General features: G+C 70.4%; 51 protein-coding genes and 1 pseudogene (2 of these 52 running past the window's edge). 26 read left to right on the top strand and 26 right to left on the bottom strand.

Going from position 1 to position 55110, the window contains the following annotated elements; all coding sequences use genetic code 11:
• The 3 genes from ftsE to rpoH all read left to right on the top strand — a co-directional run.
• Window positions 1–128, top strand: partial view of a cell division ATP-binding protein FtsE gene (gene ftsE / locus LRF89_RS03650; protein WP_201173249.1) — the 3' end only. It extends 553 nt beyond the left edge of the window; only the last 128 of its 681 coding nucleotides appear in the window; the start codon falls outside the window, past its left edge; its stop codon occupies window positions 126–128.
• Window positions 128–1174, top strand: a complete 1047-nt coding sequence (gene ftsX, locus LRF89_RS03645; protein WP_201241823.1) for a permease-like cell division protein FtsX — start codon at window positions 128–130, stop codon at window positions 1172–1174. The genes ftsE and ftsX overlap by 1 nt, the downstream gene beginning before the upstream one ends.
• 163 nt (window positions 1175–1337) lie before the next feature.
• The gene (rpoH, locus tag LRF89_RS03640) at window positions 1338–2201 is read left to right on the top strand and encodes an RNA polymerase sigma factor RpoH (protein WP_201173245.1); all 864 of its coding nucleotides are present in this window, start codon (window positions 1338–1340) and stop codon (window positions 2199–2201) included.
• 47 nt (window positions 2202–2248) lie between these two features.
• On the opposite strand, the gene radC is transcribed toward rpoH, so the two are convergent.
• On the bottom strand, window positions 2249–2923 hold the full coding sequence (gene radC / locus LRF89_RS03635; protein WP_201173243.1) for a RadC family protein: 675 nt from the start codon (window positions 2921–2923) through the stop codon (window positions 2249–2251).
• A 76-nt stretch (window positions 2924–2999) separates the two neighbouring features.
• Complete coding sequence (locus tag LRF89_RS03630) at window positions 3000–3389, bottom strand: hypothetical protein (protein WP_238635010.1); 390 nt, start codon at window positions 3387–3389, stop codon at window positions 3000–3002.
• 130 nt (window positions 3390–3519) lie between these two features.
• On the opposite strand from LRF89_RS03630, the gene coaBC reads away from it, so the two are divergent.
• The 4 genes from coaBC to argB are packed head-to-tail and all read left to right on the top strand — an operon-like array spanning window position 3520 to window position 7571.
• Window positions 3520–4752 (top strand): bifunctional phosphopantothenoylcysteine decarboxylase/phosphopantothenate--cysteine ligase CoaBC, encoded by a 1233-nt coding sequence (gene coaBC / locus LRF89_RS03625; protein ID WP_201173239.1) that lies wholly within the window; start codon window positions 3520–3522, stop codon window positions 4750–4752.
• Entirely contained in the window at window positions 4742–5203 is a 462-nt protein-coding gene (gene dut, locus LRF89_RS03620; protein WP_201173237.1) for a dUTP diphosphatase, read from the top strand. The genes coaBC and dut overlap by 11 nt, the downstream gene beginning before the upstream one ends.
• Window positions 5204–5246: 43 nt before the next feature.
• Window positions 5247–6641, top strand: coding sequence for a phosphomannomutase/phosphoglucomutase (locus LRF89_RS03615; RefSeq protein WP_201241820.1), 1395 nt, complete (start codon window positions 5247–5249; stop codon window positions 6639–6641).
• A gap of 27 nt (window positions 6642–6668) precedes the next feature.
• Entirely contained in the window at window positions 6669–7571 is a 903-nt protein-coding gene (gene argB / locus LRF89_RS03610; protein WP_201173234.1) for an acetylglutamate kinase, read from the top strand.
• On the opposite strand, the gene LRF89_RS03605 is transcribed toward argB, so the two are convergent.
• From LRF89_RS03605 to LRF89_RS03545, 13 genes and pseudogenes are all read right to left on the bottom strand, one after another.
• Window positions 7568–8728, bottom strand: a complete 1161-nt coding sequence (locus LRF89_RS03605) for an MFS transporter (protein ID WP_201173232.1) — start codon at window positions 8726–8728, stop codon at window positions 7568–7570. The two genes, argB and LRF89_RS03605, sit on opposite strands and share 4 nt — an antisense overlap.
• A 44-nt stretch (window positions 8729–8772) precedes the next feature.
• Complete coding sequence (locus LRF89_RS03600) at window positions 8773–11811, bottom strand: efflux RND transporter permease subunit (RefSeq protein ID WP_201173229.1); 3039 nt, start codon at window positions 11809–11811, stop codon at window positions 8773–8775.
• Window positions 11808–12923 (bottom strand): efflux RND transporter periplasmic adaptor subunit, encoded by a 1116-nt coding sequence (locus tag LRF89_RS03595; protein WP_201173226.1) that lies wholly within the window; start codon window positions 12921–12923, stop codon window positions 11808–11810. Before LRF89_RS03595 ends, LRF89_RS03600 begins: the two co-directional genes overlap by 4 nt.
• An 83-nt stretch (window positions 12924–13006) precedes the next feature.
• Complete coding sequence (gene pyrE / locus LRF89_RS03590) at window positions 13007–13654, bottom strand: orotate phosphoribosyltransferase (RefSeq protein ID WP_201173223.1); 648 nt, start codon at window positions 13652–13654, stop codon at window positions 13007–13009.
• Between the two features lie 6 nt (window positions 13655–13660).
• Window positions 13661–16312 carry a phosphoenolpyruvate carboxylase gene (gene ppc, locus LRF89_RS03585; protein ID WP_238636611.1) on the bottom strand — a complete coding sequence of 884 codons (2652 nt, stop codon included), beginning with the start codon at window positions 16310–16312 and terminating at the stop codon, window positions 13661–13663.
• A 45-nt stretch (window positions 16313–16357) separates the two neighbouring features.
• Window positions 16358–16738, bottom strand: coding sequence for a CBS domain-containing protein (locus LRF89_RS03580; protein ID WP_255772131.1), 381 nt, complete (start codon window positions 16736–16738; stop codon window positions 16358–16360).
• Between the two features lie 147 nt (window positions 16739–16885).
• Window positions 16886–18127 (bottom strand): annotated as a pseudogene (gene icd, locus LRF89_RS03575) (isocitrate dehydrogenase (NADP(+))); the annotation flags it as partial.
• A gap of 111 nt (window positions 18128–18238) precedes the next feature.
• Window positions 18239–19201 carry a thioredoxin-disulfide reductase gene (gene trxB, locus LRF89_RS03570; protein ID WP_201241817.1) on the bottom strand — a complete coding sequence of 321 codons (963 nt, stop codon included), beginning with the start codon at window positions 19199–19201 and terminating at the stop codon, window positions 18239–18241.
• A 74-nt stretch (window positions 19202–19275) separates the two neighbouring features.
• Window positions 19276–20679, bottom strand: coding sequence for an AmpG family muropeptide MFS transporter (locus LRF89_RS03565; protein ID WP_201173213.1), 1404 nt, complete (start codon window positions 20677–20679; stop codon window positions 19276–19278).
• Entirely contained in the window at window positions 20676–22370 is a 1695-nt protein-coding gene (locus tag LRF89_RS03560) for a potassium channel family protein (protein WP_201173211.1), read from the bottom strand. The genes LRF89_RS03565 and LRF89_RS03560 overlap by 4 nt, the downstream gene beginning before the upstream one ends.
• A 15-nt stretch (window positions 22371–22385) precedes the next feature.
• Window positions 22386–22769, bottom strand: a complete 384-nt coding sequence (locus tag LRF89_RS03555; RefSeq protein WP_201173209.1) for a DUF6394 family protein — start codon at window positions 22767–22769, stop codon at window positions 22386–22388.
• Window positions 22770–22788: 19 nt separating this feature from the next.
• Window positions 22789–22965 (bottom strand): endonuclease V, encoded by a 177-nt coding sequence (locus LRF89_RS03550; RefSeq protein ID WP_338018463.1) that lies wholly within the window; start codon window positions 22963–22965, stop codon window positions 22789–22791.
• A gap of 16 nt (window positions 22966–22981) precedes the next feature.
• Complete coding sequence (locus LRF89_RS03545; protein ID WP_238636610.1) at window positions 22982–24025, bottom strand: NADP(H)-dependent aldo-keto reductase; 1044 nt, start codon at window positions 24023–24025, stop codon at window positions 22982–22984.
• Between the two features lie 132 nt (window positions 24026–24157).
• Between LRF89_RS03545 and xth the strand changes: the two genes are divergently transcribed.
• From xth to LRF89_RS03525, 4 genes are read left to right on the top strand one after another with little or no spacing between them, the layout of a single operon-like run.
• On the top strand, window positions 24158–24961 hold the full coding sequence (gene xth, locus LRF89_RS03540; RefSeq protein WP_238634997.1) for an exodeoxyribonuclease III: 804 nt from the start codon (window positions 24158–24160) through the stop codon (window positions 24959–24961).
• Complete coding sequence (ubiD, locus tag LRF89_RS03535) at window positions 24958–26424, top strand: 4-hydroxy-3-polyprenylbenzoate decarboxylase (RefSeq protein WP_238634996.1); 1467 nt, start codon at window positions 24958–24960, stop codon at window positions 26422–26424. Before xth ends, ubiD begins: the two co-directional genes overlap by 4 nt.
• Before the next feature lie 36 nt (window positions 26425–26460).
• Complete coding sequence (locus tag LRF89_RS03530) at window positions 26461–27468, top strand: CDP-6-deoxy-delta-3,4-glucoseen reductase (RefSeq protein WP_201173194.1); 1008 nt, start codon at window positions 26461–26463, stop codon at window positions 27466–27468.
• A complete protein-coding gene (locus LRF89_RS03525; RefSeq protein WP_201241808.1) occupies window positions 27443–28522 on the top strand; it encodes a phytoene/squalene synthase family protein in 1080 nt (359 codons plus the stop codon). Before LRF89_RS03530 ends, LRF89_RS03525 begins: the two co-directional genes overlap by 26 nt.
• A gap of 22 nt (window positions 28523–28544) precedes the next feature.
• Here the strand turns inward: LRF89_RS03525 and LRF89_RS03520 are convergent, their stop codons facing one another.
• A complete protein-coding gene (locus LRF89_RS03520) occupies window positions 28545–29435 on the bottom strand; it encodes a fructosamine kinase family protein (RefSeq protein ID WP_238636609.1) in 891 nt (296 codons plus the stop codon).
• Window positions 29436–30617: 1182 nt separating this feature from the next.
• Between LRF89_RS03520 and LRF89_RS03515 the strand changes: the two genes are divergently transcribed.
• A complete protein-coding gene (locus LRF89_RS03515; RefSeq protein ID WP_370645243.1) occupies window positions 30618–31979 on the top strand; it encodes an ethylbenzene dehydrogenase-related protein in 1362 nt (453 codons plus the stop codon).
• Between the two features lie 27 nt (window positions 31980–32006).
• Here the strand turns inward: LRF89_RS03515 and LRF89_RS03510 are convergent, their stop codons facing one another.
• A complete protein-coding gene (locus tag LRF89_RS03510; RefSeq protein ID WP_201173390.1) occupies window positions 32007–32552 on the bottom strand; it encodes an HNH endonuclease in 546 nt (181 codons plus the stop codon).
• 302 nt (window positions 32553–32854) lie between these two features.
• Here LRF89_RS03510 and LRF89_RS03505 point away from each other — a divergent pair, with 302 nt between their 5' ends.
• From LRF89_RS03505 to LRF89_RS03470, 8 genes are all read left to right on the top strand, one after another.
• Window positions 32855–33994, top strand: a complete 1140-nt coding sequence (locus LRF89_RS03505) for a Re/Si-specific NAD(P)(+) transhydrogenase subunit alpha (RefSeq protein ID WP_201173189.1) — start codon at window positions 32855–32857, stop codon at window positions 33992–33994.
• Window positions 33991–34290: an NAD(P) transhydrogenase subunit alpha gene (locus LRF89_RS03500; RefSeq protein ID WP_011815061.1), complete on the top strand. Its 300-nt coding sequence runs from the start codon at window positions 33991–33993 to the stop codon at window positions 34288–34290. Before LRF89_RS03505 ends, LRF89_RS03500 begins: the two co-directional genes overlap by 4 nt.
• Window positions 34291–34292: 2 nt before the next feature.
• Complete coding sequence (locus tag LRF89_RS03495) at window positions 34293–35687, top strand: NAD(P)(+) transhydrogenase (Re/Si-specific) subunit beta (protein WP_201173179.1); 1395 nt, start codon at window positions 34293–34295, stop codon at window positions 35685–35687.
• Window positions 35688–35721: 34 nt separating this feature from the next.
• Window positions 35722–36279, top strand: a complete 558-nt coding sequence (locus LRF89_RS03490) for a TIGR02444 family protein (protein ID WP_201173178.1) — start codon at window positions 35722–35724, stop codon at window positions 36277–36279.
• Entirely contained in the window at window positions 36270–37208 is a 939-nt protein-coding gene (locus tag LRF89_RS03485) for an ATP-dependent zinc protease family protein (RefSeq protein WP_238634990.1), read from the top strand. Before LRF89_RS03490 ends, LRF89_RS03485 begins: the two co-directional genes overlap by 10 nt.
• Window positions 37209–37255: 47 nt before the next feature.
• Entirely contained in the window at window positions 37256–38773 is a 1518-nt protein-coding gene (locus tag LRF89_RS03480; RefSeq protein ID WP_238633261.1) for an inactive transglutaminase family protein, read from the top strand.
• Window positions 38770–39729: an alpha-L-glutamate ligase-like protein gene (locus LRF89_RS03475; protein WP_201173168.1), complete on the top strand. Its 960-nt coding sequence runs from the start codon at window positions 38770–38772 to the stop codon at window positions 39727–39729. Before LRF89_RS03480 ends, LRF89_RS03475 begins: the two co-directional genes overlap by 4 nt.
• A 72-nt stretch (window positions 39730–39801) precedes the next feature.
• Entirely contained in the window at window positions 39802–41241 is a 1440-nt protein-coding gene (locus tag LRF89_RS03470; protein ID WP_201173165.1) for a sodium/glutamate symporter, read from the top strand.
• Between the two features lie 28 nt (window positions 41242–41269).
• On the opposite strand, the gene LRF89_RS03465 is transcribed toward LRF89_RS03470, so the two are convergent.
• Window positions 41270–41854, bottom strand: coding sequence for a DNA-J related domain-containing protein (locus LRF89_RS03465; protein ID WP_201241803.1), 585 nt, complete (start codon window positions 41852–41854; stop codon window positions 41270–41272).
• Here LRF89_RS03465 and LRF89_RS03460 point away from each other — a divergent pair.
• Both LRF89_RS03460 and LRF89_RS03455 read left to right on the top strand, forming a co-directional pair.
• Window positions 41814–44108 (top strand): primosomal protein N', encoded by a 2295-nt coding sequence (locus LRF89_RS03460; protein ID WP_238634988.1) that lies wholly within the window; start codon window positions 41814–41816, stop codon window positions 44106–44108. The two genes, LRF89_RS03465 and LRF89_RS03460, sit on opposite strands and share 41 nt — an antisense overlap.
• A 32-nt stretch (window positions 44109–44140) precedes the next feature.
• Complete coding sequence (locus LRF89_RS03455; RefSeq protein ID WP_238634987.1) at window positions 44141–44950, top strand: ElyC/SanA/YdcF family protein; 810 nt, start codon at window positions 44141–44143, stop codon at window positions 44948–44950.
• 16 nt (window positions 44951–44966) lie between these two features.
• Here LRF89_RS03455 and rfaH read toward each other — a convergent pair whose 3' ends face one another.
• Window positions 44967–45497 carry a transcription/translation regulatory transformer protein RfaH gene (rfaH, locus tag LRF89_RS03450; protein ID WP_238634986.1) on the bottom strand — a complete coding sequence of 177 codons (531 nt, stop codon included), beginning with the start codon at window positions 45495–45497 and terminating at the stop codon, window positions 44967–44969.
• 50 nt (window positions 45498–45547) lie between these two features.
• Window positions 45548–45805 carry a zinc-finger domain-containing protein gene (locus LRF89_RS03445; protein ID WP_207189725.1) on the bottom strand — a complete coding sequence of 86 codons (258 nt, stop codon included), beginning with the start codon at window positions 45803–45805 and terminating at the stop codon, window positions 45548–45550.
• A gap of 91 nt (window positions 45806–45896) precedes the next feature.
• On the opposite strand from LRF89_RS03445, the gene LRF89_RS03440 reads away from it, so the two are divergent.
• Entirely contained in the window at window positions 45897–46709 is an 813-nt protein-coding gene (locus tag LRF89_RS03440) for a hypothetical protein (protein ID WP_201173156.1), read from the top strand.
• Between the two features lie 19 nt (window positions 46710–46728).
• On the opposite strand, the gene LRF89_RS03435 is transcribed toward LRF89_RS03440, so the two are convergent.
• Window positions 46729–47163 carry a DUF2721 domain-containing protein gene (locus LRF89_RS03435; protein ID WP_201173155.1) on the bottom strand — a complete coding sequence of 145 codons (435 nt, stop codon included), beginning with the start codon at window positions 47161–47163 and terminating at the stop codon, window positions 46729–46731.
• Window positions 47164–47306: 143 nt separating this feature from the next.
• Here LRF89_RS03435 and hldE point away from each other — a divergent pair, with 143 nt between their 5' ends.
• The gene (gene hldE / locus LRF89_RS03430) at window positions 47307–48740 is read left to right on the top strand and encodes a bifunctional D-glycero-beta-D-manno-heptose-7-phosphate kinase/D-glycero-beta-D-manno-heptose 1-phosphate adenylyltransferase HldE (RefSeq protein ID WP_238636608.1); all 1434 of its coding nucleotides are present in this window, start codon (window positions 47307–47309) and stop codon (window positions 48738–48740) included.
• On the opposite strand, the gene LRF89_RS03425 is transcribed toward hldE, so the two are convergent.
• A complete protein-coding gene (locus LRF89_RS03425) occupies window positions 48737–49831 on the bottom strand; it encodes a glycosyltransferase family 9 protein (RefSeq protein WP_238636607.1) in 1095 nt (364 codons plus the stop codon). The genes hldE and LRF89_RS03425 overlap by 4 nt on opposite strands.
• 8 nt (window positions 49832–49839) lie before the next feature.
• Complete coding sequence (locus LRF89_RS03420) at window positions 49840–50568, bottom strand: 3-deoxy-D-manno-octulosonic acid kinase (RefSeq protein WP_201173150.1); 729 nt, start codon at window positions 50566–50568, stop codon at window positions 49840–49842.
• A gap of 53 nt (window positions 50569–50621) precedes the next feature.
• Here LRF89_RS03420 and aroK point away from each other — a divergent pair, with 53 nt between their 5' ends.
• Both aroK and aroB read left to right on the top strand, forming a co-directional pair.
• Window positions 50622–51155: a shikimate kinase AroK gene (gene aroK / locus LRF89_RS03415; RefSeq protein WP_201173149.1), complete on the top strand. Its 534-nt coding sequence runs from the start codon at window positions 50622–50624 to the stop codon at window positions 51153–51155.
• Between the two features lie 44 nt (window positions 51156–51199).
• A complete protein-coding gene (gene aroB / locus LRF89_RS03410; RefSeq protein WP_201173147.1) occupies window positions 51200–52273 on the top strand; it encodes a 3-dehydroquinate synthase in 1074 nt (357 codons plus the stop codon).
• 12 nt (window positions 52274–52285) lie between these two features.
• Here aroB and LRF89_RS03405 read toward each other — a convergent pair whose 3' ends face one another.
• The 3 genes in view from LRF89_RS03405 to LRF89_RS03395 are tightly spaced (each overlapping or abutting the next) and all read right to left on the bottom strand, a layout consistent with a single transcriptional unit that may run on beyond the window.
• On the bottom strand, window positions 52286–53449 hold the full coding sequence (locus LRF89_RS03405) for a deoxyguanosinetriphosphate triphosphohydrolase (RefSeq protein ID WP_201173146.1): 1164 nt from the start codon (window positions 53447–53449) through the stop codon (window positions 52286–52288).
• The gene (locus tag LRF89_RS03400; RefSeq protein ID WP_238634982.1) at window positions 53446–54567 is read right to left on the bottom strand and encodes a secretin N-terminal domain-containing protein; all 1122 of its coding nucleotides are present in this window, start codon (window positions 54565–54567) and stop codon (window positions 53446–53448) included. The genes LRF89_RS03405 and LRF89_RS03400 overlap by 4 nt, the downstream gene beginning before the upstream one ends.
• Window positions 54564–55110, bottom strand: the 3' end of a protein-coding gene (locus LRF89_RS03395) for a hypothetical protein (protein WP_238634981.1). 824 nt of this gene lie beyond the right edge of the window; the window shows 547 of its 1371 coding nt (coding positions 825–1371); its start codon lies off the right edge, out of view — the gene reads right to left on this strand; the stop codon is at window positions 54564–54566. Before LRF89_RS03395 ends, LRF89_RS03400 begins: the two co-directional genes overlap by 4 nt.

Raw genomic sequence — 55110 nt, 5'->3', positions numbered from 1 at the left:
TGAGCATCGGCACCACGGTGCTGATCGCCAGCCACGACCTGGAGCTGGTCGAGCGCCTCGGCCGCCGCACCCTGACCCTGCGCCAGGGCGAGCTGGTCGGTGACCGGCCGGCCCGCGAGGCAGCCTGATGGCGCGTCGTCCAGAGCGCGGGGCGACGCCCCGGCGTCGCCAGAGCCGGGCCGAGGCACGCGCGCAGCGCAAGGCGGTGCGTGCCAGCCGGCGCAGTGACGCCGGTGCCGGCGCACAGCTGCTGGCGGGCCCCTTGCTCTATCTGTTTCGCCATGCTCAGGCGTTGACGGCGGCGCTGCAGCGGACCCAGGGGGCGCCCCTGCACAGCCTGCTGACCAGCGCCGTGGTGGGGATCGCCCTGGCGCTGCCGGCGGCCTTCATGCTCAGTCTGGAAAATGCCGAGCGCGTGGCCGGCGGCTGGGAAGACGGGGCGCCGCAGATCTCGCTTTTCCTGGCCCGCGATGCCGGGCCGGAGACTCTGCGTGAGCAGGCCGAGGCGGCGGCCGAACGCTCGGGCGTGACCGGCGTGGAGCCGGTGACACCGGATGCGGCGCTGGAGGAGTTTCGGGCCGGCACCGACTTCGATGCCGCGCTGGAGTTGCTTGACGAGAACCCGCTACCGCCGGTGCTCGTGGTGACCGCTGACCGCGGCCTCGATCCCGGGGCGGTGGCCGAGCTGGCCGAGTCGCTGGCCGACGACCCGGCCGTGGTGCGCATGCGCCTCGACCAGGAGTGGGTGGAGCGTCTGCACGCCATGATGACCCTGGCCGAGCGGGCGCTCTGGTCGGTCGGGGTGCTGCTGGCGCTGGCGGTGATCCTGGTCATCGGCAACACCATCCGCCTCACCATCGAGAGCCGGCGCCACGAGATCGAGATCATCAAGCTCATCGGCGGGGGGGACGGTTTCGTGCGCCGGCCGTTCCTCTACGAGGGCCTCGGCTACGGAGTGCTCGGCGGGGTGCTGGCCTGGGTGCTCACCGAACTCGGTCGTTGGGCCCTGGCCGGGCCGGCCAGCCGGCTGGCGGCCGCCTACGGCACCGAGTTCACCCTCAGTGGGCTGGGGCTGGCCAACGGCCTGCTCCTGCTGCTCGGCGGCGCCGTCCTCGGCGTACTGGGGGCGTGGACCGCCGTGGCCCGCCACCTGAGCGCCATCGAACCGCGGTGAATCGTCATGGCCCGCTGAATGCTTTATAATATGCGGCATCCGGTCGCGGGGCCGTCCCTTGAAATCCTCCGGTCCCGACCCCAGTTGCCCCAAGAATGGTGCGGGCAGCGAAACCCGGCAAAACAAAAGAGGAGACTCGGTCAGGTTGGAGGAGAAGGCGCGTATGAGCACGGCACTGGTTACGGCGGGTAACGCGAATCTGCCGCTGCCGACGAGCAGCGAAGACGCGTACATCCAGGCGGTGAGCCAGATCCCGGTGCTTGATGCCGACGAGGAGTACGAGCTGGCGCGGCGCTGCCAGTACGAAGGGGATCTCGAAGCAGCGCGGCAGCTGGTGCTCTCGCACCTTCGCTTCGTCGTCCACGTGGCCCGGGGTTACCGGGGCTACGGATTGGCCCTCGGCGACCTGATCCAGGAGGGCAACATTGGCCTGATGAAGGCCGTCAAGCGCTTCGATCCGGACGTCGGTGTCCGCCTGGTCTCCTTCGCGGTCCACTGGATCCGGGCCGAGATCCACGAGTTCATCCTGCGCAACTGGCGCATCGTCAAGGTGGCCACCACCAAGGCGCAGCGCAAGCTGTTCTTCAACCTGCGCGGTGCCAAGAAGCGGCTGGGCTGGATGAACCGCGACGAGGTCAATGCGGTGGCCCGTGATCTCGGCGTGCAGCCGGAGACGGTCCTCGAGATGGAGTCGCGCCTCTCGGGGCAGGACCTCGGCTTCGACCCGCTGGTCTCCGAGGACGAGGAGGAGCAGGTGCGTGCCCCGGTGGCCTACCTGGAGGACCGCCGCTTCGACCCGGCCGAGGTGGTCGAGAGCAGCGACTGGGGGACCCACCAGGACGACACCCTGCATCAGGCGCTGGCGCAGCTCGACGAGCGCAGCCGGCACATCCTGCGTGCCCGCTGGCTGGAGGAGGAGCGCCAGACCCTGCAGGAACTGGCCGACCACTACGGCGTGTCCGCCGAGCGCATCCGTCAGCTCGAAAAGAACGCCATCGGCAAGCTGCGCGGGGCGGTCAGCGCCTGAGCCGTCGAGCTCCGGAGCCTCCCGCCCCGCGGCACCTCGTCCATCCGCTAAAGCACACCCCGCTCGGCGAGGGAGACCGGCTCGCCGTCCCCTACCACGAAGTGATCCAGTAGACGGACGTCCACCAGTCCCAGGGCCTCGCGCAGGCGGTGCGTCAGGGCTTCGTCCGCCGCGCTCGGCTCGGCGACGCCCGAGGGGTGGTTGTGGGCGACGATCACCGCTGCCGCGTTATGGGCCAGGGCGCGTCGCACCAGCTCGCGCGGATAGACGCTGGCGCCGTCGATGGTCCCGCGGAAGAGTTCCTCGTAGCCGATCACCCGGTGGCGGTTGTCCAGGAACAGCCCGCCGAAGACCTCGCTGGGGTGGTCGCGCAGCAGTGCGGTGAGGTAGGTGCGCGTCTGCGCCGGGCTGCTGAGGGTGGGGCCACGCTGTAACGCTTGGCCCAAGTGGCGCCGGGCGATCTCCAAGGCCGCCTGCATCTGCGCGTACTTGGCGTCGCCCAGTCCGGGCCGGGCGGCGAAGGTCTCGCGATCGGCCTCGAGCAGGCCGCGCAGGCCGCTGAACGCAGCGAGCAGCTCGCGGGCCAGCTCCACCGCGGACTGGCCGCGGCGCCCGGTGCGCAGGAAAATGGCGAGCAGCTCCGCATCCGAAAGCGCCTGGGGTCCGCGCTGGATGAGCCGCTCGCGGGGCCGCTCGTCCCGCGGCCACGAACGGATCGACATGACACTGCCCTCCCTGGCGGCGTCGTGTGAACGAATTGTCGGCGGGCGCCGCCGCGGCGCGGCGACGCCCCCGCGGCTATTCCGCTGCCCAGTTGTCGCGTACGCGCTTGAGGCGCCGCGCCTGGTAGCGGTTGATGTTGGCCGTCATCATGAAGATCGCCACGATGAAAAGCACCGGGAAGGCCAGGGCGATGGCCAGCTGGTGGGCGCCGACCAGATGCAGGCCCAGCAGGACCACCATGGCCGCCGCCGGTGCGCCGATCAGGCGCACCATCGCCGCGGACTCCGTGCGCTTGATGTGGGCATCCAGTTCCTCGTAGCTGTCGAAGGCGTTCTCGTCCGTCGCCCCGAACATTCGCCCCAGGGCGCTGCCTTCGGCCTCCTGCCCTTGTGCGGGCGCGGTGCCGACCTCCGGTGAATGGTCGTCTTGTTGGGTCTGCTCAGCGTGCGCGTGCTCTCGACTCATGGTGCCTCCTCGGGTTAATCCCCTGTCCCCACTGGGATGACACTATAGAATGCGGGTCGGGATTCAACCCCGCCCGCTAGCGGTGTAGCGCAGTAGCGCGCTGGCTGCACGGATCTGCGACAATACGCGTATGTCTTTGCCGAGCCGAACCATCCGCATCCTGCTCGTGGTGAGCGGCGGGATCGCCGCTTACAAGGCCGCCGAGTTGGTCCGCGAACTGCGCCGCGGCGGCGCCGAAGTGCGTGTGGCGATGACCGCCGCCGCGCAGCGCTTCATCACGCCGCTGACCTTTCAGGCCCTTTCCGGTCAGCGCGTCCACACGGATCTGCTCGACGCGGAGGCCGAGGCGGCCATGGGCCACATCGAGCTGGCGCGCTGGCCCGATCGCATCGTCGTCGCGCCGGCCACCGCCGATTTCCTGGCGCGACTGGCTCAGGGGCGGGCAGACGACCTGCCGGCGGCGCTGTGCCTGGCCACCCGTGCGCCGATCACCGTGGCCCCGGCCATGAACAACGTCATGTGGGAGGCGGTGCCGACCCGCGAGAACCTGGCGGTGCTGCATCGCCGGGGCGTGGCGTGCATCGGCCCCGAGTACGGCGAGCAGGCCTGCGGTGAGTTCGGCGAGGGGCGCATGTCCGATCCGGCGCGCATCGCCGCGGCGTTGCTCGATGCCGGCGGTGCCCCGGGGGGCGCGTGGGCCGGGCGCACCGTGTTGATCACCGCCGGCCCGACCCGCGAGCCCCTGGATCCGGTGCGCTACCTGACCAACCGCAGCTCCGGGCGGATGGGCTTCGCGCTGGCGGCGGCCGCCCGCGAGGCTGGAGCCCGGGTGATCCTGGTTGCCGGGCCCGCCGCCCTGGCCACGCCGCCGGGCGTGGAGCGTATCGATGTCGAACGCGCCGGGCAGATGTACGACGCTGTGCTCGGCCGGATCGACGAGGCGGACTGCTTCATCGCCGCCGCTGCGGTGAGCGACTACCGGCCCGAGCACGAGGCGCCCGAGAAGATCAAGAAAGGCGGTGACGCGCTGACCCTGGCCCTGGAGCCGACGCCGGATACCCTGCGCGCCGTGGCGGCGCGCAGGCCGCGCCCCTTCGTGGTGGGGTTTGCCGCGGAGACCGAGCGCGTTGCTGAATACGCCCGGCGTAAGCTCAACAACAAGGACCTCGACCTGATCGCCGCCAACCGCGTCGGTCCGGGGCAGGGGTTCGATACCGACCACAACGCCCTGGAAGTCCTCTGGCCCGACGGCGGCGTCGCCCTGGCCGAGCAGCCCAAGACGGCCCTTGCCCGGGAGCTGCTGCAGATCGTGGCCGAGCGCGCCGGGTTCGCGGAGGCAGCGAGGAGTACCCATGCACCGTAAGATCGAAGCACGCATCGTCGACGCACGCCTCGGCAGCGAGATCCCGCTGCCCGATTACGCCACCGACGGTTCGGCGGCCATCGATCTGCGCGCCTGCCTGTCCGAGCCGTTGGTGCTCGAGCCGCGCGGGCGGCAGCTGATCGGCACCGGGCTGGCCGTGAACATCCACGATCCGGGCCTGGTCGGCGTCGTGGCCTCGCGCTCGGGGCTATCGCTCAAGCACGGTCTGCGTGTGGCCCAGGGTATCGGGGTCATCGATTCCGACTACCATGGGGAGATCGGGGTGATCCTTGCCCACGACGGGACCGAGCCGTATACGATCACGCCGGGGGAGCGCATCGCGCAGCTGCTCTTCCAGCCGGTGGTGCAGGTTACGCTGGATTACGTCTCGGGCTTTTCCGCCACCACCGAGCGAGGTGAGGGTGGCTTCGGCCACAGCGGTACGCTATGACGCGGGGGCATCCCCGCAGGATGACGATGACAAGGAGGCGCCCGTGAGCGCAGCGCAGGTACCCGCATCGATCTTTCGTGCCTACGACGTCCGCGGCGTGGTGGGCGAGACCCTGGATGCCGACATCGTCCGCTGGGTGGGGCGGGCAGTGGGCAGCGAGGCGCGCGAACGCGGTGTCCGCCGCTTGGTGGTCGGCCGCGATGGCCGCCACTCCAGCGCCGAGCTGGCCGCGGCGGTGGCGGCCGGCATGAACGACGCCGGCTGCGACGTCATCGACATCGGCCAGGCCCCCACCCCGGTCATGTACTTCGCCACCCACGAGCTGGAGACCGGCTCCGGGGTGATGATCACCGGCAGCCACAACCCGCCGGAATACAACGGCCTGAAGATCATGGTCGCCGGCGACACCCTCTCCGGTGAGGCCATCACGGCGCTCTACCGGCGCATACAGGACGGCTGCCTGGCCGAGGGCGAGGGTTGCGTGGAGACACGCACGGACCTGGTGGAACGCTACCTGGCGCGCATCGCGGGCGACATCCGCCCGGCGCGGCCGCTGCGCCTGGTCCTGGATGCCGGCAACGGGGTGGCCGGGGCGGTGGCGCCGCGCCTCTTCGAGGCCCTCGGCTGCCAGGTCGAGGCGCTCTTCTGCGAGGTCGACGGCGATTTCCCCAACCACCACCCGGACCCGGCGGAGCCGCACAACCTGGAGACGCTCATCGCCCGCGTCCGTGACAGCGGTGCCGATCTCGGGCTGGCCTTCGACGGCGACGGGGATCGCCTCGGCGTCGTCGACTCGGCGGGGAACATCATCTGGCCCGACCGCCAGCTGATGCTCTACGCCCGCGACGTGCTCAGCCGTCGCCCCGGTGAGCCAGTGGTCTTCGACGTTAAATGCAGCATGCACCTCAAGCACGTCATCGAGGCAGCCGGCGGGCGGCCGCAGATGTCGCGCACCGGGCACTCGCTGATCAAGGCCACCCTGCGCGAGAGCGGTGCGCCCCTGGCCGGCGAGATGAGCGGCCACACCTTTTTCGCCGAGCGCTGGTACGGCTTTGACGACGGGCTCTACACCGGTGCCCGGCTGGTGGAGATCGTCGCCGCCGATGGCCGACCCAGTGCCGAGGTCTTCGCCGAGCTGCCTGAGGGGGTGTCCACGCCCGAGCTCAAGGTCCACATCCAGGAGGGCGAGCAGGCCGAGCTCATGGATGCGCTGGTGGCGGAGGGGCGGCAGCGCTTCACCGAGGCCACCATCCACACCATCGACGGTATCCGCGTGGAGTGGCCCGATGGCTGGGGGCTGATCCGCGCCTCCAACACCACGCCGGTGCTGGTGGTGCGCTTCGAGGCCAACGACGCCGACGGCCTGGCCCGTATCCGCGAGGCCTTCGAGGCCCTGCTTGCCAGCGTGCGCCCCGGCCTGGCCATCCCTGCACCCTGACCCAGCAATCCGCACCCTGAATTCAATATGACCGAACACCCCATCGATCCCGATCTCACCGCCCAGGTCCTGGTCGAGGCCCTGCCCTACATCCGCCGCTTCCGCGGGCAGACCATCGTCGTCAAGTTCGGCGGCAATGCCATGGTGGACGAGGCGCTGAAGGTGGCCTTCGCGCGGGATATCGTGCTCATGCGCCTGGTCGGCTTCCGCGTCGTCGTGGTTCACGGTGGCGGCCCGCAGATCGGCAACCTGCTCGATCGCATCGGCAAGGAGACCGAGTTCGTCCAGGGCATGCGGGTCACCGACGCCGAGACCATGGACGTGGTGGAGATGGTCCTCGGTGGCCTGGTGAACAAGGAGATCGTCAATCTGATCAGCGCCCAGGGTGGCCGTGCCGTGGGGCTGACCGGCAAGGACGGTGGCCTGATCCGGGCCCGCAAGCTCGAGGTGGAACAGCCCGGGCCCGAGAACCAGGTCCCCGAGATCATCGATATCGGCCACGTCGGCGAGGTCGATCACATCGACCCGGCGGTGGTGGAGATGCTCGACTCCGGGGAGTTCATCCCGGTGGTCGCGCCCATCGGCGTCGATGAGCGCGGAACGTCCTACAACATCAACGCGGACCTGGTCGCCGGCCGGATCGCCGAGGTCCTCGACGCCGAGAAGCTCCTGCTGCTGACCAATACCCCCGGCGTGCTCGATGGCGCAGGCAATCTGCTCACCGGGTTGAGCCCCGAGCGGGTCGACGGCCTGATCGCCGACGGCACCATCGCCGGCGGCATGCTGCCCAAGATCCGCTGCGCCCTGGACGCCGTGGCCGGCGGCGTGCGCAACGCCCATATCATCGATGGCCGCGTCCCCCACGCGGTGTTGCTCGAACTGTTCACCGACAAGGGCGTGGGCACGCTGATCCGGCGCCAGCCCGACTAGCCCGTTCGCGCGGGGCCCGCGCCGCGGTCGCGCAGCCCCCAGATCCAGTACCCGGCCAGGCCGAGCATGGCGGCCAGGGAGGCCACGTAGGCCTCCCAGCCCAGGCCGTGGTAGAGGTAGCCCGGCAGCCACGAGCCCACCGCGCCGCCGGCGTAGTAGAAGGCGATGTAGAGGCCGTTGACTACGCCGGTCTCGCCCTCCACCTCCTGGTTGAGGTACCCCGGTGCCAGGGCGTGAAGCAGGAACATCCCGGCGCAGAAGACGAACATCCCCGCGAAGATCACCACCAGCCACGGTCCGAGGAACATCGCCAGCGAGGCGGCGAAGATGGCGATGCCCAGCAGCATGGTGTTGACCACGCCGCCGATGCGATCGGCCACGCGCAGGGCGCTGAGTGCCGTGACCACCCCCATGAGGTAGCCCGTGTACATCAGCGCGATGCCCAGATCGCTGAGCCCGGTCTCGAGCTCCACCAGGCGGAAGGGTAGGAAGGTGAGCAGCGATAGGAAGACGAAGAAGGCACAGAAGATGGCGCCGTAGACCCGCAGCGCCCGGGGCTGACGCAGGATCTGGCCGACGGCGCGGCGGTCCAGGCGGCCGAAGCCAGCCTGCGGATCGGCGTCCAGACGCAGCAGCAGGGCGGTGCACAGCAGCTGCGCCACGCCGAAGAGCAGGAAGGCGGCCTCCCAGCTCGCGGCGGTGGTCACCGCGCCGGCGATGGCCCGACCCAGGAAGCCGCCCAGCACCGTGGCCGCCACGTAGCCGGCCATCACCCGCGTGGTCCGCCCCGGGGCGGCGCTGGCGGCCAGGTAGGTCATCAGCGCGGTGAGGATGGCCGGGATCAGCAGGCCCTGAACCAGGCGCAGCCCGAGGAGGATCTCAAAGCTTGGCGCCATGGCCACCGCCAGCTGGGTCACGGCCAGCAGCCCCGAGGCCACCACCAGCATCTGTCGCGACGATACGCGCTGGAGCACGAAGCCGTAGGCGATGGGCGCAATGGCCAACGGCAGCAGCGTGGCGGTGAGCAGCAGCGAGGCTTTCGGCTCGCTCACCGAGAAAGCGGCCTGGAGCGTCGGCAGCAGCGGCTGCGGGGCGTGGATGGCCGAGAAGGCGAGGACCGTGCAGTAGATGGTGATCAGCAGCTGGGCAATGGGCATGGACGGGCTGAGGGTGGCTTTCGGGACGGGAACGGGTGCGCCGGCTAATGCTCGGCGCGGTGGAAGAGGGCGTAGAGCACGGGCACGACCCCGAGGATGAGGATCGTGCCGAAGGCCAGGCCGGACATCACCGCGATGGCCATGGGCGCCCAGAAAGGCCCGGAGAGAGCCAGTGGGATCATCCCCAGAATGGTGGTGGCTGCGGTGAGCAGCACCGGGCGCATGCGCCCGACACCGGCCTCCATGATAGCCGGCTGCACGGCCATGCCATCATCGCGGTGCAGGCGTATCTGCTCGACCAGGACAATGGCGTTGCGGATGAGCATGCCGGCCAGGCTCATGGCGCCGAGCAGGGCGATGAAGCCGAATGGCTGGCGGAAGGCGAGCAGACCGGCGACCACCCCGATCAGCCCCAGCGGCACGGTCAGGGCCACCACGGCGGCATCGCGTAGGCTGTTGAACTGCGCGACCAGCAGCAGGGCCATGACCGCCAGCACCAGCGGAACAAAGGCCAGCACATCGGCCCGTGCCTCCCAAGAGGCCTCGGCCTCGCCGCCCCAGGAGAGCTCCAGGCCAGGGGGCAGGTCCAGCTCGGCGAGTTCCGGGTCGAGGCGGGCCACTAGCCCTTCGGCGGTGGCCCCCTCGGCCAGGTCCGTCTGGACGGTCACCGTCGGCACCCGGTCCTGGCGCCAGATGCTGCGCTCTTCCCAGGCCGGCTCCAGGTTCGCCACCTGGCGCAGCGGGACCGGCTGCTCGGCGTCCCGCGGCCAGATCTCCAGGGTATCGAGCCGCGACAGGTCACCGCGTTCGGCCTCGGGCAAATACCAGTGGATCGGCAGGTGGCGGTCCCCGTCGATGAGCACACCGATGGGGCCGTCGTCGTAGGCCATCTCCAGGGTCTCGGCTACCTCGGCCGAGGAGAGCCCGGCGGCGCGGGCCCGTTCCTGGTCGACCTCGACATCCAGCGACACCGCCTTCTGGCGCCAGTTGTGCCGGGTGCCTTCGGTTTCCGGCTGGGCCGCCAGCCAGTCGCGCAGCTCCTCGGCTACCCGGCGCAGCTCCGCGTGATCACGCGGACCGGCCACGCGCAGCTCCACCGGGTAGCGCACCGGATCGCCCAGCATCATCGGCCGCACCCGCGGCTGTGCGTCGGCGAAGCGGCCCTCGAGCCAGTCGCGCACATCGTCGATCACCGCATCCAGGTCGCTGCCCGGTTCGGTGCCCACCAGCAGCTGGGCGTAGGCCGGGTTGGGCAGCTCCGGGATCATCGGCAGGTAGAAGCGCGGAGCCCCCTCGCCGATGAAGGTGGTCACCCGAGCGACGTCGTCGTGCTCGCGCAGGAAGGCCTCGATGCGCTCGGTGTCGGCGGCCACCGCCTCGATGCGCGTGCCCTCGCTGCGCCAGTGGTCGATGAGGAACTGGTCCCGGTCGGCGGCGGGAAAGAAGATCCGCGGCACCAGGGTGAATGCGGCCACCGCGATGCCCACTACCAGCAGGACGACGATCAGGCTGCTGGCGCGGTAGTGCAGCATCGTACCCAGAGCCCGCCGGTAGGTGCGGTGCCAGACGGTGTCGTGGGGATCCCCTGCCTCGCCCTCGGCCGGTGCGGGCAGGAAGCGGTAAGCCAACAGCGTGGTGAAGGTCACCGCCAGGATCCAGCTCAGGCCCAGGGCGAAGGCCACCACCCAGAACAGCGAGCTGGTGAACTCGCCCACTGCCGTCGGCGTGAAGCTGATCGGCGAGAAGGCCAGTGCGGCGATGGCCGTGCCGATCAGCAGCGGCACGGCGGTCTCGCTGACCGCCTGACGCGCCGCCCGGGCGCGCTCGACGCCGCGCTGGATGCGGGTCATGGTCAGCTCGGCGACCACGATGGCGTTGTCGACCAGCATGCCCAGGACCACGATCAGCGCCCCCAGCGAGACGCGGTGCAGGTCGATGCCGGTGACCCACATCACCAGGAAGGTGCCGAGGATGGTCAGTGGTACGCCGGCGCCGACGATCACTCCGGTGCGCCAGCCCAAGGCGATCAGCAGGACGGCCAGGACGATGGCCACGGCAGTGGCCAGGTTGGTGACGAACTCGGTGATCGCCTCGCGGACCGTCTCAGCCTGGTCGTTGACGGTGTGCAGCGCCATGCCCACCGGGCGGTCGTGCTCAAGCTCGGCCAGGCGCTGTTCGATGCGTTCGCCGAGCTCGACCACGTTGGTCCCTGGAGCCGGCGAGACCCCCAGCGCTACGCCCGGTTCGCCGTCATGGCAGAACACGCGCTCGGGAGGATCGGCGAAACCGCGGCGGACATCAGCGATGTCGCGCAGGTAGATGCGCTCGTCGGTCTCCGGGTTACGGATGGACAGCGACCGCACATCCTCGACGCTGTCGAAGGCCCCCGAGACGAACAGCCCAACCCGATCGTCGTCGAGATCGATCGCGCCCGCCGGCGCGACCACGTTCTGCCGTTGCAGGGTCTCGGCGATCTGCCCGGGGTGTAGGTTGAGAGCCGACAGGCGCTCGCGGCTGATCTCGATGAAGATTCGCTCGCCCTGGCGGCCGAAGAGCTCTGCCCGGGCCACGCCGGGGACGCGCAACAGCTCGCGGCGCAACTCATCGGCATAGTCGTCGATCTCGCGTAGGCCGTAGCCCTCGCCGGTGACCGCATAGAGCAGGCCGAAGACGTCGCCGTAGTCGTCGTCGACCACCGGTCCGCGCACCTCGTCCGGCAGCTCGCGGGAAGCCCGCTGGACCTTCTTGTTCAGCTCGTCCCAGATCTGGCGCAGCCGTGCCCCGGAGTAGCGCTCATCCACGTCGACATAGATGACCACCTCGCCGTCGCGGCTGATCGACTCGATCTCTTCGAGTTCCTCGAGCTGCTGGATGTGACGCTCGAGGACCTCGGTGACCTCCGCCTCCACCCGCTGCGCCCGCGCGCCGGGGTATTCGGCCTGGACCAGGGCGGTGTGGATGGTGAAGTCGGGGTCCTCGAGCTGCCCCAGTTGGCCGTAGGCCCAGATGCCGGAGAGCCCGAGCAGCACCGTGGCGAAGACGATCAGCCGGGCATGCGCCAGGCTCCAGCCGCCGATGCTCACGGCGCCTCCGCATCCATCCGCCGGGTGGGCTGACCCTCGGCCAGGTGGTGGACGCCGGCGGTCACCACCTCGTCGCCGGTCTCCAAGCCGTCACCGACCAGAGCGCTGCCCCGATCCAGGGCGAGCAGCTCCACGGCCTGGCGCCGGACCCGGTGGTCCTCGCCGCGCAGCCAGACGTGGGGCTCGCCGTCGTGCTTGTGGACGGCGGTCAGTGGGACTCGGAACCCCTCGCCGGGGCCGAGGTCAGCGCGGAAGACCGCCTCGGCGGTCATCCCGGGCAGCACCCGGTCGTCGGGGTCGGCCAGGGTGACCTGAACCGGGTAGGTCTGGCGCTCGGGGAGCACGTCGACCCCGACGGTGCGGATCCGCCCCGGGAAGACCGCGTCGAGGGCCGGGACGTGCACCTGCACCTGCTGCAGGTGCTCCCGGTAGACCATGAACTCCTCGGGGATGCCGACCTCGACCTCCAGCTGCGAGAGGTCCTCAAGGAGGTAGACCGGCTCCTGGGGCGGCACGGCCTCGTAGGCGTCAAAGCGGCGCTCGGCGACCGCCCCTTCGAACGGGGCCCTCAGCCGGGTGTAGGCGAGCCGGTCGCGGGCGAGGGCCAGGCCGGCCTGCAGCGAGGCGGCTTCGGCGCGGGCCTCGTCACGCTGGCGGGCGGCCTGGTCGTACTCGGACTGGGTGATGGCCTCCTCCTCGACCAGCTGTGCGGCGCGCAGGTACTCGGTGGCCGCGTAGGCCTGCCGGGCGCGGGCCGCCTCGAGCTGTGCCTCCAGCTCCTCGACCTCGCGGGCGTGGTCGGAGTCGTCCAGCTCGGCAAGGCGCTCGCCGGCGGCCACGCGGTCACCCACATCGGCGTGGATGGTATCCAGCTCGCCACCTACGCGGAACGACACCCAGGCCCGGTGCTGCGCCTCGACGCGGCCGGTGAAGCGCCGTTCGGCGAGGCGGTCGGGATCCTCCAGGACCAGGGTCTGGACCGGGCGCGGCCGCTCCTCGGGGGGCTGCTCGGTACCCGGATCGCCGCAGCCGGTGACCAGGGCCAGGCCGGTGACCAGCAGGGTCACCGTCCGCAGCAGCGGCGCGGGCGCATGGTGGGGCCGCACGTCCATGGCGTTCCTTGAAGGTGATGGGGGGTTCAGGCACTCCACCTATCGTATCCAGCCGGGCCGAGCGGCGCCAGCCGGCGGCGCGGCTACGCCGCGCCGTAGCGGCTCCGATACTGGCGGATGGCGTCCAGGGTCTCGCCCTTGCCGCCGTGCTCGGCCAGGTAGGTTTCCAGGTGATCCAGGGTGATGATCGGGACCACCGGGGCGCCCAGGGCCTGTTCGACCTCGTGGACGGCGGAGACCTGGTTGGCGCCGCGCTCCTTGCGGTCGAGCGCGATGGCCACCGCGGCCACGCGGCCGCCCTCGGCGGTGATCAGCTCGGCGGCCTCGCGGATGGATCCGCCCGATGAGATCACGTCGTCGACGATCACGGCGCGCCGACCATCCACCGGTGCACCCACCAGCCGTCCCCCCTCGCCGTGGTCCTTGGCCTCCTTGCGATCGAAGGCGTAGGGGACGTCGCGGCTGCGCGTCTCGGCCAACGCCATGCTGAGCGCCGTGGCCAGCGGGATGCCCTTGTAGGCGGGGCCGAAGACCAGGTCGAAGTCAACCTGTGCCCTCGCCAGGGCCTCCACGTAGCAGCGGCCGAGCCTGCTCAGGGCCTCGCCGCTGTTGAACAGCCCGGTATTGAAGAAGTAGGGGCTCTCGCGGCCGGATTTCAGCGTGAAGCGCCCGAAGCGCAGCACCCCGCGGTCGAGGGCGAAGCGGATGAACTCTTCCTGGTAATCGTACATGGCGGTCTATCCCGTGTTGCGCATGCCCGCCGCGATCCCGTTGATGACCACCTGCAGGCCGCGGCGCAGGGAGTCGTCCTCGCACATCCGGGAACGACGCAGCAGCTCGACCTGCAACAGGTTGAGCGGGTCGACGTAGGGGTTGCGGACCTCCACAGCGCGTTTGACCACCGGGAAGTCCGACAGCGGCTGCTCGTGCCCGGTGACGGTCAGCACGGCGTCGCGGGTGCGGGCGAAGCGCTCGCGCAGCTCGTCGCCCACCCCGCGCAGCTCCTCGGGGACCAGGGCGTGCTCGTAGAGCCGGTTGACGCCGGGTTCGGCCTTGGCCACGACCATCTCGACCATGTCGAGGAAGGCCTCGAAGAAGGGCCAGTGGGCGAACATCTCCTGTAGTTCTTCGGTTAGCCCCTCTTCGATGGCCTCTTCGAGCGCCTCGCCAACACCCAGCCAGGCCGGGAGCATCAGCCGGGTCTGGGTCCAGGCGAAGACCCAGGGGATGGCGCGCAGGCTGTCCACGGTCATCTGATCCGGCGAGCGCTTGGCCGGGCGGCTGCCGATGGTCAGCCGCGAGATCTCGTCGATGGGGGTAGCCGCCCGGAAATAGTCCATGAACTCCGGGCGCTCCTTGACCGTGTCGCGATAGGCCGCCATGGCCCGGGCGCTGAGCCGGTCTAGGATCTCGCGCCAGCGCTGCGGCGGTGGTTCCGGCGGGCGGACCGTCGCCTCGAGCACCGAGGTGGTGTAGAGCTCCAGGTTGCGCAGGGCGATCCCGGGCAGTCCAAACTTGGCCTGCATCACCTCGCCCTGCTCGGTGACGCGCAGCGTCCCGTCCACGGAGCCCGGCGGCTGGGCCAGGATGGCGGCGTGGGTCGGGCCGCCGCCACGGCCAATGCTGCCGCCGCGCCCGTGGAACAGGGTCAGATCGATACGCTGCCGGCGGGATAGGGCGACCAGCTGCTCCTGGGCCTGGTAGAGCGTCCACGTGGAAGTCAGGTGACCGGCGTCCTTGGTGGAGTCGGAGTAGCCGATCATGATCTCCTGGCGGCCGGCGATGCGCTGGCGGTACCAGTCGCTCTCGAAGAGCACCTCCATGGTGTCGGCCGCCTCGGCCAGCGTGTCGCGGGTCTCGAACAGCGGCACCACCCGGGTGGGGTGGGTGAGACCGCACTCCTTCTGCAGCAGCTCCACGGCGAGGATGTCGGAGGGCTTCGCGGCGTGGGAGACGATGTACGCCCCCACCGCGTCGGGGCCGATCTCCTCGAGCATGCGGATGGTGTCGAGCACCTCCTGGACCTCGCGCTCCGGCTTGAAGTCCAGCGGGATCAGCGGGCGGCGGTGGGAGAGTTCCTGGAAGAGCCACTGCTGGCGGGTTGGCTCGTCCCACTCGGCGTAGCTGCCCAGTCCCACGGCGCGGGTGATGGCGTCGAGCACCGCGGTGTGGCGCTCCGCGTGCTGGCGGATGTCCATGGGCATCAGGGTGAGCCCGAAACAGCTCACCCGGCGGATGGTATCGAGCAGCTCGCCCTCGGCAACCACCCCGGCGCCGACGCGCTGCAGCGAGTAGTAGCAGCGCAGCAGCGGCTGACGCAGGTCCTCGACGTCGGAGAGGATGTCGCTCTCCGGGGGGCGACCGCCCTGGAGCTTGGCCTCGGCCCAGCGCATGGTCTGGCGCAGCCGCGCCCGGAGCCGCTTGAGCACCACCCGGTACGGCTCCCACGCCTCGCCGCCGACCTCCTCGCGCAGCTCATCGTCGCAGACCTGCAGCGACAGGGTGGAGACCAGCCGCTGGATGTCCCGCTCGTAGAGGTAGGCGGCCATCCAGCGCGAGAGGATGGCCACGTCCCGGGTGACCCGGTGGGTGACGTTGGGGTTGCCGTCGCGGTCGCCGCCCATCCACGAGCCGAAGGTGATCGGCGCGCAGTCCAGGGGCAGCGGGCGGCCGGTGTGCTCGCGCAGGGTGTGATCAAGGCTGCGCAGGTAGCGCGGCACGGCGTCCCAGAGTGTCTGCTCGACCACCGCTAGACCCCAGCGGGCCTCGTCCTGCGGGGTGGGGCGGCGGCGGCGGATCTCGTCGCTGTGCCAGGCTGCGGTGATCTCGCGCTTGAGCGCCAGCCGCGTCTCGGCCACCTCCGTGGGCGTCTGGCCGAAGCGGTCGCGGTTGTCCAGCAGCCCGGCGATGCGGTTGTACTTCTGCAGCATAGTCCGCCGCTGCACCTCGGTCGGGTGCGCGGTGAACACCAGGTTGATGTCCATGTTGCAGATGGCCTCGTGGAGCTGCTCGGGCTCCATGTCGGCGGCCAGTCGGGGGACGGTCTCGGCCAGGGAGCCGAACAGCGGTCGGGCCTCGGGGGTACGCGCCCACTCGCGGCTGCGCCGCACCCGGTGATGCTGCTCGGCGATGTTGGCCAGGTTCAGGAACTGCGAGAAGGCCCGGGCCACCGGGGTGACCTGTTCGGGCGGCAGTTCCGACAGGGTCCGTTCGAGCTCCTGCGCAGCTTCGTCGTCCCCGGCGCGGGCCGTCTTGGCCAGCACCCGGACGCGCTCGACGGTCTCGTAGAGCTCGGCGCCGCCCTGCTCGCGCAGGGTGGCACCGAGCAACTCGCCGAGGTCCCGGATGTCTTCGCGCAGGGCGCTGTCGCTATCCTGATGCTCTTCCATGCCGTTGCGCCCCGCCTGCTTGGGGTGGTTGCGTGGTCACTCGGCCTACTCGGGCAGCCCGAACTGCTCGACGCTGGCGAAGATGTCGGTATCGGAGATGATCCCGATCGGCCGGCCCTGGGTGTCGATGACCACCATGCGCCGGATGTTCTCCGCGCCCATGCGCTCGGCGCAGTCGAGCAGCGAGGTGTCCTCGGGTACGGTGATCAGCGGCCGCGTAGCCACCTCAGAGATGCGTACCTGGCTCGGTTGCTTGGTGGCCGAGACCACCCGGCTGATGACGTCGCGCTGGGTCATGATGCCCATGCCGTCGGCCTCGTCCGGCGCGGGCTGGACCACCACCGAGGAGATCCGCCGCTCGCGCATCAGGTGCATGGCGTCCTCGACGCTGGTATCGCCGGACATGGTGACCAGGTTCGGGTTCATGAGGTCGGCCACCGTGTGCGGCACCCGGCCCGAGGCGACCATCTCCTCGAGTGGCGCGACCACCCGGCGCTGCTCGCGGGCCTGGCGCTCGGCCTCGATCGCCTCCTCGCGCTCGCGCTGGATGCGGTCGATGTCGATGGTGCCGTGCATCTGATCGATCAGCGCGTCGGCGAACTGGCTGGTCTTCACCTCGGTGGCGCCCTGCAGCGAGCGGGCGAAGTCGTAGGTGACGATCCCGGCGCCGACCACCTTCTCGTAGGCGGCGCGGATCAGGTCGGCTGCCTCGCTCCAGCCGATGTGCTCGAGCAGCATGACGCCCGAGAACAGCAGCGAGCCGGGATTGACCTTGTCCTGGTTGGCGTACTTCGGCGCGGTGCCGTGGGTGGCCTCGAATACCGCCACGTTGTCGGACATGTTGGCGCCCGGCGCGATGCCCACGCCTCCGACCTCGGCGGCGATGGCGTCCGAGAGGTAGTCGCCGTTGAGGTTCATGGTGGCGAGGACGTCGAACTCGTTGGGCCGCAGCAGCATGAGCTGGAACATGATGTCCGCGATGCGGTCCTTGATGACGATCTTGCCCTCGGGGCGCTTGCCGCCGTAGGTGGCGTAGAGCTCCTCCTCGGTGATGGTCTGGTCCGGGAACTCCTCGCGGGCGACCTCGTAGCCCCAGGTGCGGAAAGCCCCCTCGGTGTACTTCATGATGTTGCCCTTGTGCACCAGGGTGACGCTCTCGCGGTTATGCTCGATGGCGTACTCGATCGCCTTGCGCACCAGGCGCTTGGTCCCGAACGGGCTGATCGGCTTGACGCCGAGACCGGCGCCGTCGAAGAACGTCTCGCCCATCTCCTCGCGCAGGAAGCGGGCGACCTTCTCGTTGTCGGCGCTGCCGGCCTGGTACTCGATCCCGGCGTAGACGTCCTCGGTGTTCTCGCGGAAGATCACCACGTCGATGTCCTTGGGGCGCTGCAGCGGCGAGGGGACACCGGCGTAGTGGCGCACCGGGCGGACGCAGGCGTACAGATCGAGCTCCTGGCGCAGGGAGACGTTCAGCGACCGGAAGCCGCCGCCCACCGGCGTGGTCAGGGGCCCCTTGATGGAGATGAGTACGTCCTTCAGGGCGGCCTTGGTCTCATCGGGGAAGTAGTTGCCGTCGTACAGGGCGGCGGCTTTCTCGCCCATGTACAGCTCGGCCCAGTGGATCTTGCGCCGCCCGCCGTAGGCCTTCTCGACCGCGGCGTCCCAGATGCGCATGCAGGCGCGGTTGATATCGGGCCCGATGCCGTCGCCCTCGACGTAACCGATGATCGGGTTGTCCGGGACCTGAAGTCGGCCGTCGGACCCGACGGTGATCTTCTGGCCGCCCTCGGGGTACTGGATTTGTTGGCTCATGGCTCCTCCCGCTGGATTTCCTTTCGGCGGCGCGTGGCCGGTCCGGCTTTTGGCCGCGGTCCCGGCGCCTGTGACAAACGGGCTCTATTCTCAATCAGCCCCCGGGGCCAATCAAGAATGGGCGAGCCGCTCCAGGTAACGCTCCACGTCCAGCGCGGCCATGCAGCCGGTGCCGGCCGAGGTGACCGCTTGGCGATAGACGTGGTCGCAGACGTCGCCGGCGGCGAACACACCCGGGACGCTCGTCGCCGTGGCGTTGCCGTCCAGGCCGCTGTTGACCCGGATGTAGCCGCCGGACATGGCCAGCTGACCCTCGAACAGCCCGGTATTGGGGGAGTGGCCGATGGCGATGAAGACGCCCGAGACCTCGCGTTCAGCGATCTCGCCGCTTTCCGTATGGCGCAGGCGCACGCCGTTCACGCCGCTGTCGTCACCGACGACCTCCTCCAGGGCCCGGTTCCAGCAGATATCGACGCGCCCCTGCTCGACCCGCTCCATGAGCTGGCGCTGGAGGATCTTCTCGGCGCGCAGGTTGTTGCGTCGGTGCACCAGGGTGACGTGGGAGCAGATGTTCGCCAGGTACAGCGCCTCCTGGACGGCGGTGTTGCCGCCGCCGACCACCGCAACCGGCTGATTGCGGTAGAAGAAGCCGTCGCAGGTGGCGCACGCCGACACGCCCTTGCCCATGAATTGCTTCTCGGACGCCAGGCCGAGGTACTTGGCGCTCGCCCCGGTGGCGATGATCAGCGCGTCGCAGGTGTAGCGATGCTGGTCGCCCTCCAGGGTGATCGGCTGCCCGGCCACGCTTGCGGTGTGGATGTGGTCGAAGATGATCTCGGTGTTGAAGCGCTCGGCCTGGCGGCGCATGCGGTCCATGAGTTCCGGACCCTGAATGCCTTCCGGCTCGCCGGGCCAGTTGTCGACCTCCGTGGTGGTGGTCAGCTGGCCGCCCATCTCCATGCCGGTGACCAGGACCGGATCGAGATTGGCCCGCGCGGCGTAGATGGCCGCGGTGTAGCCGGCCGGGCCGGAGCCGAGGATCAGCACGTTGCAATGCTTGCTCTGTTGGGCCATGGGGTCACGACTCGTCTGTTTGCAGGGGTGGATGCACCGCACGCCCGGCGCGCGCGGCCGGGGATATGTTAGCGCTATTGCAAGGGTGTCTCTACGCCGTCGCGTCCCGGTCGGTGGATGCGGTCCGGGTGGGCGTAGCGCAGCAGGACCAGGGCCAGGGCGATCGCCGGGAGCCCGGCGGCGGCAGAGATCATGAAGAAGTGGACCCAGCCCACCTGCTCGGCGACGACCCCGGTGAAACCGCCGAGGAACTGACCCGGCAACGTCATCAGCGAGCTGAACAGCGCGTACTGTGTGGCCGTATAGGCGGTGTTGGTCAGGCTCGCCAGGTAGGCGAGGAAGACCGCGATCGCCATGCCGCCGGTGACGTTGTCGGCCACGATGGCCGCGATCAGGCCGTGGATCTCCGGACCCAGTGTCGCCAGCCACGAGAAGGTGAGGTTGGTCAGTGGCGCCAGGATGGCGGTGGCGATGAGCATCGGCGCGATGCCCACGCGGCTGACCATGACGCCGCCGAGGGCGGCGCCGAAAAGGGTCATGGCGAGGCCGAAGGCCGCCGCGATGTTGGCGATCTGGTCCTTGGTAAAGCCCAGGTCCAGGTAGAACGGGTTGGCCATCACGCCCATGACGATGTCGCTGACGCGGAAGGTGGCGACGAACAGCAGGATGATGATGGCCACCGGGAGGCCGAAGCGCTTGAAGAAATCGGCGAAGGGGCAGAGCACGGCGCCGATCAGCCAGGCCGTAATCCGCCGGCGCAGGCCCCGGTGCGGGGTCCGCTCCAGGTAGTCGACGACCCGCTGCTCCAATTGCCGCGTGTCGCGGCTGACGGCCACCTGCGGCTCGCGGATGAGCAGCGTTGTGGTCAGGCCCACGCCCATGAGCAGCGCCATGCCGCTGTACGCCAGGGTCCAGTTGCCCCAGGCGGCCAGGTGCAACGCTCCGGCCCCGGCGGCGAGCAGGGCGATGCGGTAGCCAAAGACATAGGTGGCCGCCATGGCCGCCTGCCGATGGCGGGCGGCGGCCTCGACCCGGTAGGCGTCGATGGCCACGTCCTGGGTGGCTGAGCCGAAGGCGGCGGCGACGGCGAACACGGCCACCAGGCCCAGGTACTCGGTGGGGTCGGTCAGTGCCATACCGAGCAGTGAGCTGGCCACGATCAGCTGCGCGAGCAGCATCCAGGAGCGGCGCCGCCCCATCCAGGGGCCGAGCACCGGCAGGGTGAGGCGATCGACGAAGGGCGCCCAGACCACCTTGATGCTGTGGGCGATCCCCACCCAGCTGAGAAAGCCGATGGCGGCCAGCTCGACGCCCATGTCCTGGAGCCACGCGGTGAACGTGCCGCCGACCAGTAGCAGCGGCAGCCCCGCCGAGAAGCCGAGGAAGGCCATGGCGATGACCCGCGGGTGCAGATAGACCCGCAGCCCGGCGTAGCCGTTGCGCTCGGCCGGTGCGGTGGGGGCTGCCTCCTCGCTCACCGGCGCTCCCCCAGCCAGCGCCAGATGGAGCCGTCGGGGCGCTGCTCGCCGGTGGTCAGATAGCGCAGCGTGTTGCGGTGGAACAGGGTCCAGCGCAGCTGCGCGCGCGCCTCGGTGGTCCCGCAGCACAGCAGCCGGTCCCCCGGTTCCAGGGGCACCTGCAGATCGGGCAGGGGGACCACGGCCTCCGGGCGGACCAACAGCAGCGCCACCGTGTTCATGCCCTGGCCGCTCTGCTGGGGGTCAGCCAGGATATCGCCGATGGCCACCTCGGTGCCCTCGTGACGGAGTTCAAGGATCGCCGGGCTGCGGTGCTCGCTCACCTCCAGGGTCCAGATCTCCGGAACCCGGCCACCACTGACCTCGCGGATGCGTCGGGCCACCGCGGCGTGCCAGCTTCGGTCGAACCCGCGTGCGATGCGTAGGAATTCCGGCAGCAGCGGTGCCGTGATCAGGCTCAGCATGCGCGTGGCGATCAGGTAGCTCGGTTCCACCGGCATTTGCAGCTGCGCCGCCTTGAACAGCGGCCGGTGGGCCATCTGGTTCTCGCGGGCGGCGAGGTAGAGGTCCGGCTTGATGTCCCGCGCGGTCATGACGATGGAGAGGTTGTCGGCATCGTCGTCGGTGCCGGCGAGCACCGCCTCGGCCTGCTCGACGCCGGCCTCGCGCAGGGTCACCGCCTCGGTCCCCTTGCCATAGATGGTGCCCTCCGGCGCGCCGGTCTGCTCCGGGGTCCGCTCGATAACGGTGTAGGGCACGTTGACCTTGTCGAGCCGCCGGCAGACCGCCTTGCCGAAGCGCCCGTAGCCACAGATCAGCCACCGGCCCGAAGGGGGGCGGGGTGGCTCGAACAGGGGGGTGTTGGGCATCCCCGACAGCCACTCGTAGACCCGGTGCATCTCCGGCTTGGTGATCGCCAGCGCCAGCCGGTCGGCGAACGAGGAGAACGGGTCGACCACGTAATCGGTCCCGAACGAGACCATGTTGTCCGCCGTGGCGCGGTTCTCGGCGCGGCAGATGACGCGCTGCTCCGGGTGCAGCAGCCGCACCGTGATGGCGATCTGCAAATTGGTGTGGTCGTCGTTGGTTACCGCCAGCACGCCGGCGCACTGCGGGTGGTCGAGTCCGGCGGCGCGCAGGTTCTCGGTGACGTTGGCGTCGGCCTGCCAGCCGGGTACGAAAAGCCGTAGGTCGCGGGTCTCCAGCTCGGCGATGCGGTCACGGTCGACATCGAGCACGGTGGCTTCCCAGCCCCGTTCGGTGAGCGAGCGGACCAGAAGCGAGCCGGTGTCGCCGTAGCCGCAGACGATCCAGAACGGGTCGGCGAGACGGCGGACCCGGCGCCGGAAGCGCCCAGCCTCGACCGTGCGGCGGAAGATCGGATCCTGGATCAGCCCGACGATGGTCACGATGGCGTAGAACCAGGCGATCACCGGCGGGTAGATGGCCAGCATGTACCCGAAGCGCTGCGCGTAGTTGAACTCGTACGGGTACTCGCCGAAGCCGATGGTTGGCGCCACGTAGGTCAGGAAGTAGAGGGCGTCGATGAAGTTCATCCGCCACGGCTCGCCGTCCGGGTGCTCGCCGGGGATGGCCATGAGCACCAGGATGCCGAGTGCGTAGCTGCCGATGAGCATCAGCAGCGGGCCGCGCATGCGGCGCAGCACCATGTAGAAGGCGGCGTTGCCCATGGACCGGTCCTGCGCCTAGCGGTGGATCTTCACCGTCTCGATGATCAGCAGCGTCACCGAAACCACGTTGGCCACCAGTGCCCCGCTGGCCAGGGAGACGATGCTGGCCATGGTCATGTCGGTCAGGCCCACGCCGGTGCCGTAGACCGCCACACCCCAGAGCACCGCGGCGGCGATCAGCTGCAGGTCGGCAACCAGGCTCGCCGCCAGGAGGATGGCACCGATCTGTGTGCGTTCGCCGAACTTGAGCACCGTGGCGATCAGGTTGACCACGATGGCGGCGAACAGCTCCCAGGCGGCGTGGTGGTCCGGGTTGTCGATCGTCCCGTAGACGAACCCGAAGTTCAGGGTCAGCGCCAGCAGGATGAAGAAGCCGAAGACGACCTTCTCGAGATTCATGAGAACTCCTTGGTTTCCGTCAGCCGCCGCGCGAGGCCAGCCGATCGGCGGTGCGGATCGGCTCCGGGAGGCGGTAGCGGGTGCAGCAGGCCATCACCCAGGCCGCTGCCGTGTCGTAGTCTAGGCGGTGACCGGGCGAGACGTATACCGGCCGCACCCGTGCACGGGTGCGCAGCACCGTGCCGGGCCAGGTCATGTCGCCGGCCCCCGGCTTACGGGCACGGGTTGGGGTTGGCGGCGTGGATCGCCTCGATGCCGTCATGCACCGCCTCGGGCAGGGTCAGATCGGCCGCGGCCAGGTTGTCGGCCAGCTGCGCCTGGGTCGTGGCGCCGATGATCGTGCTGGTGCAGAAGGGCCGTTGGGTGGCGAAGGCGATGGCCATCTGCGCCGGGTCGAGATCGTGCTCACGGGCGAGGTCGACGTAGGCCCGGGTGGCTGTCACGCCCCGCTCGCCGGTGTAGCGCTGAAAGCGCTCGTAGAGGGTCAGCCGGGCCGCGGCGGGGCGCTGCCCGTCCAGGTACTTGCCGCTGAGCACACCGAAGCCCAGCGGCGAGTAGGCCAGCAGGCCGCAGCGCTCGCGGTGGCTGACCTCAGCGAGGCCCACCTCGTAGCTGCGGTTGAGCAGGCTGTACGGGTTCTGGATGGAGACGATGCGCGGCAGGCCCAGGCGTTCGGCCTCGGCGATGAAGCGCATCGCCCCCCAGGGCGTCTCGTTAGACAGGCCGATGGCGCGGATCCGCCCGGCGGCCACCAGCTCGCCCAGCGCCTCCAGGGTGCGCCGGATGCGCGCCCGCTCGTCCTCGCCTTCTTCCTCAGGGCAGGGATAGTCGAGTCGCCCGAAGAAGTTGGCGCGGCGCTCGGGCCAGTGAAGCTGGTAGAGATCGATGTAGTCGGTCTGCAGCCGCCGCAGCGAGCCGTCCACCGCCTCCCGGAGCTGCTCGGCGGTGTAGGCGCGCTGTCCGTCGCGGATCGAGTCGAGCCCGGGGCCGGCGATCTTGGTGGCGATGACCAGGTCCTCGCGGCGAGGCTGGCGGGCCAGCCAGCTGCCCAGATACGCCTCGGTGCGCCCGGCGGTCTCGGTGCGCGGTGGCACCGGGTACATCTCCGCGGCGTCGATGAAGTTGACCCCACGCTCGGTGGCGAGGTCGAGCTGCGCGTGGGCCTCGGCCTCGGTGTTCTGCTCGCCCCAGGTCATGGTCCCGAGGCAGATGCTGCTGACGCGCAGATCGGTGTGGCCGAGTGGACGGTATTCCATGGGCGTGCCCTGCTGTCGGCGTGGACCCGGTCAGTTTCCCGGCCGCGCCGGCTGTCGGCAAGCCCCCGGCGGACTCGTGGCGGCGCCGGCGAGCCGTTAAGCTGGGGGCGACCGCCGAAGAAGGAGACCCCGGTGAAGATCGCCTCGTGGAACGTGAACTCCCTAAAGGTCCGCCTGCCGCAGGTCAAGGCGTGGGCGCAGAGTGCCGCACCGTCGGTGATCGCCCTGCAGGAGACCAAGGTCCCCGACGACCAGTTCCCGCTCACGGCGCTGCAGGAGGCCGGTTACCAGGCGTGTTTCGCCGGCCAGCGAACCTACAACGGGGTGGCCGTGCTTGCCCGCAGCACGCCGGAGGAGGTGGTGACGGATCTGCCCGGCTTCGCCGATGCCCAGCGCCGGGTGCTCGCCTGCACCGTGGACGGGGTGCGGCTGATCAATCTCTACGTGCCCAACGGCCAGGAGGTGGGCTCGGAGAAGTACGACTACAAGCTGCGCTGGCTGGAGGCCCTGCACCACTGGGTGGCCCAGGAGCTGGCGGCCCACGAGCAGGTGGTGGTACTGGGCGATTTCAACATCGCCCCAGAGCCGGCGGATGTCCACGACCCCGCCGAGTGGGAGGGCAAGGTGCTGTTCAGCCCGCCCGAGCGCGAGGCGCTGCAGGGGGTGCTCGACTTGGGGCTGGTGGATACTTTCCGGCTGTTTGAGCAGCCCGAGGCGCAATTCTCCTGGTGGGACTACCGGGTCAATAGTTTCAAGCGCAACCGAGGCCTGCGCATCGACCTCATCCTGGCCAGCAGTGCCTTGGCGCGGGCCTGCACCGCGTCCGGGGTCGACGTCGAGCCGCGCCGCTGGGAGCGTCCCTCGGATCACGCCCCGGTGGTCGCCGAGTTCGACCCCGCGCTGCTGGCGGGGGGCGAGGGCGGGAGCCCGGTATGAAGTACCGCGACCTGCGCGAGTTCCTCCAGCACCTCGAGGCCCGGGGCGAGCTCAAGCGTATCCGCCACCCGGTGGACCCGCATCTGGAGATGACCGAGGTCTGCGACCGGACCCTGCGTGCCGGCGGCCCGGCGTTGCTCTTCGAACGCCCGCGCGGCTTCGACACGCCGGTGCTCGGCAACCTCTTTGGCACGCCGCACCGGGTGGCCCTCGGCATGGGCGCCGAGGATGTCGCCGCGCTGCGCGAGATCGGCGAGCTGCTGGCCTTCCTGCGCCAGCCCGAGCCGCCCAAGGGGATGCGCGATGCCTGGCGGCAGCTGCCGGTCTTCCGCCGGGTGCTGGACATGTCGCCGAAGACGGTGCGCAAGGCGCCGTGCCAGGAGCGGGTGATCGAGGGCGAGGACGTGGATCTGTCGCGCTGGCCGATCCAGACCTGCTGGCCCGGCGATGCCGGTCCGCTGATCACCTGGGCCCTGGTGATCACCCGTGGCCCGGAGAAGGAGCGGCAGAACCTGGGCATCTACCGCCAGCAGGTGATCGGCCGCAACCGGGTCATCATGCGCTGGCTCGCCCACCGGGGTGGGGCCCTGGATTTCGCCGAGCATCAGCGCCACCACCCCGGCGAACCCTTCCCGGTGGCGGTGGCCCTGGGGGCGGATCCGGCCACCATCCTCGGCGCCGTCACGCCGGTGCCCGATGCCATCAGCGAGTACGCCTTCGCCGGTCTGCTGCGCGGCTCGAAGACCGAGCTGGTGACCTGCAAGGGGTCGTCGCTCCAGGTGCCCGCCTCGGCCGAGGTGGTGCTCGAGGGCCACATCCACCCCGGGGACACTGCCGAAGAGGGCCCGTTCGCCGACCATACCGGTTACTACAACGAGACCGAGACCTTCCCGGTGTTCACCATCGACCGGATCACCCACCGGGCGGCGCCGATCTACCACTCCACCTACACCGGACGGCCCCCGGACGAGCCGGCGGTGCTCGGCGAGGCGCTCAACGAGGTCTTCGTGCCCATCCTGCGCAAGCAGTTCCCGGAGATCGTCGACTTCTACCTGCCGCCGGAGGGCTGCTCCTACCGCCTGGCGGTGGTCACGATCCGCAAACAGTACCCCGGGCACGCCAAGCGCGTCCTCCTCGGGGTCTGGTCGTTCCTGCGCCAGTTCATGTATACCAAGTTCATCATCGTCACCGATGACGACGTGGACGCCCGCGACTGGAAGGCGGTGATCTGGGCGCTGACCACCCGCAGCGACCCGCGGCGCGACGCCACCTTCATCGACCACAGCCCTATCGACTACCTCGATTTCGCTTCCCCCGTCTCGGGGCTGGGGTCGAAAATGGGGCTCGACGCCACCAATAAGTGGCCCGGGGAGACCGACCGCACCTGGGGCACACCGGCCACCATGGATGAGGCCACCCGGGCCCGGGTGGACGCCTATTGGGCGGAACTCGGTCTTGATTGACGCGGCAGCGGCCGCCTACGAACCAGGCAGAGGGCCATGACCTACACCGTGCGCTTCAGTGACGGCACCGAGATCGGCGCCGAGCCCGACGAGGCGGTACTCGACGCCGCCCTGCGCCAGGGCGTCTCGCTGCCCTACGGTTGCCGCAACGGCGTCTGCGGGACGTGCCGTGCGCCGGTGCGCGCCGGCGAGGTCGCCTACCCGTCGGGCCAGCCCAAGGCCCTGGATGACGCCGAGCGCGCTGCGGGCCTGGCCCTGCTCTGCCAGGCCCGGGCCGCCAGTGATCTGGCGGTGGACCTCGAGCCCCTGGGCGACGTCGCCGCGGCGCCGCGCATCCTGCCGGCGCGGGTGGCGCGCCTGGAACACCTGGCGCCGTCGATCTGCCGCCTCTTCCTGCGTCTGCCCGAGGGCAAACGCCTTCCCTTCCGGCCGGGGCAGTATGTCGAGATCCTGCTCGGCGACGGCGAGCGGCGCGCCTTCTCCCTGGCCAGCTCGCCCCTGGACGACGAGCACCTGGAGCTGCACATTCGGCATATCCCCGGCGGGCGCTTCACCGACTACGTCTTCAACGAGATGCGCGAGGGCGAGCTGCTGCGCATCGAGGGGCCTCTGGGCCAACTCTATCTGCGCGATGACGGCGACCGGCCCGCGCTGCTGGTCGGTGGGGGCACCGGTTTCGGCCCGCTCAAGGGGATCCTCGAGCACGCCCTGGCCCGGGGCGATCGGCGCCGGTTTCACCTCTACTGGGGCACCCGCGAACGCGCCGGACTGTACCTGGACGACCTGGCCCGGGGCTGGGCCGAGACCCACCCCGGTGTGGATTACACCCCGGTGCTCTCCGAGCCCGGCGCCGAAGACGCGTGGGACGGGCGGGTCGGCTGGGTGCACGAGGCCGTCGTGCACGACCACCCGGACCTCTCCGGCTTCGATGTCTACATGAGCGGCCCGCCGCCGATGACCGAGGCTGCGCGGGCGGCCTTCCTCGAGCACGGACTGAACCCGGAGCGACTCTTCTACGATGCATTCCACTTCAGCCACGAGTGATCGCTACAGGGCCTACCGCTGGGCGGTGAACCGCGCCTATCAGGAGGCGGCGCTGCCCGGCGTATCGCGGACCTTTGCGCTGACCATCCCGCAGTTGCCCGAGGTGCTGCGCGATACCGTCACCAACGCCTACCTGCTGTGCCGGGTGGCGGATACCATCGAGGACCACTCGGCGGCCGACGTCGAGGCCAAGCACGACCTCATGATCGGCCTCAAGGAGGCCCTCCACGGCGCCCGCGATCCTGGCCGGCTCGCCAGGGAAATCGAGGCGGTGCTCGACTGGGACACGCCGCCGGCCGAGCGCGATCTGGTCGTGTCGCTGCCACGGGTGATCGCGGTGACCGGCGGGCTGCCCGAGGCCCACCAGGGGCCGGTGATCCGCTGCGTTTCGGTCATGGGCGAGGGGATGGCCCGCTTCCAGCGCCTGCGCTCGCCGGTAGGGCTGGCCGACCGGGCGCAGTTCGAGGAGTACTGCTACTACGTCGCTGGCGTGGTCGGCGAGATGCTCACCGACCTGTTCATCCTCGAGGTCGACGGGTTCGACAGCAACCGCGACGAGATGATGGACCTGGGCCGGCGCTTCGGCCTCGGGCTGCAGGCGACCAATGTCATCAAGGATGTCTGGGCCGACCGCCAGCGGGGGGTCTGTTGGCTGCCGCGGGAGGTCTTCACCGAATCCGGCTGCAGCCTCGGCCCCGATGCGGACTGGAGCGAGGACCCGGGGTTCCACCGCGGTATCGGCCGCATGGTCGAGATTGGGGTCGAGCACATGGAAGCGGCGCGTGCCTACATCCTGCGCATTCCCCCGACGCAGCCGGGCATCCGCCGTTTCTGTGCCTGGGCGGCGACGATGTCGCTGGCCACGCTGCGGCAGATCCGCCGGCACCCCGGCTTCAAATCCGGCGACGAAGTCAAGATCAGCCGCCGCCAGGTGCGTCGCCTGGCCGGGTTGACCAACTACGCCGCCGAGCGCGACTGGGCCATGCGCACGGTGCTGGCCTGGAGCGGCCGTGGGCTGCCACGGCCGCTGGTGCGCTCGCGCGAGCCGGCGTGAGCGACTGCCACGCGGTGTTGGCTCAGCCGCCGATCTCGGCCAGCAGCCGATCGATCAGCCGCTGCGACTGGCTCCGGTACATGCCGCCGAACAGGTTGAAGTGGTTGAGCACGTGGTAGAGCTGGTAGAGGTCGCGCCGTACCGCGTAGCCGGGATCACGCGGCCAGATGGCGTCGTAGCCCTCATGGAAGGCGCTCGGGAAACCGCCGAATAGCTCGCTCATGGCCAGGTCGGTTTCGCGGTCGCCGTAGTAGGTGGCCGGGTCGTAGATCACCGGCGCGCCGTCGCGGGCGAAGCCGGCGTTGCCACCCCACAGGTCGCCGTGGAGCAGCGAGGGGGCCGGCGCGTAGTCCCGGAACAGTGCCCCCAGCCCCGCCGCCAGGCGTTCCCCGGCGTCGACCACCCGGCGCCCGGCGCCGCGTTCGGCGGCCAGGCGCAGCTGGTGGCGCAGCCGCCGCTCGCGGAAGAACCGGACCCAGTCCTCGTCCCAGCCGTTGGGCTGCGGTGTCGCGCCGATGAAGTTGTCCCGGTGCCAGCCGTGGGCCGCGGCGCAGGCCCCGTGCAGGGCGGCCAGCCCCTCGCCCAGGCGCCGGTAGCCGGCGGTATCGCCCCGGCCGGAGAGGTCGATGTGCTCGAGGACCAGGAAGTACTGTCCGCCGTGAGCGCCCTCGGCGATCGGCCGCGGCACCCGCAGTGCCCCGGCGCCGGCCAGCTCGCGCAGGGCGTCGGCCTCGGTCTCGAACAATTCGGCCCCGGCGGCATCGTTGATCTTGACGAAGAAGCGGCGGTGCCCGTCGCTGAGGGTGAAGGCGTCGTTAATGCAGCCGCCCCCGGCGCCGCCCCGGCGGGCCGGGCCGAAGGCTTCGCCGGTGGCCTCGGTGATGGCGGTCTCGATGGTTTGTTGCAGATCCATGGCCAGCGCTCCTGCGGTTCAGGGGTCGGATGCGTGACGGACAACGTGCAGAATAGGCGGCTGCGACTCAACCGTCCCGGACCCCGTTCCGGGTGTCCACAGCGAGGTGCCACCGTGTCCCGAATCCCCCGATCCGCCACCCTGGCCTGCGCCGCAGCGGCCCTGTCCGCCGGCGGTTGCGCCACCCTCGACCGGGAGTACGAGGCCGCCTTGCTGCTCGGCGATCTGAGCGCCGAGGGCCACGAAGAGACCCGCCTGCAGGATCGCGGCGGCGACCCTGAGCGCACTTCAGTGCGCTACGACAAGGGCCAAGGCGAGCGCGAGGCGGATCTCTACCGCCCGGACGGCGAGGCCCGCGGCAACCTGGTGCTGATTCACGGCCTGACCGAGCAGGGCAAGGACGACCGGCGCCTGGTGGAGATGGCCGAGAGCCTGACCCGAGTCGGCTACCGGGTCCTGGTGCCCGAGGTGGAGGGGCTGCGCGAGCTGCGCTGGGGGCCGGAGAATCGCGATGACGTCGCCGATGCGGTCCGCCATATGGCCAACCGCGAGGCGAGTCGCGGGCTGCCCCTGGGGGTGAGCACCCTGAGCCTGATGAGCGGTCCGGTGCTGCTCGCCACCGCCGACGACGAGCTGCGCCGGCGCGTGGAGTTCGTCGCCCTGATCGGTGGGTACTACGATCTTGAGGCGTGGCTGCGCTACATCACCACCGGGTACGACGCGTTGGCCGACGCCCAGGATGACCCGGCGCCACGGGCGGAGAGCCGCTGGGTTCTCCTCCAGGCACTGGCCAGCCGGGTGGACGGGGATGACCGGGAGTGGCTGCAGCGTATCGCCGAACGCCGGCTGGATGACCCAGAGTCGGACATCGGCGCCGAGCGCGCGGCGCTGGGCGAGGAGGCGGCCGCCCTGGTGGATCTGCTCGCCAATGGCGACCCCCAGGCCTTCGATGACTACTTGGAGCAGATCCCGGCCGCTTACCGCGATGCCCTGGAGGAGCTGGACCCGTCCCGTCGGGATTGGTCGGACTACCACCCGGAGCTGCTGTTGGTCCACGGCACCAACGACCGGGTGGTGCCCTTCTCCCACAGCGAGGCACTGGAGGCGGCGGCGCCGGAGGCCCACCTCTACCGCAGCGCTGGTCTCGCCCACGTGGAGCTGGAGGGCGGTCTGTTCGACAGCGTGCGGCTGTGGCGGGCGGCCTCGGCGCTGCTCGACGTCCGCCTGGAACCGGACCGGCCCCTGGCCGAGGATGCGCAGCGTAACGTCTATATCCCGCCGCGCGGCGAGCTCGAGCGCACCTTGCGGGTGGGGGCCGTCTACAACGACGAGGCCATCCAGATCCGCTACGAGTTCGCCACCGAGGCCCCGTCCTGGTATCACCAGTACTGGGTCTACGAGGTGGAGGGGCGCGGCAGCGGTGGCGAGTGGGTCCGCTACGGGAGTGGGGGTCCGGAACCCGACGAGCACGGCCTCTACGAGGACCGCATCTCCATGCTCTTGGACGACGGGGACGTCGGGCTGGACCGCTACGGCGGATTCATGACCGCCCACGAGGGTATGCGCGGGCTCACCGGCGCCGCCGGGGCCGACGAGGTACGGGCCCACCCCCACCTGGGCGAGACCCTGGGGCGCTCGGACGTGCGCAAGTACATCCCCCAGTCGCGCGAGGACGGTGACGGCGCCGCCGACTGGGCGGCCGTGCGGGATGAGGCGGAGCTTGAGGCGATGCGCGAGCGCGGTGAGTTCCTCGACCTGTGGCAGTGGCGTGCCCACCGCTCCCATCCCCTGGGTTACGCCGACAACGGCTACGTCCTCGAGTACCGCCACAGCTCTGCGGGACGCGGCATGTTCACCGACAACTGGGACGACGAGGCGGAGCAGCCGCGCTGGATGTACGACCCCGACGAGGCCGGCTTCCGTGCCCTGGACCGCGAGCGGTTGTTCGCGGGTGACTACGACCAGGACGACCTTTACTACCTGAGCGAGGGGCACGCCACCGATTTCGACCCCGACCACCCCTGGGAGGACGGGGACGTTCTGCCGCAGCGTTTCCTGCAGGAGCCGGACGGCAGCCGCGGGGCGATCCGGGCCGACGGTGGCTATGAGGACGGCGCCTGGCGAGTTCGCCTGACCCGCTCGCTAGAGGCGCCGGACCCCACAGACAGCCACGCCCTGGAGCCCGGTGAGGTCTACGACGTGGCCTTCGCCGTCCACGAGGGCGTGGGGCAGCGCTGGCACCGGGTCTCGATGCCGCACACGCTTGCCCTGGCCGGGGAGGCGGGCGACGCCCCGGAGGCCGACATCGTGGCCACTTACACGGAGGGCGATCTGGACGAGGCCGAGGTGGCGTGGGCCGATATCGGACTGATCTACCCGGGGCAGATGACCTGGGACTGGCTCATCGACCGGGGCCGCGGCGGTCACCCAGGCGCGGGGCATGTCCTTGGCGGCGAGGACGCCATCGGCGACGAGCACCGGCTGCCGCAGCTCCAGGACTACCTGCTCTACGAGGAGCGCCGGCGCATCGAGCGCTCCGAATAGGCCGCCTCGGAGAAGGGCGCTGCTGGGCTACGGCTCGCGCACCCGCAGCGGGCTGCGCCGCGGGAAGTGCGAGCGCAGGAACTCCATCTGGTCGGCAAGGATGCGCCGGCCCTGCAGGTAGACATACTCGGCGTGGGTGGGCGTGAATGGCACCGCCAGCAACTCCATGCCCGCGGCCTCCGGGGTCCGGTCGCTCTTGTGGTTGTTGCAGCGCTTGCAGGCGGTGACCACGTTGTTCCAGGTGTTGGCGCCGCCGCGGCTGACCGGGGTGACGTGATCGCGGGAGAGTTCGGAGGAACGGAAGCGCCTGCCGCAGTAAAGGCAGAGGTGGGCGTCGCGGCGGAACAGGGTCGGATTGTTGAGCGGGGGCGTGTAGCCCGGTCGACCCTTGAGCGATGCCTGTCGGGTTCCCTCGGTGGCGATGATCGAGTTCAGGTCAAGGTACGATCGTCGCCCGGTGGCCGAGTTGAACCCGCCTCGGACCCGGTAGAGTGTACTGCCGCAGGCGTAGGCGACCTGGCCGAGGTAGTAGTAGCGGACCGCCTCCTCGAAGCCGACCCACTCCAGCGGCATGCCGGATATGTCGGTGCGCAATATGCGGTGTTCGAGCACTGCCCACCCCCGTGTCAGGCATTGGGCTTGCCCTCTTATAGCCGGTTGGCACGCCTCTTGACAACAGTCGGTGGGCGGGGTTGCGGTTTTGCCGCACCGCGGCACCGCTTCACACCCCGTGGCCGATTCGCTAGCATCTGCCCGTTCGGCTGGGCGCGCGGCGGTATCCGTGCGCCGTGATCCGGGCCCGGGTCGAGGCCCGTCCGGACAGTCGTCACGAACAATCCAACGGCTAACAACTGCCGCAAACGGGGGATCAAACCATGGCCATCAAGGTTGCCGTGCCGAAGGAGACCCGGCCCGGCGAGCGGCGTGTCGCGCTCGTCCCTGGGGTCCTGAAGCAGTTCGGCAAACTCGGCGTCGAGCTGCTCCTGGAGACGGGAGCGGGTGAGGGCGCCGGGTTCGATGATGCCGATTACGAAGCCGGCGGTGTTCGCATCGTCCAGTCCCGTGACGAGCTGCTCAAGGAGGCCGATGTCCTGCTCAGCGTGCAGCCGCTGAGCGTCAAGGAGACCGGCCAGGTGAAGGAAGGAGCGGTGCTCATCAGCTTCCTGACGCCCCACGAGGGCGACGAGCGGATCCAGACGCTGTGCAAGCGGAAGGTTACCTCCTTCGCTATGGAGCTCGTCCCGCGGATCACCCGGGCCCAGTCCATCGACGCCCTCTCCTCCCAGGCGGCTGCCGCCGGCTATAAGGCCGCGCTGATCGCCGCCGAGCGTTCCCCGCGTTTCTTCCCGATGCTCACCACCGCCGCCGGGACCATCCGTCCGGCCAAGGCCGTGGTGGTCGGTGCCGGTGTGGCCGGCCTGCAGGCTATTGCCACCTGCCGCCGCCTCGGCGCCCAGGTCGAGGGCTACGACGTGCGCCCCGAGACCAAGGAACAGGTCGAGTCGCTCGGTGCCAAGTTCATCGACACCGGGGTCTCGGCCGTGGGCGAGGGCGGCTATGCCCGCGAGCTCACCGCCGAGGAGCAGCAACAGCAGGCCGAGGTGCTGGCCAACCATGTCGCCAACGCCCATGTGGTGGTGACCACGGCCGCCATCCCGGGCCGCCCGGCGCCGAAGATCATCGACAAGGCGACGGTCGAGCGCATGGGCGGTGGCACGGTGATTGTCGACATGGCCGCCGAGACCGGCGGCAACTGCGAGGTCACCAAGGCCGGCAAGGACGTCACCCACAACGGGGTTCTGGTGGTCGGGCCGAAGAATCTCCCCGCCAGCGTCGCCGTCCACACCAGCGAGATGTACAGCAAGAACCTGTACAACCTGCTGACGCTGATGGTTCAGGATGGTGACCTGACTCTCAACTGGGACGACCAGGTGATCGCGGATACCTGTCTGACCCACGACGGCCAGGTTCGCCACGGGGCCACCCGGGAGCGCCTGGAAGGAGGTAAGTCATGATCGAGGTCGGCGGGCTCGTCGCACTCTATGTCTTCATGCTCGCAGCGGTGGCTGGTTACGAGGTCATCACCCGGGTGCCGGTCATCCTGCACACGCCGCTGATGTCCGGCTCGAACTTCATCCACGGCATCGTCGTCGTCGGCGCCATGGTCGCCCTCGGCGTCGCCGAGACGCCGCTGGAGCAGGCCATCGGCTTTGTCGCCGTGCTGCTCGGCGCTGCCAACGCCGTCGGCGGCTACGTCGTCACCGAGCGGATGCTCGATATGTTCAAGAGCAGTAAGAAGGAGGACGGCTGAACATGAGTGTCGTAGTCCAACTCAGTTACTTCGTCGCCTCCATCCTGTTCATCTTCGGCCTGAAGGCCATGAGCTCGCCGGTGACGGCGCGCAAGGGCGTGATGTGGGCCGGTGTCGGCATGGTCGTGGCCACGGTAGCCACCTTCGCCCACCCGAGCGTGGGGATGGAGAACATCTCCCTGATCCTGATCGCCATCGTCCTTGGCGGCGCCTTCGCCTGGTACACGGCGCTCAAGGTGCAGATGACCGAGATGCCGCAAATGGTGGCGGTCTACAACGGCCTCGGTGGCGGTTCCGCCGGTGCCATCGCCGCGGTCTCCCTGCTCCAGGGCGCGCGAGCGGACGAGGGCTCGGTGGCCGCGGCCATGGGCTCCGACGCGGCCGCACTCGGCCTGCTCGGTGCGGTGATCGGCTCGGTGGCCTTCTCCGGCTCCATGATCGCCTGGGCCAAGCTGGATGATCGCCTGAAGAAGTCGACCCTGGTCGAGAACCACCAGTGGTGGAACGTGGCTCTGGCCGCGGCGACCCTGCTGCTGGCGATCTGGGTGTTCAATACCGGCTCCGGCTTCCCGATCCTGCTGTTCTTCATCGCCGCACTGGCGCTGGGCATCTTCATCACCGTGCCCATCGGCGGTGCCGACATGCCCGTGGTCATCTCCCTGTTCAACGCCCTGACCGGCCTGGCCGTGGGCTTCAAGGGGTACGTCCTGGGCAACCTGGCGCTGATCATCGCCGGTACGGTGGTGGGCGCCGCCGGCATGCTGCTGACCCTGCTCATGGCCAAGGCCATGAACCGTTCGCTGCTGAACATCCTGTTCAGCGGCTTCGGAGCCGCTCCGGCCGCCGCCGAGTCGGAGGCCGAGGGCGAGATGAAGGAGGTCGGTCCCGCCGACGGCGCCTACATGATGGGGTACGCCGACCGGGTGATCATCGTCCCGGGCTATGGCCTGGCCGTGGCGCAGGCCCAGCATAAGCTCTGGGAGATGGTCGAGCTGCTGCAAAAGCACGACGTGGACGTCAAGTTCGCCATCCACCCGGTGGCCGGCCGCATGCCGGGCCACATGAACGTGCTCCTCGCCGAGGCCGGCGTGCCCTACGACATGATCTACGACATGGATGAGATCAACGAGGAGTTCGAGGACACCGACGTGGTGCTGATCATCGGCGCCAACGACGTGGTCAACCCGGCCGCCCGGGAGGACGAGGGCAGCGCCATCTACGGCATGCCGATCCTCAACGTGGACTACGCCGACCAGGTTCTCGTGGTCAAGCGTGGTCGGGGGGCCGGCTTCTCCGGTGTGGAGAACAAGCTGTTCTTCCGCGACAATACCCGCATGGTCTTCGGCGACGCCCAGAAGGTCGTCTCCGAAATGGTCCAGACCGTCAAGGGTATGTAAGCCGGCTGCGGCCGGTCTGCTGGAGGCAACGGGTTTGCTGGATGAGTCCGAGCGGCTTTGGCGCTTCGCCGAGGATATCTACGCCAGGCCGGGCGTCGAAGCCGCCTGCCTCAAGCTTCAGGCCCGCTACGGGCTGTCCATTTCGCTCCTGCTGGCCGCCGTCTGGAGCGGTCTGCAGGGGCGGGGGCGGCTCGGGGTCTCCAGTGCCGAAGGTGCCATCCGCCGGGGCCAGGAGTGGGATCGAGAGGTCATCGACCCGCTCCGGGCCCTGCGGCGCCACCTCAAGCTGCATCCGCCCCGCGATCTGGCGGATGACAACCACGAGCTTCGCAAGCAGCTGATCGCCGCCGAGCTCCGCGCCGAGGCGATTGAGCAGAAGCTTTTCCTGCAAGACCTGCCCACGGACCTTCCCGCCGCCCCGGAGGGCGAGCGCTGGCGCGACGCCGCGTGGAATGCCGGCGTGGTCGTACGACGCAAGTGCCCGACCTGCGACCCGGAGGCGGTTTCGGCCATCGCGCGGATCCTCTGCGAGGCGTGCGAGGGGCTCGGGAACGAAACTGCGACGGAAGAGGTCCGACGGGTATGGCCCTGATCAACCTGCCGCGTGCCGCCCTGCTGGCGGTGGGCGGCGCCCTGTTGCTGGCCGGCTGTACGGCCCCGGATCACCTGCTCATCGAGAAGGCCGAGACGGAACGTTTCGAGCAGCGCTTCGACAGCGTCGACGAGCGTCTGGAGGCCCTGGCCGAGGCCCAGGAGCGATCCCGTGAGCTGGCGCGCGAGGCGCAGCTGGCGCGCATCGCCGGCGCCATGGAGGCGCAGACGGCGAACCGCTGGCTGGTGCCGCTGCGCCCCGTCGATCCGGGCGACCCCGAGTGCTCGGACGAGCCGGCCTGTCCCGACGATCAGTTGCGCCCGGGTCAGGAGCTCAGTGCCGACGGCATGCTCGTCTTTGGCGAGATCGAGGAGCTGCAACTGGATCCGCCGGGGCTGCTGTTCGATGCCCGGATCGATACCGGCGCCTCCACCTCCTCGGTGGACGCCCGCGAGATCGAGGAATTCGAGCGGGATGGCGAGCCGTGGGTCCGTTTCCAGATGCTCAACCCGGACGGCGATGGCCGGATCGCCATCGAGCGCCCCAAGGCGCGCAGCGCCACCATCGTTCAGGCCTCCGGGCGGGAGTCACGGCCGGTCGTGGAGTTGCACGTGACCATCGGCCGCTTCTCGGAGACGGCCGAGTTCACCCTGACCGACCGCAGCCACCTGACCTACCCGGTACTGATCGGCCGCGATGTGCTGCGCGATGTGGCGGTGGTCGACGTCGGCCTGAAGCGTGCCACCGAACCCGTGACCCCGGATGACGAGGATCTCGACGCCATCGATGCCGATGACCATGTCGAGGAAATTATCGAGGAAGACGACGAGGATCCGGGGGAGGACGGGGACGATGACGACAAGGACGATCAAGACAACGACACGGATGGCGACGAGCAGGAGGCGGACGACGATGACGGGGACGAGTAGACGGGCCGGGCGGCCCGCCACTGCGTGAGGGGGCCGGGGGAGCGACCATGACGGCCCGGAGGCTCTTCTTCGCGCTGGTGGCGCTGCTGATCGTTGTCGGGACCGCTACCGCGGCGTGGCGCTACATCGACACCGGCGTGCCGTTCCTGCCCGGTGCCCAGAAGCCGGTCTGGCTGGTCGAGGCGCGGATCGACTTCGAGGCCCAGGGCGACTCCGTGCTGGTCAGTTTCAACGTCCCCGACCGTCCACCGGGGTTCGAACTCTCGCTCGAGCACACCGCCTCCCCCGGTTACGGCTTCTCCACCGTCGAACAGGACGGCGTGGTCCGCGGCGAGTGGACCATCGCCGAGGCCGAGGGCGATCAGACCCTCTACTACAAGGTCCACGCCACCCCGGATGGCTCAGACCACCGCGACCGGACGGTGGACCAGGCACCGGGTGAACCGGCCTCGCCGACCTGGTCCGGTGCGGAGGAGACCGCCGCCGAGCAGATCCTTGAGCGTGCCCAGGAGACCTCCGCCAGTCCGCAGAGTCTGGCGCGCCAGCTGATCTACGCCTTCGGGACCGGCCGGGACGGTGCCGCTGACCTGCTCCTCGACAACTACGATCGCGCCGTGGTCATCGAGCGGCTGCTCCACCACGCCGGCGTCCCGGCGCGCACCTCGCTGGCCCTGGAGTTGGAGGACGGGCGGCGCAACCAGACGCCGGTGCAGATGGTGGAGATCTTCGTCGACGACCACTGGCTACCCTTCAACCCGGTGACCGGGCAGCAGGGCATCGACGACGATGTGCTGCTCTGGCACCGGGGCGGGGCCTCGCTCATCGATCTCTTCGGCGGGCAGAACGCGCGCGTGGCCTTCTCCATGAACCGCCAGAACGTGCCGGCCGAGCAGCTGGCGCGGATGGAGGAGGGGGGTGGCGTGATGAGCGTGCTCAGCGTGCATCAGCTGCCCATCGAGCAGCAGACCGCCTTCAAGCTGCTCCTGCTGCTCCCGCTGGGCGCGCTGGTGACCGTCTTCCTGCGCATCATCGTCGGCATCCGCACCTCGGGGACGTTCATGCCGGTGCTCATCGCCCTGGCCTTCCTGCAGACAGAGCTGGTCGCCGGGCTGATCAGCTTCGTGGGCATCGTCGCCCTGGGCCTGCTGCTGCGCGGCTACCTATCGCGGCTCAACCTGCTGTTGGTGGCCCGGATCGCCACCGTGATCGTGATCGTGGTCTTCATGATTGGCCTGATGAGCCTGCTCGGCTATCAGCTCGGCTTCGCCACCGGCATGACCCTGGCCTTTTTCCCGATCATCATCATCGCCTGGACCATCGAGCGCATGTCCATCCTCTGGGAGGAGGAGGGGGCCCGCGAGGTCCTCACCCAGGGCACCGGCAGTCTGGTCGTGGCGCTGGCCGCGTACCTGCTCATGAGCCGCCCGCTGGCCGAGCACCTGACCTTCAACTTCCCCGAACTGAATCTGGTGGTGGTCGCGCTGATCATGCTCATGGGGCAGTACACCGGCTACCGGCTGGTCGAGCTCAAGCGCTTCAGCGCCTTCCGGGAGGCCTCGGGATGATCCTCCGCCACTGGCGCACGGCCCGGCGCCTGCGGCAGGCGGGGATCCTCGGGATGAACCGGCGCAATGTCCACTACATCGGCCAATACAACGACCGGCGGCTGTACCCGCTGGTCGACGACAAGCTGCGCACCAAGCTGCTGGCCGAGGAGCATGGGGTCGGCACCCCGTCGCTGCGCTTCACCATCCGTCACCAGCACGAGGTCCGCGATCTGGCCGGGCGCCTGCAGGGGGTAGACGAGTTCGTCATCAAGCCGGCCAAGGGGGCGGGCGGCAAGGGGATCCTGGTGGTGACCGGGCGCCGCGGCGACCGCTTCCTGACCGGCGGCGAGCGCGAGCTCTCGCTCGAGGATCTGCAGCGCCACGTCTCCAACACGCTGGCCGGGCTGCACTCGCTGGCTGGCATGCCGGATACCGCGGTGTTCGAGGATCGCATCCGCCTCGATCCCCGGTTCGAGGCCCTCTCCTACGAGGGTATCCCGGATATCCGCGTCCTGGTCTTCCTCGGCTATCCGGTGATGGCCATGCTGCGCCTGTCCACCAAGGACTCCCAGGGCAAGGCCAACCTCCACCAGGGGGCGGTGGGCGTTGGCCTGGACATCGCTACCGGCCGGTGTGCCCACGCGGTGCAGTACGACCAGCGCGTCTACCAGCACCCGGACACCGGGGTGACGCTCGACGACATCGACATCCCCGATTGGCGCTCGCTGCTGGAGCTTGCCGCGCGGTGCCAAGAGATGAGCGGCCTCGGTTACCTGGGGGCTGATCTGGTTCTGGACCGGGATCGGGGCCCGCAGCTGCTGGAACTCAACGCCCGCCCCGGCCTGTCGGTGCAGATCGCCAACGGCTGCGGGTTGCTGCCGCGCCTGGGGGCCATTGAGGCCCTGGAAAGCCGGCACGCCACCGCGGAGGCGCGCGTCGGCTGGGCCATGGAGCAGTTCGCCGTCGGCACCTGAGGCGACGCCCTCTGGCCCCGAAGGCCGAAGCGCCAGTACGATGCGCCTCGTGTTCATTGGGGGTGAGTGACCATGGCTGTTGCCGAGATCCTGATCGCCATCCTGGTGCTCTGCCTGCTGGTACTGGCCAGCTCGGTCCTGCGCGCCTACACGCTTTGGGCGCGGCGGCTGTTCCTGCCGGCGTCGATCATCGCCGGTGCCGTGGCGCTGCTGCTCGGCCCGGAGGTGCTGGGCCGGTTCATCGGCAGCCCCTTCGAGGACGGCGCGGGGCTGTTCCCGGACTACGTCTACGACACCTGGTCGGCCATCCCCGGATTGTTGATCAGCGTCGTCTTCGCCGCCCTCTTTCTCGGCAAGCCGCTACCGGGGCTGCGCGAGATCTGGCTGCGCGCCGGCCCCCAGGTCGTGGTCGGGCAGACCATGGCGTGGGGGCAGTACGTGGTGGGCATCCTGCTGGCTTTGCTGGTGCTGACGCCGGTCTTCGGCCTGAGTCCGATGGCCGGGGCGCTGATCGAGATCGGCTTCGAGGGCGGCCACGGCACGGCCGCCGGCATGGCCGGTACCTTCGAGGATCTCGGCTTCCCCGCCGGGGCCGATCTGGCCCTAGGGCTGGCCACCGTAGGCCTGGTCGGCGGCGTCGTGGTCGGCACCATCCTGATCAACCTGGCGGTGCGTCGGGGGATCATCGATCACCCGGAGAATGCCCAGGGGCCCGGTAGCGCCCAGGAGCGCTTCAGCGACCGTGAACTCCACCTCCTGCGCCGCGACCGCCAGCAGGAGAGCCAGACCACCGATCCGCTCACCGTCCACCTGGGCCTGGTCGCCCTGGCCGTGGTGCTGGGCTGGGGGATGCTCTCGGCGCTGCAGTGGCTCGAGGCGGTCACCTGGGCGCGTGACGGCGGGGTGGAGATCCTCCAGCACGTGCCGTTGTTCCCGATGGCCATGCTCGGCGGCGTGCTGCTGCAGGTGTTCATCATCCGCTCCGGCTATGCCGAATATGTGTCGGAGCGGACCATGTCGCGGATCTCCGGCACGGCGCTGGACTTCACCATTGTCGCCGCCCTGGCCACCCTGTCGCTGACCGCCCTCGGCGAGCATCTGGTGCCCTTCCTGCTGTTGGCCGCAACGGGCATCGCCTGGTCGTTGTTCGTGCTGGTGGTGATCGCTCCACGCGTCATCCCCTTCGACTGGTTCGAGCGTGGTGTGGGTGACTTCGGTCAGTCCATGGGCGTGACGGTTACCGGCGTGCTGCTCATGCGCATGGCCGACCCCAACAACCGTTCCGGCGCCCTGGAGAGCTTCGGCTACAAGCAGCTGCTCTTCGAGCCCATCGTCGGCGGGGGGCTGTTCACCGCGGCATCGGTGCCGCTGATCTACCAGTTCGGGCCGGTCCCGGTGCTGATCCTCGCGGCCGTGATCACCACCGCGTGGCTGGCCCTGGGCTTCCTGTACTTCGGGCGCATGGTGCCGGACGGCGGGCGCGGCCGGCTGCGGCCGGCGGCGCGGGGCTGATCCCATGGACCGGGCGCCGCGGTGCGTCTCAGCGGGCCATCAGGCGCTGGTAGGCGTCGTTGATCCGCTGCAGGGTCGCGGTATCGCCGCCCCGGTCCGGATGGTGACGCATGGCCAGGCGCCGGTAGCGGCGCCGGATCTCCGCCGGCGGGGCTCCCGGGGCGAGGCCCAGCTCGGCGAGGTCCGCCGCCCGGTCGCCCGCGCCCAGGGCCCGGCACAGGCCGTCGGCGATCAGCCGCTCCACCGCGGCGTTGTCCATGCCCTCCAGGTTGCCCGGGTCGAGGTAGAAGGCGGCCAACGGGTCGGCGCCGATCAGCGCGCGCTCGGCCGCAGCGCGCCCGGGCAGCCGGTGCAGCCGGATGCACAGGCAGTGGATCTCCAACCCCAGGCCGGCCTCGGCCAGTGCCGGGCGCAATCGGTAGAGGGCGTGGAAGAGCAGGAAGTGGGCGCGGTAGAGCGCCGCCGGCTCGCTGCGCCCCTCGCGCGTGAACAGCGGATGCCCGTCGGCGGCGAGCCGGTCCATCAGGGTCATCTCGGTCACGCCCTCGGGATGGGCGTGGAGGATGGGCTCGATGGCGGCCTGCAGCTCGGCGATGGCGGTCTCCGGCTCCATGGCTGACGACTCTAGCGCGCGCCCGGACGCCGGTCATCCCTGTGCAGCGGGGTTGCCGCCGGTTCTGCGGGTGGCGGTGCCCCGCCCGCTGCAGGAGGCGCTGGATTACCGCCCGCCGTCCGGCGCCTGGCCGGATGACCCCGTCGGCTGTCGGGTCGAGGTGCCGCTCGGCCGCAGTCGCGCCGTGGGCATCGTCGTGGAGGTGTGCCGGGGCTCCGAGGTGCCGGCAGCGAGGCTGCGCGCCGCCACCGCCTGGGTGGATGAGCGGCCGCTGCTCGACGCCGAACTGCTGGAGACGCTCACCTGGGCGGCGCGCTACTACCGCTACCCGCTGGGCACAGCCCTGGCCACCGGGCTGCCGGGCCCGCTGCGCCAGGGCCGCCCGGCACGGCGGGCGGTGGCCTGGTGGCGCCTGGACGAGCGGCTGCGTGAGGATGATGCCCCGGTGCGCCGGGCCCCGCGCCAGGCGGAGCTGCGTCGCCGCCTGGTGGAGGCCGGCGGTGCCGCGCCCTGTGCCACGCTGGTGGCGGAGCAGCCTGCCTGGCAGCGGGCCGGGCGCCTCATGGAGCGGGCCGGCCTGCTCCATCGCGAGTACCACCCGGCCGAGCGCGGGGCCGAGACGGTGCCGGCGCCCCGCCCGGGGCCAGAGCTTGACGCCGATCAGCAGCGCGCCCTGGCCGCGATCCTGGATACCGAGGGGTACGCCGCCTTCCTGCTCGAGGGGGTGACCGGCAGCGGTAAGACCGAGGTCTATCTGCAGGCCGCAGCCCGGGCGCTGGCCTCGGGGCGGCAGGTGCTGATCCTGGTCCCCGAGATCGGACTCGCCCCGCAGTTCCTTGAGCGCCTGCGCGAGCGCCTGCGCGGCTCGGTGGTGGTGCTCCACTCCGGGCTGTCCGGCGCCGACCGCGCCGAGGCCTGGCTGGCCGCCCGGGACGGCGACGCGGCGGTGATCCTCGGCACCCGCTCGGCCATCTTCACGCCGCTCCCGCGTCCGGGGCTGATCGTCGTCGACGAGGAGCACGACCCCTCGTTGGCACAGCAGGAGGGGTTCCGCTACTCGGCGCGGGACCTGGCGGTTCTGCGGGCCCGCACCCTGGATGTGCCGGTCGTGCTCGGCTCGGCTACGCCCTCGTTGGAGTCTCTGCACAATGCGCGGGCCGGTCGCTACACCCACCTGCGCCTGCCGCATCGGGCGGGCGAGGCCCGTGCCCCGAGTGTGCAGCTGGTCGATATCCGCAGCCGCCGTCTGGTTGGAGGGATTTCCGCACCGCTGCAGGAGGCGTTGCGCCGGCACCTGGACGCTGGCTCGCAGGCGCTGCTGTTCCTCAACCGGCGCGGCTACGCCCCGGTGCTTACCTGCCACGCCTGCGGCTGGGTGGCCGAATGCCACCGCTGTGATGCGCGGCTGACCTACCACCGCAGCCGCGGCCAGCTGCGCTGCCACCACTGCGGATACAGCGCGCGCCTGCCGGCGGCCTGCCCGGATTGCGGTGCGGCGGATCTGCGCCCGCTGGGGCCCGGAACCGAGCGCCTTGAGGAGGCGCTCACGGAACTCTTCCCCGGCGTGGGGCAGCTGCGCATCGACCGCGACACCACCCGGCGCCGCGGCGAGCTCGAGGCCCATCTTGCGGCCGCTCACCGGGGCGACGCCCAGTTGCTGATCGGTACGCAGATGCTGGCCAAGGGGCACCACCTGCCGGCGGTGACCCTGGTGGCGGTGATCGATGTGGATCAGGGGCTGTTCGGCGCAGACTTCCGGGCCACCGAGCGGTTGGCGCAGCTTGTGGTGCAGGTGGCCGGCCGCGCCGGGCGCGGCGATCAGCCCGGCGAGGTGCTGCTGCAGACCCGCCATCCGGAGCATCCGCTGCTGCGGGTTCTGCTCGAGCGGGGCTATCCCGCCTTCGCCGAGGCCCACCTGGCCGAGCGCCACGCCGCCGGCCTGCCGCCTTACGCCGCGCTGGCTCTTTTGCGTGCCGAGTCGGTGAATGCCGACGCGCCGTACCTTTTCCTTGAGTCGGCGGCCCAGTATGGTCGAAGCCGGGTCGGCGCGGACGGCGGGGTGGAGCTGCTCGGCCCGGTGCCGGCGCCCATGGAGCGGCGCGAGGGTCGGCACCGGGCGCAGTTGATGATCCGCGCCGAGCGGCGGGTCGATCTGCAGCGTTTTCTGGTGAGTTGGAGCGGCGGGCTCGGCAGCCTGGAAGGGGCCCGCCAGGTCCGCTGGTCGCTGGATGTGGACCCGGTAGAGATGGTCTGAGTCCCGGTGTAGAGGACAGGGAGGGGTGACTCGTGTTCGTGATCAGCAAGCTCGCCGGGGCGGTCCTGATGCCCCTGAGCCTCCTGGTGCTGGCCGGCATCGTCGGCCTGGTCCTGCTCTTCACCCGCTACGGGCGCTGGGGTCGGGGGGTGCTGATCGTCACCGTGGCGGCGCTCTATCTAGCCAGCTGGGAACCGACCGCCAGCCGTTTGCTCGCCCCGCTGGAGCAGCGCTACCCGGCGCTGCTTGATCCGGCCGGGATCGCCGAGGGCGAGGAGGCGCCGGTGACCGACATCGTCGTCCTCGGCCACGGCCACCGGCTCGATCCGCAGCTGCCGGTCACCGCGCAGGCCAACGCCGACGGCGTTACCCGGGTCCTCGAAGGAGTGCGCCTCCAGCGCCACTTTCCGCAGAGCACCCTCTGGCTGACCGGCGGTGCGGTGCGCGGCGATACCCCCAACTCGGCGGTGCTCCACCGTCTGATGGGCGAGGTTGGCCTCGACGCCGGCGCTGTCGAGCGCCTGGCCGAGCCCCGCAATACCGCCGAAGAGGCCCGGGCGATGGCCGAGCGGCTCGGCGATGAGGCCGGGTCGATCATCCTGGTCACCGAGGCCTCGCACATGCCGCGGGCCATGGGCCTGTTCCGGGGGCAGGGGCTCAAGCCGATCCCCGCCCCGACGCGCCACCGTGTGCGCGAACGAGAGCCCGGCGCGGAGGCCCATCCGGGCCACGGGTTGCGTCCCTCGGTACACGCGCTGCACATGACCGAGCGCGCCTTCCACGAGTACCTGGGGATCGCCTGGGGGCGGATCCGCGGGGAGATCCGCGCCGCGGAACGCTGACGCGGCTCCGGACGGCTCAGGCGCGCTCGACCTGGTGCTGGGAGACGGTCAGCGTGGTGTGCTGCCCGGCCACGTCGAGCAGGATCATGACCCGCTCCTCGCTGCGCGAGGCACGGAAGATCCCCTCGTAGGACTGGAATGGGCCGTCGAGCACGCGCACCCGCTCGCCGGGCTGCAGGGGGTCGGGGGCCAGGTCGCAGTGGCCGTCCTCGATGCGCTGCCGGATGGTTTCCACCAGCCCGTCCGGCACGCGGGCCGGCCAGGTGCCGAAGCGCACCAGCCCGTTCACGCCGGTGGTCGAGCGGATCGGGCTCCAGTCCTCGACCCCTGCGGCCAGACGGATGAACAGGTAGCGCGGGAACATCGGCTCGACGACGGTCTGATACCGCCGCTGGCGGCGACGCCGGAACCGCGCCATGGGCAGGAAGCAGCGATAGCCCTGGTGATCCAGGTTCCACCAGGCCCGCTCCTCCTGCCTAGGCTTGCTGTAGACGAGATACCAGGCGTCCGAACGCCCGAAGTCCTCGACGAGATCTTCCGCCTGCATGGTGTGCACTCCGCCCTGATCCGCGCCGACCGGCCGCCGGGCCGTAGGGGTTATTTCCACTCCCGCTGACCGCCGATCTCGACGGCGAGCCGGTCGTCATCCTTGAGGACGTAAGTGGCACCGCAATAGGGGCAGATCATGCTGCCGGTCTCGTGGACGGGCAGGTAGACCCGCGGATGGGAGTTCCACAGGTACATGCCGGGCAGCGGGCAGCAGACCGGCAGGTCCCGGGCGGTGACCTCATAGCGGTTCGCCGCGTTCGGCTGTACCAGGTCTGTGCGATCGTGGGTCTGGGGATCCGGCACCATGCTCTCCCGCTTGGCTGCTGATCGTGATGCCGATTGTAACCGAGGCAGGCACCACGTAGGCTATTGCCTACAGTCCACCCGGGTCTGCCTCGTGAGTCAAGAGACACCGCCCCCGAATCGCATCCAGCTGCTCCGTACCCAGCTCTGGGCGTGGGCCGGCGAAACCGGCTACCGCGAGGCGGTGCGCATCGGCGCGCCGCGCTCCCGCGAGGCGGTGCCGGTGGTGGACCTGGTCCACGAGGAGCCGCCGGTGGCCCTGGCCACCCTGCTTGGCCTGCTCGAGCAGGACCGCTTCGAGGCCCCGGTGCTGCTCATCGAGCGGGGCCTGGACCGGGCCGGCACGCCGTTCCTCCACCACGAGAACGCCACCGCGGCCCTAGGGGCGGCGTGCGCGGCCCTGCACGCGCGCAGGATCGCTGGCGCGGGAACGGGCCCCGAGCTGCTCGGTGATCTGCTCGGCGTCTGGCTGATCGGCGCTGTGGCCGACTTCCCCGAGGCCCACGAAGCCTATCTGCGCGACCTGGCCCGGGGCATGGGTCCGGCGATGGTCCCCCAGGGGTGGGCGGGCACGCTCCTCCACGCCAGCCCCGCCGCCAGCGACGCGCGCGAGAGCCTGGTGGTGAACCTGATCCACGAGGCCGTGGTCGAGCGCGCCCCCGGTGCCACGCTGCGCACGGTCGGGCACGCCCTGTCGGTGCTCGACGCAGCCGGCGAGGCGGATCACGCCGTGGCCTGGCGCCGGGCGCTGGCCTTCGTGATCGGCGCCGAGCTCCACCACCACCCGGCCGGCCGCTTGTACTCGGAGTACCACGCCCACCTTGAGGCACCGGCCAGCCGCCACCGCCGCGCCGTGCTGTTCATCCAGCAGGAGGCCATCCCGGCCTACCACTCGGTCGGCGATTGATCCCGCACTCGGCGGACGGTCAACGCCCTTCCTCGTCGTGACGGTTCTCCAGGTCCCGCAGCTGCACGTGCAGGGCCCCCACCGAGATCTGCAGCTCGCGCAGGGACAGCCCCAGCGAGGCGAGCATCAGGATCAGACTGATGGTGAAGAGCACCTTGCCTAGCAGCATCGATCCGGCGAACAGGACCAGCATGCACAGGACGCAGAAGAACAGGCTGGCCACTCCGGCGACCTGCATGTTGCGGATGAGCAGCACGCGCTTGCGCAGGTTCTCGATCTGGGTGCGCAGGCAAACGTCGTGGGTGGAGCGGTACTTGGATTCCAGGTCACGGATCAGCGAGGCCAGCCCCATGAAGCGGTTGGTGTAGGCGAGCAGGAGCAGCGAGATGGCGGGGAAGAGCAGTGCCGGCGTGGACAGGGTCAGTTCGGCGGTTGGCTCGGGTGCCTGGAACATCCGCGGGCCCTCCGGTCAGGGTGACTGAGACCCCATGATACGGACACGCGCCACGGCTGCCACCTCGTCGCGCCGGCTTCTGTCGGCTCCGGCGCCGCGGCTATAATCCCCGACCCGTTCTTCGACAGGATGCCCGCTCGCCCATGAACCTCCCGCTGCCCGGCCTCCGCGATGTCCGGGTCGTCGTCGCCGGCGACCTGATGCTCGACCGCTACTGGCACGGGGCCACCCAGCGCATCTCGCCGGAAGCGCCGGTGCCCGTGGTGCGGGTCGATGACGCCGAGGAGCGCCCGGGCGGTGCGGCCAACGTGGCGCTCAACGTGGCCGCCCTCGGCGGCGCGGCGCAAGTGATCGGCCCCACCGGCAGCGACGAGGCCGCCGACCGGTTGGCGCAGTTGCTCGAGGCCGCCGGCGTCGGCCAGCGCTTCCACCGCATTCCCGGCGCCGACACCATCACCAAGTTGCGCGTGATCAGCCGCCATCAGCAGCTGATCCGTCTCGACTTCGAGCGCGGTTTCCCCGGCTTTGATCGCGCCGCCATGCTGGCGCTGCTTGAGCCGGTGCTGACCGACACCGCGGTGGTGGTGCTCTCGGATTACGCCAAGGGGGCCCTGCCCGATCCGGCCGGGTTGATCGACGCCGCCCGCCGCGCTGGGCGGCCGGTGCTGGTCGATCCCAAGGGGGCGGATTACCGTCGTTACCGCGGCGCCACTCTGCTCACGCCCAACCTGGCGGAGTTCGAGGCGGTGGTTGGGCCCTGCGCGGACGGCGACGAGATCGCCCGGCGCGCGGCGATGGTGGCGGCAGAGCTGGAGCTCGAGGCGCTGCTGGTCACCCGGGGCGAGGCGGGGATGACCCTGGCTCCGCGGGAGGGCGCTCCGGTGCACCTGCCGACCCGGGCGCGGGAGGTCTTCGATGTCACCGGCGCCGGCGATACCGTGATCGCGACCCTGGCCGCCGCGCTGGGTGCCGGGGTGGACCTCGCCGATGCCGCCGCCCTGGCCAACCTGGCCGCCGGCGTGGTGGTGGGCAAGCTGGGCACGGCCACGGTCACTCCGGCGGAGCTGGAGGCCGCGATGGGCGGCGCGGGCGGCCAAGCAGCGGGCGCCGGTGTGGTCGACGAGCCAGGTCTGCTCGCCGCCGTCCGGCAGGCCCGGGCGGCTGGAGAGCGCATTGTGATGACCAACGGCTGCTTCGATCTGCTGCACGCCGGCCACGTCGACTACCTGCAGCGGGCCCGCCGGCGGGGCGAGCGGCTGGTGGTGGCCGTCAACGACGACGCGTCGGTGGCGCGGCTCAAGGGGGCGGAGCGGCCGGTCACTCCGCTGGAGCAGCGCATGGCGGTGCTCGCCGGCCTGGATGCGGTGGACTGGGTGGTGCCGTTCAGCGAGGACACCCCGGCGCGGCTGATCGAGGCCGTGCTGCCGGATCTGCTGGTCAAGGGCGGGGACTACCGGCCTGAGCAGATCGCCGGCCACGACGCCGTGGTCGCCGCCGGCGGTGCCGTGGAGGTCTTGCCCCTGCTCGCCGGCGCGTCGACCACGGGGCTGATCGCTCGCATCCGCGGCCGCGGCTAGCCGTCCGCCGCGCCGCCCCGGCGTGGTACGCCGTGGTCGGCCAGGGCCGCATCCAGCCGTTCGACCACGTCGGCCACGCTGATCCAGTCCATGGCCTCGGGGTTGCGCACCCGGCGCCCCCAGCGGACCGATTCCACCGGCCGGCCGAGTTCGGCCTTGAGCGCCTCCGGGTAGCGGTTGGCGACGTATTCGAGGTTCAGGTAGGGGCCGGTACGCTGCGGGTTCGAGGTCGCGTAGAGCCCCACCACCGGCACCCCGCTGGCGTTGGCCAGGTGGAGCGGGCCGGAGTCCGGGCCGACGAACACAGTGGCCTGCTGCAGGACGGCCAGCAGCCCCTTCAGCGATGTCCGGCCGACCAGGTCGGCCACCGGCGCGCTGGTGGCGGCGGCGATGGCATCGGCGTACTCCCGCTCCAGCGCGGTGGGGCCGCCGGTCAGCGCCAGCGCCAGGCCGTACTCCTGGTAGGCGTACTCGGCCACGGCCGCATATTGGGTGGCCGACCAGTTGCGGAAGTTGCGCGCACGGATCGAGCTGCACGGGCTGATCGCCAGGAAGGGGCGGGCGGGCAGCCGGCCGGCCACCTCCGCCTCGGCCTCGGCGGGTACCGGCAGATCCCAGCGCAGGGTGCGTGCATCCAGCCCGGCTGCCTGCAGGAACTGGAAGAAGCCGTCCAGGACGTGGACCCGCGCCGGCCCCGGGATGGGGCGGTGGGTGAACCACCGCTGGCCATTACGGGCGCGCGGCCGATCGAAACCGATTCGGGTGTCGGCCCGGATCGCCGTCGAGAGCAGGTTGGCCCGCCACGACGCCTGCATGTGTAACAGCACGTCGAAATGCCGGTCCGCCAGCTCCCCGCGCAGCTTGCGCACGGCGCCAAAGAGCCCGTCACCCTTGTCAACGACGATGAACTCCACCCCCGGCAGGTCGCCGACCAGGCGGTACTCCGTCTTGCCGACGACCCAGGTGATGGCGGTCTCCGGCCAGTGTTCGCGGAGCGTGTGCACCACCGGGGCCACATGGCTGCAGTCGCCGATGGCCGACAGGCGCAGCAGACAGATCGAGCGGGGGGGTGTGGATGGGTCTTGGGGCATCGCTGAGCTTACTCCTCGAGCGCGTTGTGCCAGCCCTGACGCAGGGCGGCCAGATGGCTTTCCGGCACCGGCGCCACGGCGGCGTCGTTGCGCGCGATCTTGGCCAGGCTGCGCTGCAGTCGGGCGAGGTTGCGCTCGGCCCAGCGGCCGGCGCGGGGGCGCAGTCGGGCCCGGTCCAGATCGATGACGTGGGTGGTGCCGTCGGTGGTGAGCAGGATGTTGTGGGCGTTGAGGTCGGCGTGATCCAGGCCGCGCCGGTGCAGTCGGCCGATGCAGGCGCCGATGGCGCACCAGCGCTCGGCCGGCAGTGGTCCGTGGCGCAGCGTCTCGGTGAGGGTGGCCGCCGGCAGCCGCTCGAGCAGGATCTCGGCGCGGTAGCACGGTCCGGCCATGCGCACACGGGCGGCCAGCGGGGCGGGCACGGGGAAGCCCTCGTCGTGGAGCCGGGCGAGCAGCCACCACTCGCGCCAGGGGCGCGATGCGTGGAGCCGGCCCCGGGCATAGCAGTCGCCGAGCAGCGGGCCGAGGAGCCCACCCCGGCGATAGGGCCGCAGCACGGCCGGGATCCCGCCGACCTCCAGGAAACAGGCGCTGCCGCGACCGCCGCCGGGGCGTCCGCTGAGCCGACCGGCGCGCGCCAGGGCCTCCGGTTCGAAGAGCGCGGCGTCCGGCGCCGGTAAGCGGTCAGCATCGTAGAGGATGTACTGGGGGCCTTGGCGCGTCTGTTGCGGGTCCATGGCCGCCTACTCTGCCATACCGAGGCCCACACCGGTGGTGGTAAAGTGCCGTCATGGCACACTGGAGAATACCGTCGCGGGTCTTTCTCGTTGGCCCCATGGGTGCCGGCAAGAGCACCGTGGGGCGCGAGCTGGCCACCCTGCTGGGTCTAGAGTTCATCGACAGCGATGCCGCCATCGAGGCGCGCACCGGGGTGAGCATCCCGTGGATCTTCGACCTCGAGGGCGAGGCCGGTTTCCGCGCGCGCGAGGCGACGGTGATCGACGAACTGACCCGCCGGGACGGAGTGGTCGTGGCCACCGGCGGCGGCGCGGTTACCACGCCGGCCAACCGCGACCTGCTCGGCGCGCGCGGCGTGGTGGTCTACCTGTACACCCCGGTCTCGGTGCAGCTGCAGCGCACCCGCCACGACACCAACCGGCCGCTGCTCCAGAGCGACGACCCCGAGGCGCGGCTGCAGGCCCTGCTCGCCGAGCGTGACCCCCTCTACCGGGAAGTGGCCGACGTGGTGGTGGAGACGACCGGTGGCAGGGCGCGGAGCGTGGCGCGGCGGATCATCGAGGCGTTGCAGGGGCAGGCCTCCTGAGCGTCCGTGCCGGCGGACGAGGACAGACAGCAGCAGGAGCGGGCATGCGGACACAATGGGTCGAACTCGGGGAACGCAGCTACCCGATCTACATCGGTGACGGGGTCCTGGAGGAGGGGCTGCTCACCGGGCACCTGGTGGCGGATCGGGCGCTGCTGGTCAGCAACGAGACCGTAGCCCCGCTGTACGCCGGGCGCCTGGCCGCGCCGGGGGTCGAGGTGCAGTCGGTCACCCTGCGCGATGGTGAGCGCTACAAGACCCTGCAGACCTGTGAGCAGGTCTTCGACGCCCTGATCGAGGGCCGCTTCGACCGCTCGGCCACGGTGGTCGCCCTGGGCGGCGGGGTCATCGGCGATCTGGCCGGCTTCTGCGCCGCCACCTATCAGCGCGGCGTGGGCTACATCCAGGTGCCCACCACCCTGCTGGCTCAGGTCGACTCCTCGGTGGGAGGCAAGACCGGCGTCAACCACCCGCGCGGCAAGAACATGATTGGCGCCTTCCACCAGCCCCGCGCGGTGATCGCCGATACCGGCGTTCTCGCCACGCTCCCGGAGCGCGAGTACAACGCCGGTCTGGCCGAGGTGGTCAAGTACGGCCTGATCCGCGATCCCGCCTTCTTCGACTGGCTCGAGGGCAGTGTCGATGCCCTGCGCCGGCGCGATCCCGAGGCCCTGGCTCACGCCGTGGCCGAGTCCTGCCGCAATAAGGCTGAGGTGGTTGCTGCCGACGAGCGCGAGGCCGGTGAGCGCGCCCTGCTCAACCTGGGCCACACCTTCGGCCACGCCATCGAGACAGAGACCGACTACAGCACCTGGCTCCACGGCGAGGCCGTGGCGGTGGGGATGGTCATGGCGGCACGCATGTCGGTGCGCCTGGGCTGGCTGTCGCGCGACGGGCTGGAGCGCACCACCGCCCTGCTCGAGGCCTTTGGACTGCCCACGCAGCCGCCGGCGATCTCCGAGGAGCGCTTCCGCGAGCTGATGAGCGTGGACAAGAAGAATCGCGCTGGTCGGCTGCGCCTGGTGCTCCTGCGCGGCGTTGGCGACGCCGTGGTGACCAGCGAGTTCGCCGCCGAGGCGCTGACGGCCACACTGGCCGAGGCGGTCCGGGCGGGCTGAGCCCGCCGCAGCCTAGGTCAGCTCCTCGGGGCGGAACAGCCGGCGGTACTCCTCGATGGCGAACCGGTCGGTCATCCCGGCGATGTAGTCGGCCACGGCCCGTGCCCGCCCTGGCATGCCGTGGCGGGCCTCGCCGGCGTGGGCCGCATCGCGGGGCTGATCCGGCATCAGCTGCGGGTCGTCGAGGAAGACGTCGAACAGCCCCTGCACCACCACCTGGCTCTTGCGCACCATGCGCGCCACGCGGAAGTGGCGGTAGAGGCGGCGGAACAGGAAGTCCTTCAGGTCCTGGTGCCGCCGGGCCATGTCCGCGCTGAAGCCGATCAGCGGCCCCGGGTGCCGGCGTACCGCTTCGACGTCGGCGGGATCGGCGGCCTCGATGCGTGCCGCGGACTCGCGGATGAGATCCTCGACCTGGACGTTGATCATGCGCCGGACCACCTCGTAGATGGTGCGTCGCTCATCCAGATTGGGGTAGGCCGCCTCGACCTCAGCGAACAGCGGGCCGAGCAGGGTTGTCTCGCGGCACTCGGCGACGCTGATCAGCCCCGAGCGCAAGCCGTCGTCCACGTCGTGGCTGTTGTAGGCGACGCCGTCGCAGACGTTGACCAGCTGCGCCTCCAGCGTTGGCTGGCCGCCGTCGAGGAAGCGCTCGGCCACCGGGCCGAGCTGTCGGGCGCGCTCCACCGGGCAGCGCTTGAGCAGGCCCTCACGGGTCTCGAAGGTCAGGTTGAGCCCGTCGAACTTTGCATAGCGCTTCTCCAGGTCGTCGACCACGCGCAGGGACTGGATGTTGTGCTCGAAGCCGCCGAGCCCCTCCATGCGCTCGGCCAGGGCGTCCTGGCCGGCGTGGCCGAACGGGGTGTGACCCAGGTCGTGGGCGAGGGCGATGGCCTCGACCAGGTCGATGTTCAGGCCGAGGGCTTGGGCGCTGGTGCGGGCGATCTGGCCTACCTCCAGGGTGTGGGTCAGCCGGGTGCGGTAGAGATCGCCGACGTGGTTGACGAAGACCTGCGTCTTGTACTCCAGGCGCCGGAAAGCGCCGCAGTGGATGATGCGGTCGCGATCGCGCTGGAACTCGCTGCGGTGCCCGGGGTGGGGTTCCGCATACTGGCGACCGCGGCTGGCGCTCTCGGTGACGGCGCAGGGGCGTGGCGGGGTGGCGTGCAGGCTCACCGGTCGTCCTCGATTGCTCGGCTGGGGCGGTCAATGTGGGGGCGGGGGCCGGTTTCGTCAACGGCCGCCCCCGGTGGCGCCCCCTCCTCGACCAGGCGCGGCGTCACGAAGACCAGCAGCTCGTGGTGGCTCTGCTCCGATCGGCGCTGGCGGAACAGCCAGCCGACCAGTGGCAGGTCGCCGAGCCACGGCACCGCTTGACGCCGCTCGCGCTGCTCGTGCTCACGCACGCCGCCGAGGACGATGGTCTCGCCGGCCTGCACGCGCAGGCGGGTGGCGACGGCCTGGGTGTCGATGCTCGGCACGCCCTCGTAGATCTGCCCGACGGCGTCCTTGGTCACGCGCAGGGCGAGGTTCACCGCATCCCCGTCGGTCACCTGCGGAGTGGCGGTCAGCGACAGGGAGGCGTCCTCGAAAGCGACCGCGGTGGCGCCGGATTCGGCCGTCTCCTGGTAGGGGATCTGGACGCCCTGCTCGATGCGCGCCGTCTGCCTTTCGGTGGTCAGGACCCGCGGGCTCGAGACCACGCGCCCGTGGCCCTCGGCCTCCATCGCCGAGAGTTCAAGCTGCAGCAGGCGCTCGCCCACCTCGCCTACGGAGACGCTCAGGCGCGCGCCTTCGCCCACCGGCGGCAGGTCGGCGAGTAGCCCGTCGCCCAGGGCGGCTCCCTCACTGCCGGGTAGGGTGTCGAAGGCGAAGTGGCCGTCGCCGCGTTGGCTCGAAAGGCCCAGGCGGCTGCCGAGTTCCCGCGCGTACTCGCCCGAGGCAAGGACGATGCGCGCCTCGATCATCACCTGGCGGTTGGCCCGGTCCAGTTTGTCGATGAGCCGCTCGGCCTCGTCGAGGTGCTCCGGGGTATCGTGCAGGATCAGTGTGTTGGTGCGCTCGTCGACGCTGGCATGGCCGGACTGGGAGAGCACACCGGTCTCCTCGCGCAACAGCTCGGCCAGCTTTCCGGCGTCGGCGTGAACCAGGGGCAGAGTGCGCAGGGAGGCCTCGGCGCCGGTGTCGCCGTCCCCGTCGAGCGGGCCGTGGAACGGGTCGGGCGGCCCGGCGTGCGTGCCGGTGGGGGCAGCCAGCAGCACGGCCGTGACCGCGGGGAGCAGTCGGCGTCTCATGGCTCGTCCTTCGGCGGGTGCAGGACCAGGGTCACCTCGGCCTCGAGCCGTGGTGGTTCGGCGGCGCGCAGACGCAGGTGATCGAGGCCGCGCTGCCGCGGGGCCGCGGCCTCGTCGGCGAGCCAGTCGCGGAGCGCCGCGTAATCGCCGGAGATACGCAGCTGCGCGACGACCCGACCGTCACCGCCCGCTGGGTCCCGTCGCAGGTCCTCGAGGATCAGATCCCGTGCCTCCAGGCTCCGGCTCAGTGCGCCGAGTTGCTCGCGCAGGGGTGTCCCGGGCGCCGCGTCGGGGGCCGGGTCCGGAGGCCGCGGCTCGGCGCGCAGGGAGAGCGAGCGCCGGCCGTTGTCGGTGCGGCGCATCTGCTCCAGCTCGATGTCCTCGAAGCCCGCCTCCTGCAGCGCCGCCAGGTAGCGTTCGGCGCACTCGGGGGCGGCGGCCAGGGCGTCGACGCGCAGCGTGTTGCCGAGCTCGACAGCCGTCAGGCGGGCGCGCTCGGGCAGTGCGCCGGCCAGCGTGTCGAGCCACCCGGGGGCCGCGCGC

The organism is Halorhodospira sp. 9621, assembly GCF_022228055.1.
Classification (GTDB): domain Bacteria; phylum Pseudomonadota; class Gammaproteobacteria; order Nitrococcales; family Halorhodospiraceae; genus Halorhodospira; species Halorhodospira halophila_A.
The sequence above is the reverse complement of the archived record's forward strand: the minus strand, read 5'-3'. Positions and strand labels throughout refer to the sequence as shown.

What these genes read in the sequence shown, in the direction of transcription:
- LRF89_RS03445 (WP_207189725.1), bottom strand. Translation starts at nt 45,805, where the DNA reads ATGGTGCCGGATCCCCAGACCCACGATCGCACAGACCTGGTACAGCCG.
- ubiD (WP_238634996.1), top strand. Translation starts at nt 24,958, where the DNA reads ATGAAGTACCGCGACCTGCGCGAGTTCCTCCAGCACCTCGAGGCCCGG.
- aroK (WP_201173149.1), top strand. Translation starts at nt 50,622, where the DNA reads ATGGCACACTGGAGAATACCGTCGCGGGTCTTTCTCGTTGGCCCCATG.
- dut (WP_201173237.1), top strand. Translation starts at nt 4,742, where the DNA reads ATGCACCGTAAGATCGAAGCACGCATCGTCGACGCACGCCTCGGCAGC.
- ppc (WP_238636611.1), bottom strand. Translation starts at nt 16,312, where the DNA reads ATGGAAGAGCATCAGGATAGCGACAGCGCCCTGCGCGAAGACATCCGG.
- LRF89_RS03510 (WP_201173390.1), bottom strand. Translation starts at nt 32,552, where the DNA reads ATGCCGCTGGAGTGGGTCGGCTTCGAGGAGGCGGTCCGCTACTACTAC.
- coaBC (WP_201173239.1), top strand. Translation starts at nt 3,520, where the DNA reads ATGTCTTTGCCGAGCCGAACCATCCGCATCCTGCTCGTGGTGAGCGGC.
- LRF89_RS03545 (WP_238636610.1), bottom strand. Translation starts at nt 24,025, where the DNA reads ATGGAATACCGTCCACTCGGCCACACCGATCTGCGCGTCAGCAGCATC.
- LRF89_RS03420 (WP_201173150.1), bottom strand. Translation starts at nt 50,568, where the DNA reads ATGGACCCGCAACAGACGCGCCAAGGCCCCCAGTACATCCTCTACGAT.
- LRF89_RS03520 (WP_238636609.1), bottom strand. Translation starts at nt 29,435, where the DNA reads ATGGATCTGCAACAAACCATCGAGACCGCCATCACCGAGGCCACCGGC.
- LRF89_RS03465 (WP_201241803.1), bottom strand. Translation starts at nt 41,854, where the DNA reads ATGGAGCCGGAGACCGCCATCGCCGAGCTGCAGGCCGCCATCGAGCCC.
- LRF89_RS03630 (WP_238635010.1), bottom strand. Translation starts at nt 3,389, where the DNA reads ATGAGTCGAGAGCACGCGCACGCTGAGCAGACCCAACAAGACGACCAT.
- argB (WP_201173234.1), top strand. Translation starts at nt 6,669, where the DNA reads ATGACCGAACACCCCATCGATCCCGATCTCACCGCCCAGGTCCTGGTC.
- LRF89_RS03470 (WP_201173165.1), top strand. Translation starts at nt 39,802, where the DNA reads ATGGCTGTTGCCGAGATCCTGATCGCCATCCTGGTGCTCTGCCTGCTG.
- LRF89_RS03525 (WP_201241808.1), top strand. Translation starts at nt 27,443, where the DNA reads ATGCATTCCACTTCAGCCACGAGTGATCGCTACAGGGCCTACCGCTGG.
- LRF89_RS03530 (WP_201173194.1), top strand. Translation starts at nt 26,461, where the DNA reads ATGACCTACACCGTGCGCTTCAGTGACGGCACCGAGATCGGCGCCGAG.
- LRF89_RS03555 (WP_201173209.1), bottom strand. Translation starts at nt 22,769, where the DNA reads ATGAATCTCGAGAAGGTCGTCTTCGGCTTCTTCATCCTGCTGGCGCTG.
- LRF89_RS03605 (WP_201173232.1), bottom strand. Translation starts at nt 8,728, where the DNA reads ATGCCCATTGCCCAGCTGCTGATCACCATCTACTGCACGGTCCTCGCC.
- ftsX (WP_201241823.1), top strand. Translation starts at nt 128, where the DNA reads ATGGCGCGTCGTCCAGAGCGCGGGGCGACGCCCCGGCGTCGCCAGAGC.
- LRF89_RS03475 (WP_201173168.1), top strand. Translation starts at nt 38,770, where the DNA reads ATGATCCTCCGCCACTGGCGCACGGCCCGGCGCCTGCGGCAGGCGGGG.
- LRF89_RS03500 (WP_011815061.1), top strand. Translation starts at nt 33,991, where the DNA reads ATGATCGAGGTCGGCGGGCTCGTCGCACTCTATGTCTTCATGCTCGCA.
- LRF89_RS03560 (WP_201173211.1), bottom strand. Translation starts at nt 22,370, where the DNA reads ATGGGCAACGCCGCCTTCTACATGGTGCTGCGCCGCATGCGCGGCCCG.
- LRF89_RS03505 (WP_201173189.1), top strand. Translation starts at nt 32,855, where the DNA reads ATGGCCATCAAGGTTGCCGTGCCGAAGGAGACCCGGCCCGGCGAGCGG.
- aroB (WP_201173147.1), top strand. Translation starts at nt 51,200, where the DNA reads ATGCGGACACAATGGGTCGAACTCGGGGAACGCAGCTACCCGATCTAC.
- trxB (WP_201241817.1), bottom strand. Translation starts at nt 19,201, where the DNA reads ATGGCCCAACAGAGCAAGCATTGCAACGTGCTGATCCTCGGCTCCGGC.
- LRF89_RS03435 (WP_201173155.1), bottom strand. Translation starts at nt 47,163, where the DNA reads ATGTTCCAGGCACCCGAGCCAACCGCCGAACTGACCCTGTCCACGCCG.
- LRF89_RS03400 (WP_238634982.1), bottom strand. Translation starts at nt 54,567, where the DNA reads ATGAGACGCCGACTGCTCCCCGCGGTCACGGCCGTGCTGCTGGCTGCC.
- LRF89_RS03480 (WP_238633261.1), top strand. Translation starts at nt 37,256, where the DNA reads ATGACGGCCCGGAGGCTCTTCTTCGCGCTGGTGGCGCTGCTGATCGTT.
- radC (WP_201173243.1), bottom strand. Translation starts at nt 2,923, where the DNA reads ATGTCGATCCGTTCGTGGCCGCGGGACGAGCGGCCCCGCGAGCGGCTC.
- LRF89_RS03460 (WP_238634988.1), top strand. Translation starts at nt 41,814, where the DNA reads ATGGCGGCCTGCAGCTCGGCGATGGCGGTCTCCGGCTCCATGGCTGAC.
- LRF89_RS03485 (WP_238634990.1), top strand. Translation starts at nt 36,270, where the DNA reads ATGGCCCTGATCAACCTGCCGCGTGCCGCCCTGCTGGCGGTGGGCGGC.
- LRF89_RS03580 (WP_255772131.1), bottom strand. Translation starts at nt 16,738, where the DNA reads ATGAACCCGAACCTGGTCACCATGTCCGGCGATACCAGCGTCGAGGAC.
- LRF89_RS03495 (WP_201173179.1), top strand. Translation starts at nt 34,293, where the DNA reads ATGAGTGTCGTAGTCCAACTCAGTTACTTCGTCGCCTCCATCCTGTTC.
- pyrE (WP_201173223.1), bottom strand. Translation starts at nt 13,654, where the DNA reads ATGTACGATTACCAGGAAGAGTTCATCCGCTTCGCCCTCGACCGCGGG.
- rfaH (WP_238634986.1), bottom strand. Translation starts at nt 45,497, where the DNA reads ATGCAGGCGGAAGATCTCGTCGAGGACTTCGGGCGTTCGGACGCCTGG.
- LRF89_RS03550 (WP_338018463.1), bottom strand. Translation starts at nt 22,965, where the DNA reads ATGACCTGGCCCGGCACGGTGCTGCGCACCCGTGCACGGGTGCGGCCG.
- rpoH (WP_201173245.1), top strand. Translation starts at nt 1,338, where the DNA reads ATGAGCACGGCACTGGTTACGGCGGGTAACGCGAATCTGCCGCTGCCG.
- hldE (WP_238636608.1), top strand. Translation starts at nt 47,307, where the DNA reads ATGAACCTCCCGCTGCCCGGCCTCCGCGATGTCCGGGTCGTCGTCGCC.
- LRF89_RS03425 (WP_238636607.1), bottom strand. Translation starts at nt 49,831, where the DNA reads ATGCCCCAAGACCCATCCACACCCCCCCGCTCGATCTGTCTGCTGCGC.
- LRF89_RS03595 (WP_201173226.1), bottom strand. Translation starts at nt 12,923, where the DNA reads ATGGACGTGCGGCCCCACCATGCGCCCGCGCCGCTGCTGCGGACGGTG.